This is a genomic window from Pseudomonas sp. FW300-N2F2 (assembly GCF_017351655.1).
GTDB classification, from domain to species: Bacteria; Pseudomonadota; Gammaproteobacteria; order Pseudomonadales; family Pseudomonadaceae; genus Aquipseudomonas; species Aquipseudomonas fluorescens_AA.
Window position 1 is genome coordinate 573,870 of sequence record NZ_JACNDQ010000002.1, and the last position, 57,671, is coordinate 631,540.

A 57,671-nucleotide genomic window follows, 5' to 3' on the forward strand; every position below is an offset into this window, starting at 1 on the left:
CCAGCGTCGCCCTCAAGAGCAGCGGCAGCGGCGGGGCGGAGTATGAAATCAGCGGGTTCGTCGCCTCCATGGCCCTGAAACGCACGGTGCGCAACCAGTTGTTCGACCTGGCGTTCCGGCATTTGCAGGCGTCGGGCGTGAGCCTGCTGTCCACCAGTGAAAGCGCCACGCCCCAGGTGGTGTCGCGGCCCCGGGCATTGCTGGAAAGCTCGAACATTTTCTCCACCCTGCGCCAGGATGAGAAAGACACCTTCAGCCAGAACATGACCCTGCAAACCTTCCGCGCCGGCGATGTGATCCTGGCGGCGGGGGAGGTCAGCGATCATCTGTTCATCATCGAGTCAGGGGTGGTCAGCGTCACCCTCATGCGCAACGGCCAGCCACTCGAGGGCGGACGCATGGGGCCGGGGGAAGTGATCGGCGAAGCCGGGATCGTCGCCGAGCAGGCGGCCCTGGCGACTTTTTCCGCCAAGACGTTCTGCACCCTGTACCGCATCGAAAACAGTTACCTCAAGCCGTGCCTCGAGGCCCGTCGCGACATCAACGACGCGATGAAAAACCTGCTGGACGTGCGCATGCACCTGGCCCAGAACCTCACCCGCGACCTGCCCAAGCCCGTCGCCAAGAAACGCTTCCTGCAGTGGCTGCGCAGCCGGGCCTGAAGCCTATCCCCTGTGGCGAGGGAGCTTGCTCCCGCTGGGTGGCGCAGCCGCCCCAAAAGGCCTGACACCGTTTCCCTGGCGGACCGCGTCGGCTGGGTTACGACTGCTTCGCAGCCGAGCGGGAGCAAGCTCCCTCGCCACAGGCGCCTCCAGCCCTCCTTCGGGCAAACCCCGACGCGTTCCCCATTGGCCACCCGAACTTCCCAACAATTGGCTATTTGTACCGCGCCACTGCACGGCTAACGTAGCGCTACACCTAATCGTTCTGGAGTTCACCATGCAACCGCGTATCGATTTCTACACCGCTTCCCCAGACGCTTTCAAAGCCATGCTGGCCCTGGAAAGCGCCGCCTCGAACCTGGGCCTGGAGAAGTCCCTGCTGGAGCTGGTCAAGTTGCGCTCCTCGCAGATCAACGGCTGCGCTTTCTGCATCGACATGCACACCGCCGATGCCCGCAAGGATGGCGAGACCGAACGTCGCCTGTACGCCGTGACCGCCTGGCGCGAAGCGCCGTTCTTCACCGGCCGCGAACGCGCCGCACTGGCCTGGACCGAAGCCCTGACCCGCCTGAGCGACACCCACGCGCCGGACGCCGACTATGCCCTGCTGAGCGAGCATTTCAGCCCCAAGGAAATGGTCGACCTGACCGTGGCGATCAACGCCATCAATGGCTGGAACCGCTTGGCCGTGGGCTTTCGCAAGATGCCTGAGGCGTAGTCGGGCGAAGAAGAAAAAAACCTGTGGGAGCGAGCTTGCTCGCGATAGCGGTCTGATAGTCAATGCACCCTTGACTGACACACCGCCATCGCGAGCAAGCTCGCTCCCACAAAGGTTTATGCCTCAGTTTTAAAGCTTCGGACGACAGGCGCCGTAATAGGTTTGCTTCACATGAATAGTAACCATTACTATTCATGCCCCGTTTCCACAGCGCACCGCGATGACCCCCAAGCTGCCCCGCAGACCCGGCTTTTTCGAGCATTACGAAGAGTTGATCGGCACCTGGACCCGTCGCTTGCGCAATCGCCAGCAGGCCGAGGACCTGGCCCATGACACCTTCGTGCGGGTGCTTGAGTCCGATTCGAGCGGGGTCGAGCAGCCACGGGCCTATTTGCATCAGACCGCGCGCAACATTGCAGTGGATGGCTATCGGCGCGAAGATCGACGGGGGGCCATGGAAGAGGCTGTCATCGACCCTGGTCAGTCGTTTTCGGGCGACCCGGAGCACTTCATGCACGCGATTCAACTGGCGGACTCGATCGAGCGGGCGCTTGCCGAGCTGCCGGCCAACTGCCGCACGGTGTTCGTCTGGCAGAAGATCGAAGGCCTGACCCAGGCGGAAATCGCCGAGCGCCTGGGCCTGTCAAAAAACATGGTGGAAAAGTATATGATCCGCACCCTGCGGCATCTGCGCGATCGCCTGGACGGACCAGGCCAATGATCCGTCGTCCTCTTCCACCTGAGCCACAGGACCTTCCATGATGGATAGCCGTGAATGCCCGTGCGGGCAGGACAGGGTTCGCGACGCGGCGGCGCAATGGTTCGTGCGTTTGCAAGCGCCGGCCATGAGTGTCGAGGAGCGCCAGCGTTTCGAAGCCTGGCTGGACGAACATGCCAACCACCGTGACGAAATTCAATTGCTCCAGGGGATCTGGAGCGCCACGGACCTGCTGCCCAAGGAACGCCTGCGAGCGCTGTGCGAACCTCCCGCCGAACGTCCCAAGCGTCGGCCGCTGCTGCGCTACGCCGTCGCCGCCGGACTGTTCGCGGTAGCGCTGGGGTTGGGGCTGTTCAGCGGTTTGAGTTCTTCCACCGACTACAGCGGCGAATACGCCACCGCCCTTGGCGAGCGTCGGCATATCGCCTTGCCGGACGGTTCGGTGATCGATCTCAACAGCCGCAGCCGGGTGCGTATTCAATTCGCACACCATCAGCGCCGGGTGGAACTGGCCGAAGGCGAGGCCCTGTTCAGCGTCGAACACGATGCTGGCCGGCCATTCACCGTCGATGCGGGCAACGGCCAGGTGACGGTGACCGGGACGCGCTTCGATGTGCGCCGCGATGCCGACAAGACCCGGGTGGCGGTGGCGCAGGGCAGCGTCAAGGTCCAGGGCCGCGCCGCGCTCCCGGCTCAGTCGGTCAGCCTGACAGCGGGCCTCGGCACCCAGATCGATGCCCAGGGCAAAGTCGCCACGCCTTACGCGGTCAACATCGAGGCGCTCACCGCCTGGCGCCATGGCAAGCTGGTGTTCAACGACGCGCCGCTCAAGGAAGTGGCTGAAGAAGTCTCTCGTTATCGCACCCAGCCCCTGCGGGTCGGTAGCGCGGCGGTGGGCAACCTGCGCCTGACCAGTGTGTTCCGCGCCGACGACCCCGAGGCGCTGCTCAAGGCGCTGCCGAACATCCTGCCGGTGGCCGTGCGCAATCTGGATGACGGCAGCCAGGAAATAATCGCACGATAGATTCAGGTTTTTTCCGAGTTCTTCGTCTTCTTGTCCAACTGCAACTGGTTTGCATTAACAGACGCGTATTCTTGCGATCAACAGGACAAGGTTCGACGTGAAAACAACCGCCAAAAACAACAACCGTACCCACGTACGCTGGCTGCCCTTGGCCCTGACCCTGGCGGTCAGCGCCGCTGTGCCCCAGGCGTTCGCCGATCAGGCCGCCACCGCCATTCACATCCAGGCGCAACCGCTGGGGCAAGCCTTGACCCAGCTCGCCCAGCAGACCGCGTTGCAGGTGTTCTTCAGCGCCGAATCGGTGGCCGGCAAACAAGCGCCGGCGGTGGACGGCAACTTGTCCCCGGAAGCGGCCTTGCGCCAATTGCTGCAGGGCAGCGGCCTGCAGTACCAGATCGATGAGGGTTCGGTGACCGTGTCGCCAGCACCTTCGGCGTCCAACGCCGGCCCGCTGGAGCTGGGGGCGACTGAAATCCAGGTGGTCGGAGACTGGCTCGGCGATGCCAACGCCGAAGTGGTGCAGAACCACCCCGGTGCGCGTACGGTGATCCGCCGCGAAGCGATGGTGGAGCAGGGCGCCATGAACCTCGGCGACGTGCTGCGGCGGGTGCCGGGGGTGCAGGTGCAAGACGCCAACGGCACCGGCGGCAGCGATATTTCCCTGAACGTCGGCGTACGTGGCCTGACCTCGCGCTTGTCGCCGCGCTCCACGGTGTTGATCGACGGCGTACCGGCAGCGTTCGCGCCCTATGGCCAGCCGCAACTGTCCATGGCGCCGATTGCCCTGGGCAACCTGGACAGCGTCGACGTGGTGCGCGGCGCAGGCTCGGTGCGCTACGGACCGCAGAACGTCGGTGGGGTGATCAACTTCGTGACCCGTGCCATTCCGCAGAAATCCACCGGTGAAATCGGCACCACCCTGGAAACCTCCCAGCGCGGCGGCTGGAAGCACATCGACACGGCTTTCCTCGGCGGCACCGCTGACAACGGCCTGGGCGTGGCACTGTTGTATTCGGGCGTCAACGGCAACGGGTATCGCCAGAGCAACAACGGCAACGACATCGACGACGTGATTCTCAAGACCCATTGGGCGCCGACCGATGTCGACGACTTCTCGCTGAATTTCCACTACTACGACGCCAAGGCCGACATGCCCGGCGGCCTGACCCAGGCCCAGTACGACGCGGACCCGTACCAGTCCGACCGCGACTGGGACAACTTCAGTGGCCGGCGCAAGGATGTGTCGTTCAAGTGGATCCGCGAGATCAATGAGCGCACCCAGGCCGAAGTGCTGACCTATTATTCCGACAGCTACCGGGGCAGCACCATCGCCTCCCGAGACCAGCGCAACCTGGTGTCCTACCCGCGCACCTATTACACCTTCGGCATCGAACCCCGGGTGTCCCACGTGTTCGACCTGGGCCCCACCACCCAGGAAGCCAGCGTCGGTTATCGCTACCTCAAGGAAGGCATGCACGAAGAGGCCAGCCGCCTGGCGTTGCGCAATAACGAACCGGTGGTGCGTCCGGGGGCCGACGGCCACGTCTATCAGGACCGTACCGGCGGCACTGAAGCCCATGCGGTGTATATCGATGACAAGATCGATGTCGGTCAGTGGACCATCACCCCGGGCATCCGCTTCGAAAGCATCAGCACCGAATGGCACGACCGCCCGGTACTCGACACCGCTGGCCGCCCTGTGCAGGAAAAACGCCGCAGCATCGACAGCAACGAACCGCTGCCGGCCCTGAGCGTGATGTATCACCTGTCCGATGCCTGGAAGCTGTTCGCCAACTACGAGACCTCGTTCGGCAGCCTGCAATACTTCCAGCTCGGCCAGGGCGGCGACGGCAACAACACCGCCAATGGCCTGAGCCCGGAGAAAGCCAAGACCTACGAGATCGGCACGCGTTACAACGATGACGTGTGGGGCGGGGAAGTGACGCTGTTCTACATCGACTTCGACGACGAGCTGCAATACATCAGCAACGACGTGGGTTGGACCAACATGGGCGCGACCAAGCACCAGGGGCTGGAGGCTTCGGTGCACTACGACATGGCCGCGTTCGACCCACGCCTCGAAGGCCTCACCGCCAACGCCGGTTTCACCTACACCCGCGCGACTTACGAAGGCGAGATCCCGAGCTTCAAGGGCCGTGACCTGCCGTTCTATTCTCGCCAGGTGGCCAACGTGGGCCTGCGTTACGAGGCCAATCGCTGGACCTATAACCTCGACGCCTTTGCCCAGTCCAAGCAGCGCTCACCGGGCAACAACGTGAACGCCGATGGCAGCTTCAGCGGCGACTACATCACCGATGGCACCGCCGATGGGCAGTACGGCGACATGCCGGGCTACGTGCTCTGGAATGTGCGCGCCGGCTATGACTTCGGTGCACAGCTGTCGAACCTGAAAGTCGGCGCCGGGGTGAAAAACCTGTTCGATCACCAGTACTACACCCGTTCCAGCGACAACAACTCGGGCATTTACGTCGGCGCACCGCGTACGTTCTTTGTGCAGGCGAGTGTGGGATTCTGATCGAGGATCAGGCCCTGGGGCTTGGAACACAATGCCAGGGGCTGAAATACAATCCAGTGGCGAGGGAGCTTGCTCCCGCTGGGCCTGTAGGAGCTGACGAGCGAAGCGAGGCTGCGATCTTTCCACTGCCGATTGAGTCTGGAGCGAAAGATCAAAAGATCGCAGGCTTCGCCAGCTCCTACAAAACCGAGCGGGAGCAAGCTCCCTCGCCACAGGTTCATTTGCTAGCCAAGGCTCCCTGGAGGCATCAGACCTTCAAGACTTTCCCGCTGACGGCCACCGCCACCAGCGACAACGCAATCAACCCAAACGCAAAGCTCAGGCTGCTGCCATGGGCGACGAAGCCAATCAGCGCCGGACCGGCGAGGATGCCGGCATAGCCGATGGTGGTGATGGCCGGTACGGCGATCGCTTCCGGCATCAGGGTCTGTTTGCCGACGGCGGTGTACAACACCGGCACGATGTTCGAACACCCGGCACCCACCAACGCATACCCCAGCAGCGCCGCTTGCCACATCGGGGCGAGGGTCGCCAGCAGGAACCCCGCGGCGGCGATCGACCCGCCATAGATGATCACGCGTTTGGCCCCCAGGCGATGCACCACCGAGTCGCCGGTCAGGCGGCCGACGGTCATGGTCAGCGCGAAGGCGGCATAGCCCAGCCCGGCATAGGCGGTATCCACCGCGCGCTCGGTGGTCAGGAACACGGCGCTCCAGTCCAGCACCGCGCCTTCGGCCAGGAACACGATGAAACAGAGGATGCCGATAAACAGCACCACACCATGGGGAATGGCGAACGCCGGTCCCGAGCTTTCACTGCCGTAGGGCAACAGGTGCGGCGCCGCCTTGAACAACGCCACCAGCAGCACGCCATTGACCACCAGCGTCGCCCCCAGCGGCGAAAGTCCCAGGCCGAGCAGGGCGCTCACGCCGGCCGCGCCAATGATCCCGCCGAGGCTGAACATGCCGTGGAAACCCGACATCATGGTCTTGCCACTGGCCCGCTCGACGATCACTGCTTGCAGGTTCACGGTCGAGTCCACGGTGCCGAGCCCGGCGCCAAACAGGAACAGCGCCACCACCAGCCAGGGCAGGGAAGTCATCGTCGCCAGCAACGGCAATGCCAGGCAGATCAGAAGCGTGCCGCCGCTGAGCACCCGACGGCAGCCGAACCGCGTCGCCAGCGCACCGGAAATCGGCATCGCCAGGATCGACCCGACCCCCAGGCATAACAGCAGCAAGCCGAGGGTGCCTTCATCGAGGTTCGCCCGCACTTTGGCGTAAGGCACCAGCGGCGCCCAGGCGGCGATGCCGATGCCGGCGATGAGGTAGGCGATGCGGGTGGACATCTGTTCCAGGCGTCCGGGGACAAAGGTGGGCGGGGGCGTGATGGCAGTCATGAAACGTCCTTGGTTTTCGGGCGGTGCAGTGCGGTGGTGCAGGCAGGGGGGCTATGCTTGCATATTCACTGACCGCACCGCGACCCCAAGGTGCCGAAGCCCTGAAGCACCCTCCTTGGACACTGCGGGTCACTGGGCCTTGTACGGGTTCACCAGACAGTTGCTTATCTGTCGAACCTGACAGGTTACGGCGCAAAGATTTGGCTGTATGAAGCAGGCTTCGCCTAAACTACCGGCCCCTTCTGGCTTTCTCCGGACCCGATGCATGGCACCGTTCTACGACGCACGCGGCAATATCTATGGAGTCGTTTCACCGCAGCAGGCCCGTGACCATGGCATCGATCTGCCTCATTCGGCCGCCCAGGCCGCGCAGACCCGCGAGTCCTGGGCAACGGCGGCCGTGCACGCGTTCTGCGCCTGGGCGCCGGGTGAGGCGCCGCCGGATGCCAAGGCTCATCGCAGTGATGGGTTGCTGATTGGCCCGTTCCAGAGTGAACCGCCCTTTGATCTGTTGATCGTCAATACCGATGGGACACTGGCCGAGCGCAGCGGCAATGGCCTGACGATTTTCTCCCAGGCCTTGCAAGAGCAGGGCTTGATGGCGGGGACGGGTGATTGCTTGCTGCAGGTTCATCACGATAAATCCGACGGTTTGTCTCCGTTGCGAACTTCGGTTCGCGCCGCTGAATTCGAAGGCACCCAAGGCTTCTGGCTGGACCTGGGCAAACCGCTGTTCGGGCCCGGGGCCGTCGGTGCCCAGGACGTCGAGCGTGTGATGTTCGACCAGTGCGATGTCAGCCGTGTGGCGGCGCTTGAACGGTTGAACCCGGCCTGGGGTAACAGCCAGTTCGTGAACATTGGCAACCCCCATTGCGTGACGCTGGTGGACGGTGCCGAGGCGTTGCCGAGCAATTCGCAGATGCGCGCTGCGGCGCTGTCGCAAAGCCTGCTTCGCATCGCCTATGCTGCCCCGGGTGGCGCCGGGCTGCCGTGTCCCGCAGGGGTGAATCTGCAATGGGCCCGCCTGGAAGCCGAAGGGCGAATCGCGGCGCGGGTGTTTGAGCGCGGTGAAGGCCCTACCGCGTCCTCGGGTACCAGTGCCAGTGCGGTGGCCAGTGCTGCGTGGCGGGTGGGCTGGGTGAAGGCGGGCGTGGTGAGGGTGGTGATGCCCGGCGGCACGGTGCCGATTTTGCTGGAAGAAGCGGCGGGCGAGTTGGTGCGGGTCAGGTTGTTCGGTACGGCGCGGCTTGTGCCGTAGGGCGTTCTGGAGATTTTGCGGTGCGGTTCATACCGCTATCGCGAGCAAGCTCGCTCCCACAGGGGCCCTGTGCCGGACTCGACATTTATGTCCACTGAAGATCCCTTGTGGGAGCGAGCTTGCTCGCGATGGCGGCACTACATCCAACATCAATGCAACTGACCCACCGCCGTCGCGAGCAAGTTCGCCACAGGGAAATCAGCCTGTCTGCTGCGCAAACTCCACCACCGGCATCTGCCGCTTCATCAGCACTTCGCCATTGCGAATCGAGTAGAGCGGCAGGCCCTGGCTGCGGATCACTTCGTAGTCGCTGTCCGCCGACAGGATCAGCAGGTTCGCCGGGCGGCCGGGTTCCAGCCCGTAGCGCTCGCCCAGGGCCATGGCCTTGGCGCTGTTGTCGGTGACCAGGTCCAGGGCGCTTTGCAGGTTGCGGTAGCCGAGCATGTGGCAGATATGCAACCCGGCTTCCAGCACCCGCAGGATGTTGCCGTTGCCCAGCGGATACCACGGATCGACGATGGAGTCCTGGCCGAAGCACACGTTCATCCCGGCTTCGAGCAGTTCATTGACCCGAGTGACCCCACGGCGTTTGGGAAAGGTGTCGAAACGCCCCTGCAGGTGAATGCTTTCGGTCGGGCAAGAGACGAAGCTGATGCCCGAATGCCCGAGCAGGCGGAACAGCTTGGCGCAGTAGGCGTTGTCGTAGGAACCCATGGCCGTGGTGTGGCTGGCGGTGACGCGGGGGCCCATGTCGCGGCTGCGGGCTTCTTCGGCGAGCACTTCGAGAAAGCGCGAGTGCGGATCGTCGGTTTCGTCGCAATGCACATCCACCAGGCAACCGGTGCGTTCGGCCAGGTCCATAAGGAATTTCACCGAGCTGACACCCTGGTCGCGGGTGTACTCGAAGTGGGGAATGCCGCCCACCACGTCGGCGCCCATGCGGATCGCCTCTTCCATCAGTTCGCGGCCATTGCGGTAGGACTCGATGCCTTCCTGGGGAAACGCGACGATCTGCATGTCGATCAGGTGACGGCTTTGCTCGCGCACTTCCAGCATGGCCTTGAGCGCCGTGAGTTCGGGGTCGGTCACATCGACGTGGGTGCGCACATGCTGGATGCCATGGGCGGCGAGGGTCTGGATGGTTTTCTTGGCGCGGGTGCTGGTGTCTTCCTGAGTGATGGTGGCTTTGCGTTCGCCCCAGCACTCGATGCCTTCGAACAGCGTGCCGCTCATGTTCCAGCGCGGTTCGCCGGCGGTGAGGGTGGCGTCCAGGTGGATGTGTGGTTCGACGAAGGGTGGGACCACCAGGTTGCCGCCGGCGTCGAGGTCTTCCGGGCCCAGGCTGGGGGCTTCGGTCTGGCGGGCGATGTTGGCGATCAGGCCGTTTTCCAGGTGCAGTTCATGCAAGCCTTCGCGGTTGCGCAGGCGGGCGTTGATGATGTGCATCGGGCAAATCCTTTATAGGTCTTGTAGAGGTGCGTCAGCGGTGCGAATACCCATTACGCCGATCAATAGCACATACGTTAGCGCGCCGGTGGCGATTCCTACCAGTGGCGCGACCCACGGCGAATTGAACGCGGCGACCGTGCCGAGCCCATAGGCGAACAGCCCAGGCCAGTTGAACGCCGGCAACCGGGCTTCGGCCAGGCGTGGATAACGGCCGCGCCAGCGGAAGAAGAAATCGGCCATGATCACCCCGCCAATCGGTGGGATGACGGTGCCCAGCAGAATCAGGTACGGCACCAGCAGATCGTACATCCCCAACAGGGCCAGCAGTGTGCCGATCACCGCGCCGCAGAGGGTCACGGTCTTGCGCCGGCGGGTGCGCAGCAGGTTGCAACCGGCCACGGCGAAGTTGTAGATGGTGTTGTCCTGGGTGCTCCAGATGTTGAGCAGCAGCATCGCCATCGCCGCCATGGCGAAGCCCTGCAGCAGCAACACTTCGACCACGTCCGGTTGCTGATAGACGATGGCCCCGTAGGCGCCGATCAGCACCATCAGGCCGTTGCCCAGGAAGAAGCCGATCAGGCTCGCCAGCACCGCGACCTTCGCCGAGCGGGAGAACCGCGTCCAATTGGTGGCCTGGGTCGCGCCGCTGACGAAGGTGCCGAACACCAGCGTGATGGCGGTGGACCAATCGAGGCTGCTCGTAGGCACCACCGCCAACAAACCTTCGAAGCCGCCGACTTTCACCGTCGCCACCCACATCGACAGCATCAGCAGCAGCATCATGGCTGGTACGGCGATGTACGAAAGGATTTCCAGCCCGCGATAACCGACGTAGGCGGTGGCGCAGAACCCCAGGCCGAACAGCACCATCAACCCGAGCACGGTGCTCTCGCTCAATTCGAAATACTTGCCCAGCACCACGGCGGCGGTCGCCGTGCCCCAGGCGTACCAGCCGATCTGGGTGAACCCGAGGATCAAGTCACTGAGCTTGCTGCCCACCTCGCCAAAACAGAAACGCCCCATCAACACCGAATTGAGCCCGCTCTTGAAAGCGATGTAACCCAGGCCGGCGGCATAGAGGCCCAGCAGCAGGTTGCCAATCACAATCACGGTGAGCATCTCGGCAAAACCGAACGCCACCCCCAGCTTGCCACCGGCAAACATCGTGGCGGTGAAAAAGGTGAAACCCAGCAGCACCATGGCCGTGGAGGCCAGGCCCTTGCGAGCGTGCAGCGGGACTTCGCTCAGGGGATAGTCATTGCCTGGATCGTTCTGAGTCATGTGGCGGTCCTTGCGGGTGAGGGATGACGCAAGTGTGCAGCGGCCGTGCCAAGCGGGTGATCGCGAGATTATTTATAGACAATCCTGGGGATTGGGTAGGCGCAGGGATCAAAAGCGGTGCGCGAGTGATTCAAGTTGGAACACAGATCTCATTAGCGACGAGCCCCCTGTGGGAGCGAGCTTGCTCGCGATAGCGGTGTGTCAGATAGCATCAAGGTGACTGCCATGCCGCCCTCGCGAGCAAGCTCGCTCCCACAGGGGAATGCAGTGTTTTTCAGGTCGGAGAGGACAATGGCAGAAACCGCAACACCGCCGCGACAATGGCCTCCGGAGCGTCTTCCTGAACCAGGTGCCCGGCGTTTGGAACGGGGTGCAATTGTGCCCCCGGGATCATCCGTTGCAGGGCCCGGCCGCGTTCGATGGGGATCCACTGATCATCCTCGCCCCACAGGATCTGGGTCGGGCAGCGCACGTTCGGATACAGGCCCTCGGCTTCACGGGTGTAGCGTTCGTCCATCTGCGCGATCTGCCGGTAGAACGCCGCCTGGCCCGGTTCGCCGAGCCACGGCTGCACGTAGGGCGCCAGTTCCGCGTCCGGGATGTCCCGTTTGATCGCGCCGCGGACATAGGTCGGTACGATGGCCCGCTGAATGTAGTCGGGCAGGCCGCTGAAGGCCGCTTCATGCTGGCGGACATGCTGCACAAAGGGCGAACCCCAGGGCGACAGCGCCACGGGGTCGATCAGGGTCAGGCTGCGGTAATCCTTGCCGTTGATCAGGTGCGTGCGCAGGGCCGTGGCACCGCCAAAGTCATGGGCCACCACGTCGGGGCAATCCAGGTGCCAATGCTCCAGCAATTGTGCGAGCAACAGGTTTTGCACGCCGAGGGACACGTCGGCATCGGGTTGCGCGGATTGGCCATACCCCAGCAGGTCGAAGTAATGCACCCGGTGGGTGGCGAAGAACAACGGGGCGATCCGGTGCCACACGTAGGAAGAGAAGGGCGTGCCGTGGACAAACACCAACGGCGGGCCATCGCCGTGGATGGCGTAGCGGATGGGGTGTCCGTTGAAGTCGTAGATTTGATCCAGCGGCCAGTGGGTCATGATCGATACTCCCCTGAAAATGGCTCAGGGGAGCAAGCATAGGCCAATGCTGTCGGGACAGGAAAACACAGTGATGGCAGCCAAGCCTGTGGGAGCGAGCTTGCTCGCGATTGCGGTCTGTCTGTCACCTAGGTGTTGAATGTGCCGCCGTCATCGCGAGCAAGCTCGCTCCCACAGGTTTTATTCGCCGTGGTAGATGCAACCGCTGGTGCAGGTCTCGTGGATGCGGATGGCACTGAGCTCCGGCAGCAACGGCTTCAACTCGTTCCAGATCCACTTGGCCAACACTTCGCTGGTGGGGTTTTCCAGGCCAGGGATGTCGTTGAGGTAGTTGTGGTCCAGACGCTCGTAGAGGGGCTTGAAGATCGCCTTGATCTCCGAGAAGTCGCGAATCCAGCCGGTGTGCGGGTCGATATCGCCGCTCAGGTGGATCGCCACCTTGAACGAGTGGCCATGAAGGCGGCCGCACTTGTGGCCTTCCGGCACGTGGGGCAGGCGGTGGGCGGATTCGAAGGTAAACTCTTTGAAGATTTCCACAGGTTCGGGCTCTTTAAGGTAGCGGTCGCGAGGCAGGCGGCGGAGTTTATCAGTTTGATAACGGCGTTGCGCGACCGTGCTGACTAAAGGGTCAGCAAACGTTCGCCCAAGCCACCGTTGGCCGTCAGCTCGAGGAACTCGTCACCGAGCCGGCGGCTCTCGTCCATCGCCGTGCGCCAATATTTGCGGCGGCTCGGGTCATCGCCCATGAAGCGCTTGAAGTCGTTGCGGTCTGGCAGTTTGCCGTAGGGCAGGCGCGCCAGGTATTCCCGGGACGGTGCCAGCAACAGCACGTCCTGCAGACGGTCGACGTTGCCCCGACGCCACGGTAGGCCCTTGTCGAACCAGCCGGGAATGACCCGGTCGGTGAAATGCGGGTAGAGCACGATGTCCTCGCCGCTGTAGGGCAGGTCGAGGTGATAGTCCAGCAGACCGCCGTCGCGGTAGGTGCCGGCACCGGCGCCCGGCAGGTCGCGCACGCCTTCCATCACCATCGGGATCGAGCCAGACGCCAGCAGGGCCTGGCGCAGGTTGCCGGCGGCCAACGGCACGAAACGCGACGGAAAGTCATTCAGCGGATGCAGGGGCGGGGCCAGGCGCGGGTCATGGATGATCAACCGTTCGAAATGCCGCGACAGCCGGGCACGGCCCCGCAGGTTGTCGGCGATCACCGACGACAGCCCCAGGCCCAGCCGGCCGCGATGATCCTGGGCGAGCAGGCCGTGGCTCTTGACGACCATGATGTTGAGCCGGTAACGCGGGTTGTCGAGGATCGAGGTGTCACGGCCGTCGAGCAAGTCATCGAGCATGCGCTGCGAGCTCTGGCTGACACCGGCCATGGTCACGCCTTTGGCGAAGCTTTGTTCGTTGTACAAGGTGCCCAGGCGCCGGATCCCTTCAGCGGCGTCCGGCAGGCAGGCGCTGGCGAAGCGCCAGGCCCCCACCGAGGCCCCGATCAGCGAGCGTTCCCGGGGCGCGGCGGGCAGCCATTCGCCGAACAGCGCCAGGTCCAGCCCTTGGATGCCCAGGGCCTTGGGGCCACCGGCGGCGCCGGGCAGGATACCGACGTCGGCGGCGTTCAAGCCGGCCTGGCGAATCCGCCCGAACGCACGGGGGCCGGCCTTGAGGGTGAGGGCGGGAAACTTGATGTGGATGGCGGTCATACCGGTCTCGAATGCGTACAAGCGGATGATTATAACGACACAAGACCCTGTGGGAGCGAGCTTGCTCGCGATAGCGGCGGCACATCCTGCATCGTTACACGCTGACCCACTGCCCTCGCGAGCAAGCTCGCTCCCACATTATTGATGTGGGTTCCATGATGGCGATTCAGTTTCAGTTAAGTTCACCCCGATACAGTCGCCCCCGTGAAAGATTATAAAAAAGGAGACAACCCATGAACCGCCTGACTGCCTTTTTCATCGCGACCCTCATGGCCCTAGGTACGAGCCTGGCTCAGGCACGAGACCTGGACGCGGACGAAGCCCGCAAACTGCAAGACGCTGGTACCATCCTGTCCTTTGAAAAACTCGACGCCGCTGCCCTGGCCGAGCACCCTGGAGCTACCTTGACCGACACCGAGCTGGAGGAAGAGTACGGCAAGTACCTCTACAAGGTGGATTTGCGCGATGCCAAGGGCGTCGAGTGGGACCTGGAATTGGATGCCGTCAACGGCGAGGTACTCAAGAATCATCAGGATACGTAATGAAGCTTAATCTACGCGCCCATGGTCGATGGGCGCTGGCGCTGCTGGCGTTTTGTTCGCTGGCCATGGCCCGGGACCTGGATCAGGACGAGGCCCTGCAACTGCGTCAGCAGGGCGTGATCCTGCCGCTCGAACACCTGCTGCAACAGGCGCTGGACCTGCACCCCGGCGCCAAGCTGCTGGAAGCCGAGTTGGAGGAGAAACACGGCGTCTATATTTATGAGGTCGAGCTGCTGGACACCGACGGCGTCGTGCGCGAACTGGACCTGGAGGCCACGACCGGCCGCTTACTCAAAGATAAGGAAGACTGATGCGCCTGCTTCTGGTGGAAGATCACGTGCCCCTGGCCGATGAAGTGATGGCCGGGCTTGCACGCCAGGGTTACGCCGTCGACTGGCTGGCCGATGGTCGCGACGCGGTGTACCAGGGCAGCAGCGAGCCCTACGACCTGATCATCCTCGACCTCGGCCTGCCGGGCGTGCCGGGGCTCGACGTGTTGGCCCAATGGCGCGCTGGCGGCCTGGCCACGCCGGTGCTGATCCTCACCGCCCGCGGGTCCTGGGCCGAACGTATCGAGGGCCTCAAGGCCGGGGCCGACGACTACCTGACCAAACCCTTTCACCCTGAAGAACTGCACCTGCGGATCCAGGCGCTGCTGCGCCGCTCCCATGGGCAGGTCAACCAGCCGACGCTCAAGGCTGCCGGATTGCACCTGGACGAGAGTCGCCAATGCGTGGTCCGCGACGGCACCGACATCCAGCTCACGGCGGCCGAATTTCGCCTGTTGCGTTATTTCATGCTGCATCCCGAGCAGATCCTTTCCAAAAGCCATCTCGCCGAACACCTGTACGACGGTGAGACCGAGCGCGATTCCAACGTGCTGGAAGTCCACGTCAATCACCTGCGGCGCAAGTTGGGACGCAGCGTGATCGAAACCCGCCGCGGCCAGGGTTACCTGTTCGGCGGGCAGGCGCAGTGAGATCCATCCAGCGGCGCCTGAGCCTGGGCCTGATCGGTGTGATGGTGGTGGTCGGCCTGGTCCTGGCGCAAACCAGTCTGTGGTTGTTCGAGCTGGGCCTGCAGCGTTACCTGGAAGCGGGGCTGCGTAACGACAGCGAGAACCTGCTGGTGGCCTTGGTGCGCGGCCCGCAGGGCTTGCAATTGGATGAGCGCCGCCTGTCGCCGGCCTATCAGCGGCCGTTTTCCGGGCATTATTTCCGCATCGATTTTGCCGATGCGCACTGGCGCTCCCGCTCCCTGTGGGACCAGGAATTGCCTCGGCTCGACCACCCCGGCCTGCACAGCAACCTGCAACTGGGGCCCGAGGGCCAGAAGCTGCTGGTGCTGCGTACCGATTATCGACGACTGGGCCAGGCGATTTCCATCAGCGTGGCCCAGGACTACACGCCGGTGCGTGACAGCTTCCGCCGGATGCAACAGGTTGGCCTCGGGCTCGGGTTGGCGGGGCTGTTGCTGATTCTGTTGCTGCAACGCATCACCGTGCGCCGAGCCTTGCGTCCGCTGGACCGCGCCCGGGAGCAGATTGCCCAGTTGCAGCGCGGACAGCGTTCGCAACTCGACGAACAGGTGCCACGGGAACTGGAACCGCTGGTGACGCAGATCAACCATCTGCTGGCCCACACCGAAGACAGCCTCAAGCGTTCGCGCAATGCCTTGGGCAACCTCGGCCATGCCTTGAAGACCCCGCTGGCGGTGCTGCAAAGCCTGGCGTCGAACGAGAAGCTCGACCCGTATCCCGAGCTGCGCAAACTGTTGCTCGATCAACTGGAGCAGGTCCGCCAGCGCCTGAACCGCGAACTCAACCGCGCCCGCCTGTCCGGCGATGCCTTGCCCGGCGCGCACCTGGACTGTGACGCCGAACTGCCGGGGTTGTTGGCCACGCTGAACATGATTCACGGTGAACACCTGCACCTGAGCTATGTCGCCCCGCCAGGCCTGCACCTGCCCTGGGACCGTGAAGACTTGCTGGAATTGTTGGGCAACCTGCTGGACAACGCCTGCAAATGGGCCGATGCCGAGGTGCGCCTGACCATGACCGAGACGGCCGAGGGCTTCAGCCTGGCCGTGGAGGACGACGGCCCGGGCATCCCCGCGGACCGCCGCGACCAGGTGTTCAGCCGGGGCACGCGGTTGGATGAACAGACCGATGGACACGGCCTGGGCCTGGGCATCGTGCGGGACATCGTCGACACCTGGGGCGGGATGTTGGCGTTGGACGACAGCGAGTGGGGTGGATTGAAGGTCGTGATCGAGCTGCCCAAGCGCTGATCTCATGGCTCCGCTCCCCCTGTGGGAGCGAGCTTGCTCGCGATGGCGTCAGTTCAGTCACATGGATAGCCACCGAAAGATTGCTATCGCGAGCAAGCTCGCTCCCACAGAGGGGGGCGGTGGTGGTCGTCAATATTGCGAGACTTGAAAACCCGCCCCACGGCCCTTGCAGCTTGCCGCCGCTTGCTGCACAGTCGCGACCTTTTTGTCCGGTGGCTTTCCATCGCTGTGCTTTGAGGTAACGATGATAAATGCAGTAATTGCCGCGGTTGGCGTCATGCTGGTGCTCAGCCTGTCCCGCGTGCATGTGGTGATCGCGCTGATTATCGGCGCGTTGGTGGGTGGCCTGACGGGTGGCCTGGGGATCGAGGCGACGCTCAAGGCGTTCAATGCCGGCCTGGGTGGCGGTGCGACGGTGGCGCTCTCCTATGCCTTGCTCGGCGCTTTCGCCGTGGCGATTGCCAAGTCTGGCATGGCCCACGCCCTGGCGGACAAAGCCCTGGCCCTGGTGGATCGCCAGGACGCCGCCGGCGGCACGGGCGTCAAATGGGTGCTGATCGGCCTGCTGGGGACGGTCGCGGTCGCCTCCCAGAACATTCTGCCGATCCATATCGCCTTCATCCCGTTGCTGGTGCCGCCGCTTCTCTATGTGCTGACCAAGTTGCAACTGGATCGCCGCTTGATCGCCTGCGTCATGACCTTCGGCCTGATCACCCCCTACATGTTCCTGCCGGTGGGCTTCGGCAATATCTTCCTCAATGAAATCCTGCTGGCCAATATTGCCCGCAGCGGCGTGGACGTCAGTGGCATCAACGTCACCCACGCCATGGGCATCCCGGCGCTGGGCATGGTGTTCGGCCTGCTGCTGTCGTTGTTCAGCTACCGCAAGAAACGCGTCTACGACCTGAAGAGGATCGCCCGGGTCGAGCAAGTGGCGGTGCGCTACAACCCCATGACCCTGCTGGTGGCGGGGCTGGCGATTGTCGCGGCGTTCGCCATCCAGCTCCTGGTCGACTCGATGATCATTGGTGCCCTGGTCGGCTTTCTGATTTTCTCGGTATCGGGTGTGGTGCGCTGGCGCGAGACCGATGACCTGTTTACCGAAGGCATGAAGATGATGGCGATGATCGGCTTCATCATGATCGCCGCCTCAGGCTTTGCCGAAGTGATGAAGGCCACCGGTGAAGTCCAGAGCCTGGTGGAAACCTCGGCGGCCTGGATCGGCCACAACAAGGGCGTCGGCGCGCTGATGATGTTGTTGGTGGGGCTGCTGGTGACCATGGGCATCGGCTCGTCGTTTTCCACGGTGCCGATCCTGGCGACGATTTTCGTGCCGCTGTGCCTGCAACTGGGCTTCAGCCCGCTGGCGATCGTCTGCATCGTCGGCACCGCCGGCGCCCTGGGCGATGCTGGCTCGCCCGCCTCGGACTCGACCCTGGGCCCGACCTCCGGCCTGAACATCGACGGCCAGCACCATCACATCTGGGACACCGTGGTCCCGACCTTCATCCACTACAACCTGCCGCTGCTGGCGTTTGGTTGGGTGGCGGCGATGGTGTTGTAGCCTCGAGACCGAGTCGCCTCAATCGCGAGCAGGCTCGCTCCCACAGTGGATCGGTGTGAACACAAGCATTGTGGACGCCGCCGAACCCTGTGGGAGCGAGCTTGCTCGCGATGAGGCCCTTGAATTCAGTGACCCTGCCAACGGACCGCTCACCTTGTCCTACAGTTTTGCCGTGCGGTGCCGTTAATACAGCTAACCACGCCAATAACACCTACAAGAGTGAACAGCATGCGCCTGAGCCTGAAGGCTAAAGTCCTGTCCCTTGCGATACTGCCGGTATTGCTGTCCGCCGTGATCATCAGCCTGACCACGGCTTTCATCTTGAAGGAGCAAGCTAGCAAAGAGGTCCAGCAGACCCGCGAACGCCTGCTCAGCGAGGCCAAGGCCACGCTGCAGAACTACGTGGCGGTGGGCCTCACCGCCATCAAGCCGCTCTACGATGCCGCCGCGCCTGGCGATAACGAGGCGCGTGCCCAGGCGATCAAGCTGCTGTCGAATATCAGCTATGGCAAGGACGGCTACTTCTTCGGCTACGACTCCGAGACCATTCGTCTGTTCAAGGCCAACAGCCCCGATGGCGTGGGCAAGAGTTTCAAGGACAACCGCGACCCGAACGGTGTCTACGTCAACCGTGACCTGGTGAAAGTCGCCAAGGACGGAACGCATTATCTGGAATACAGCTCGCCATTGCCCGGCAGCAATGACCTGGTGCCCAAGCTTGGCTACACCGAATACCTGCCCAAGTGGGACCTCGCGGTCGGTAGCTCGGTCAACCTGGATGGTATCGAAGCCCAGGTGGCACTGGTGGAGGCCAAGGTCCACGATCGCCTGCAAGGCGTGATCTTGAGCATCGTCGGGATCGCCGCAGTGGTGTTGCTGGTGATTGCGGTGGTGGGCCTGGTGCTCGCCAACACGATCCTGCGTCCCCTGCACCTGATGAAGGACAATCTCGACGACATCGCCGCGGGCGAGGGTGACTTGACCCGTCGGTTGACCATCACCAGCCAGGACGAGCTTGGCCAACTGGCCGGTTCGTTCAACCGCTTCGTCGACAAGATCCATGGCCTGGTACGGCAGATCACCGACATGACTTCGCAACTGACCGGCCTGGTGACGCAAGTTTCCGAGCAGGCCCAGCGCTCCGAGCAAGCCATGGAACGTCAGCGCCACGAAACCGATCAGGTTGCCACGGCGATCAACGAGATGTCCTCGGCTGCCCAGGAAGTCGCCCGCAGTGCCCAGGGCGCCGCCGTCGCGGCCCAGCAGACCGACGAAGAAGGCCAGTCCGCCAAGCGCGTGGTGGCCGGCAGCATCCAGCAGATTCATGCGTTGGTGAACGATATCCGCAGCAGCGGCGTGTCCCTGGACAGCCTGCAGCAGGACGTGGCCTCGATTGTCAGTGTGCTCGGGGTGATTCGTTCGATCGCCGAGCAGACCAACCTGCTGGCCCTCAACGCCGCCATCGAGGCCGCGCGTGCCGGTGAGGCGGGGCGTGGGTTCGCGGTGGTGGCCGATGAAGTGCGGGCCCTGGCCAGCCGGACCCAGCAGAGTACCCAGGAAATCCAGGGCATGATCGACCGTCTGCAATCCGGCACCCACGCGGCGGTGGAAGCGATGCGCCGTTCCAGTGAGGCCGGCGATGGCACCTCGGAGCGGGCAAACGAGGCGGGCGCCTCCCTCGACACCATGGCGCAGTTGATCGGCACCATCAACTCGATGAACGCCCAGATCGCCAGCGCCGCGGAAGAACAGACCGCGGTTGCCGAGGAAATCAACCGCAGCGTGCATCAGATCGCCGTGGCCGTGGACAGCGTCGCCGACGAAACCCAACTCGGCGCCCAGACCTCCCGCAGCCTGGCCGACCTGGGCCAGCGCCTGGGCAAATTGGTGGGGCAGTTCCGGATCTGACCTGACCCTCAGGAGCTGCCGAAGGCTGCGATCTTTCGCTCTCGATCCAGATGTTTTCACCTGGGCAACCGGGTCTTATCGGGAAAGAAGGATCGCAGCCTTCGGCAGTTTCTGCCGGGCTCAACAGGCGCTAACACAACAAAAACCTGTGGGAGCGAGCTTGCTCGCGATAGCGTCAGATCAGCAGTATTCATTTGGCTGACACACCGCTATCGCGAGCAAGCTCGCTCCCACAGTTGTTCTGCGGCACCTGGATCAGCGCCAGTGCTACGGCTCACGCACATCCCGCATCAACAACCCAAACCGCAGATCCACCGCATCCGGGATCGGCACGTACACCACATGCCCATCCCCCGGTGCCACCTCTATGCTCTTGCCGTTGATGTTCTGCAATTGGTGCAGGTCGAAGTGGAAGTTGCCCTTGGGGGTCATCAGTTCCATGTGATCGCCCAGGCTGAAGCGGTTCTTGACCCGCACTTCAGCCAGGCGTTCGCGCCGCTCGCCGGTCAGTTCGCCGACGAACTGCTGGCGCTCCGAGACTGAGCTGCCGTTCTGGTAGTTCTGGTATTCGTCGTGCACGTGGCGCCGTAGAAAACCTTCGGTGTAGCCACGCTGGGCCAGGGACTCCAGGTCGGTCATCAGGCTGCGATCGAATTCCCGACCGGCCACCGCGTCATCGATGGCCCGGCGATACACCTGGGTGGTGCGCGCGCAATAGAAGTGCGACTTGGTCCGGCCTTCGATCTTCAACGAATGCACGCCCATGCGCGCCAGGCGCTCGACGTGCTGCACGGCCCGCAGGTCCTTGGCATTCATGATGTAGGTGCCGTGCTCGTCCTCGAAGGCCGGCAGGGAGGCGTCCGGGCGGTTGGCTTCCTGGAGCAGAAACACCTGGTCGGTGGGCGCGCCGAGGCCCAAGGTCGGTTCGGGTTGATAGCTTTGCACAATGTCGCCCACGACGTTTTCCACCGCCGGTTGAGCCGAGTACTTCCAGCGACAGGCATTGGTGCAACTGCCCTGGTTGGCATCACGCTTGTTCATGTAACCCGAGAGCAAGCAGCGTCCGGAGTAGGCCATGCACAGCGCCCCATGGACGAACACTTCCAGCTCCATGGCCGGCACCTGCTCGCGGATCTCGGCGATTTCCTCCAGGGACAATTCCCTGGACAAGATGATCCGGCTCAAACCCTGCTGCTGCCAGAACTCGACGCTCGCCCAGTTCACCGTATTGGCCTGTACCGACAGATGGATTGGCATCTGTGGAAAATGCCGGCGAACCAGCATGATCAACCCCGGGTCGGACATGATCAGCGCGTCCGGCGCCATGGCGATCACCGGTTCCAGGTCCTTGAGGAACGTGCGCAGCTTGGCGTTGTGCGGGGCGATGTTCACCACTACGTAGAAGCGCTTGCCCATGGCCTGGGCCTCGGCAATGCCCAAGGCCAGGTTCGCGTGGTCGAATTCGTTGTTGCGCACCCGCAGGCTGTAGCGCGGCTGGCCGGCGTACACCGCATCGGCACCGTAGGCGAAGGCATAGCGCATGTTTTTCAGGGTGCCAGCGGGTGCCAGCAGTTCGGGGGCGGCGAGGGTCATGGTGGGGTCAGGTCGCAAAAAGCGGGGAGGCTACGCCAGGGTCGGCCAGGCCTCATTGACCTGAATCAATGTGCAGCGCAAACGTGAAGGCACTCCGGCGAGTCCTGGCGGACTAATGTGTATCCCGCCTTTGGACATGGAAAGCTGATGAATCGAAAGATGCTGCAAAACAAAGCCCAGATGTTGCTCCTGGTGCTGGTCACGGTCGCCTTCATCTGGATTCTGCTGCCATTTTACGGCGCGGTGTTCTGGGCGGTCATCCTGGGTATCGTCTTTGCGCCGATGCAGCGCCGCTTGCAGGTGAAGTTCGGCTGGCACCGCAATGTCACCTCGCTGGTCACGTTGAGCATCTGTGTGGTCTGCGCGATCTTGCCGGTGATCATCATCAGTACGTTGTTGGTCCAGGAAGGCGCGGCGTTGTACAAGAGCCTGGAAAGCGGCGAGCTGGACATTGCCGATTACCTGGCCCGCTTCAAGGATGCCTTACCACCGTACTTCCAGCACCTGCTGGACCGCTTCGGCCTGGGCAACCTGAACGGCTTGCGCGACAAGATCGTCAAGAGCGCAATGCAGGGCAGCGAGTTCTTCGCCACCCAGGCCTTCAGTTTCGGCCAGGGCACCTTTCAGTTCCTGGTCAGCTTTTTCGTGATGATCTATCTGCTGTTCTTCTTTCTGCGCGACGGTGCGGAACTGGTGCGCAAAGTGCGCATGGCCGTTCCCCTGGGGGAACATCAAAAGCGCCGCCTGCAGTTGAAATTCAATCGGGTGGTACGGGCCACGGTGAAAGGCAACCTGCTGGTCGCCATCAGCCAAGGTGCGCTGGGTGGGCTGATTTTCTGGATCCTGGGGATTCCGACCGTATTGCCCTGGGCGGTGCTGATGGCGTTCCTGTCGTTGTTGCCGGCGGTGGGGGCGGGCCTGGTCTGGGCACCGGTGGCAGTGTATTTCCTGCTCTCGGGGGCGATCTGGCAGGGCGTGGTGCTGACGCTGTTCGGGGTGTTCGTGATTGGCCTGGTGGACAATTTCCTGCGGCCGATCCTGGTGGGCAAGGACACCAAGATGCCCGACTACATGGTGCTGGTCTCGACACTGGGCGGGCTGGCAGTGTTCGGGCTGAACGGCTTCGTGATCGGGCCGCTGATCGCCGCGCTGTTCATGTCCTGTTGGGCCTTGTTCGTCGAAAGCACGCCGCGTGTGCAGTTGCCCTAGGCGCTCAACAGGTAGGGCCCGATGCGTTGCGACAGTGCCTGGGCGGCGGGCAGTGAAGTCAGCGGGCCGCTGATGGTCACGCCGTCCTGCACCAGGTACCAGCAGGCCAGCAACCCGAGCTCCCGGAGTGGGGCGGGGACGGCGCTGCCAATGACAGACATGATTTGAACCTTGGGCATGGGAAACCTCCATCAATCGATGGGGTTACCTTACGGCTCGGGGGGAAGGACGGAAAATCAACTGGCTCAATAGTAGGAATCGATGCCGCTCAATCGACGACCAGATCGAGCATGTGCACCACTTCCTGCTCGTTGAGCAGGCCCTTGCGGACCAGGTTTTCCGCCAGCAGGGAAAGGAACTTGGCGCTGCGGTGGCCTTCCAGTTGCTTGAGTTCGGTCAGTACGTTGTACACCTTGCTGGAGGTGCACAGGCCGACAATGCGGTGAGGGTTTTGTGTGGGCATACCTTCGTCCTTGTTGTTTTGAAGCTGTTGTTGGCGGACAGTGCCAGTTTGCGGCCCTGTCATGACGCTCACGTGACAGCTTGGGTTGTCGGAAAAAGAAAGCAGGATCCGGACCATATTGCCTTTTTGGCGCCGGATTATTGTTCCGGCAGCGACCTCGGCCAGACTTATATGGCCATCCACCTGTTTTTCGCCCACAAAAAAGCCCCTGGATCTTTCGATTCAGGGGCTTTTTGGTGTTGCTGTCTGGCTCCACGACCTGGACTCGAACCAGGGACCCAGTGATTAACAGTCACTTGCTCTACCAACTGAGCTATCGCGGAATGGCGCGTATGTTACTGATTGGAAAAGAGAAGTCAAGCGTCTATTGGCGAACGGCGCATTCCTGATGCCCATTGACGCTCAATCAGCGATTGGCAGTTACCGCAAGGGCGGGAGAGGGCTACCATGGTTGCCCGGAAGTGGTTGGACGCGCTGCCGGCCATTCGCCGACATTGAGGTACGCGCCATGAACCACCTGTTACCACTTCACACAGCCCGTTGCGCCGAGGTGTGCTTGTGAGCACCGCCCAGATCAGTTTGCCCAAGGGTGTGGGGCCGCACGCCGAGAAACTGTACGACGCCATCGCCCAGGCGAGCACGGCCGAAGAACTGAACCGTGCCGGCGGCAAGGCCGAGGGTTTTGTCCTGGGGCTGGAAAGTACCAAGGCGATCAAGAGCCAGGTGGCCGAGTCGTTGTATGTCATCTATGACGATGCGGCGAGTCAGCGGGCGGCGGAGTTGTAGTTTCGATCTGGTGCTTTTGTGGCGAGGGAGCTTGCTCCCGCTGGGCAGCGCAGCGGCCCTGGAAAATGTCAGCCCCCATCCATCTGACACACCGAGGTGAGGGGCTTTAGGGCTGCTTCGCAGCCCAGCGGGAGCAAGCTCCCTCGCCACGGGTCGGTGTGAGCACTCAAAAAAACGGGAAGCCATGGCTTCCCGTTCTTCATTCCAACGACCTTCAGATCACCTGAACAATAGCCTTGGTCACCGCATCGATGTTGTTCTGGTTCAGCGCGGCCACGCAGATGCGGCCGGTGTCCAGGGCGTAGATGCCGAACTCGTTGCGCAGGCGCGTCACTTGTTCAACGCTCAGGCCGGAGTAGGAGAACATCCCGCTCTGACGGGCGACGAAGCTGAAGTCGTGCTGCGGGGCGGCCTTGGCCAGCATGTCGACCATCTGGTCGCGCATGCCGCGAATGCGCAGGCGCATTTCGGCCAGTTCGGCTTCCCACTGTGCCCGCAGCTCCGGGCTGTTGAGCACGGCGGCGACGATGCTGGCGCCATGGGTGGGCGGGTTGGAGTAGTTGGTGCGGATCACGCGCTTGACCTGGGACAGCACACGGGCACTTTCTTCTTTCGATTCGCTGACGATCGACAGGGCGCCGACGCGCTCGCCGTACAGCGAGAACGACTTGGAGAACGAGCTGGAGGCAAAGAAGGTCAGCCCCGATTCGGCGAACAGGCGCACGGCCGCCGCGTCTTCGTCGATACCGGCGCCAAAGCCCTGGTAGGCCATGTCCAGGAACGGTACGTGGTTCTTGGCCTTGACCACGGCCAGCACGTTTTTCCAGTCTTCCGGGTTCAGGTCCACGCCGGTCGGGTTGTGGCAGCAGGCATGCAGCACAACGATCGAGCGATCGGGCAGGGCGTTGAGGTCTTCCAGCAGGCCGCTGCGGTTCACGTCGTGGGTGGCGGCATCGTAGTAGCGGTAGTTCTGCACCGGGAAGCCGGCGGTCTCGAACAGGGCACGGTGGTTCTCCCAGCTCGGGTCGCTGATGGCCACGACCGCCTCAGGCAGCAGTTGCTTGAGGAAGTCGGCACCGATCTTCAGTGCGCCAGTGCCGCCCACGGCTTGGGCGGTGATGACGCGACCGGAGGCGATCAGAGGCGAATCCTTGCCGAACAGCAGGGTCTGCACAGCCTGGTCGTAGGCGGCGATGCCGTCGATTGGCAGGTAGCCACGGGAAACGTGCTGAGCCACGCGAATCGTCTCGGCCTCGACCACGGCGCGCAGGAGTGGAATGCGCCCCTCCTCGTTGCAGTAAACACCCACACCCAGGTTGACCTTATTGGTACGGGTGTCGGCGTTGAAAGCTTCGTTGAGGCCCAGGATGGGGTCGCGGGGTGCCAATTCGACAGCGGAAAACAGGCTCATTAGTGCGCGGCTCTGAATGGAGAATGAGGGGACGTGTGACGCTCCAGCCGAATGCACTAGAGCGGTGCACAAACGGGGAGCTAGTATAGAGGCCATCACCCGGCACGGCGACAGGCGATTCGGCTTTTAGGCCAAGTTTTTTCGATTTTTTTCGACCGTTAGTCTTCTCGCCGCGTCAAAGTCTTCAAGGCGTGTAGGACGTTCGTCTTGAAAGCGAAGGCATTCACCTCCACATTGTGTGCATCCCAGCTTTTTCCTCGGGCGACACCCGTCGTTTCGGTCTTTCTCGTTCCTGTCGGCTGGCCGACAGGGGTGAATCCAGAGGTTATGTCATGTCTGAATTCCAGCTAGTCACCCGCTTCCAGCCCGCCGGCGATCAGCCGGAAGCCATCCGCCTGATGGTCGAAGGCATCGAGGCCGGGCTGGCGCACCAGACGTTGCTCGGTGTGACCGGCTCGGGCAAGACCTTCAGCATTGCCAACGTGATCGCCCAGGTGCAGCGCCCGACCCTGGTCCTGGCGCCGAACAAGACCCTGGCGGCGCAGCTGTACGGTGAGTTCAAGGCGTTTTTCCCGAACAACGCCGTGGAGTACTTCGTTTCCTACTACGACTACTACCAGCCCGAGGCCTACGTGCCATCGTCGGACACCTTCATCGAGAAGGACGCCTCGATCAACGACCACATCGAACAGATGCGCCTGTCGGCCACCAAGGCGCTGCTCGAGCGCAAGGACGCGATCATCGTCACCACGGTGTCGTGCATCTACGGCCTGGGCAGCCCGGAAACCTACCTGAAGATGGTGCTGCACGTGGATCGCGGCGACAAACTCGACCAGCGCGCCTTGCTACGGCGCCTGGCGGACTTGCAGTACACCCGCAACGACATGGATTTTGCCCGGGCGACCTTCCGGGTACGGGGCGATGTCATCGACATCTACCCGGCGGAATCGGACCTGGAAGCGATCCGCATCGAACTGTTCGACGATGAAGTGGAGAGTCTTTCGGCGTTCGATCCGCTGACCGGCGAAGTGATCCGCAAGTTGCCACGCTTCACCTTCTACCCCAAGAGCCACTACGTGACGCCGCGGGAAACCCTGCTGGACGCCATCGAGGGGATCAAGGCCGAGTTGCAGGAGCGCCTGGAGTACCTGCGTTCGAACAACAAGCTGGTGGAAGCCCAACGTCTGGAGCAACGGACCCGGTTCGACCTGGAGATGATCCTGGAGCTGGGCTACTGCAACGGCATCGAAAACTACTCGCGCTACCTGTCGGGACGCCCGGCGGGTGCGCCACCGCCGACCTTGTATGACTATCTGCCGGCCGATGCCTTGCTGGTGATCGACGAATCCCACGTCAGCGTGCCCCAGGTCGGCGCGATGTACAAAGGCGACCGTTCGCGCAAGGAAACCCTGGTGGAATACGGTTTCCGCTTGCCTTCGGCGCTGGATAACCGGCCGATGCGCTTCGACGAATGGGAAAGTGTGAGCCCGCAGACGATTTTTGTCTCGGCCACCCCTGGCAACTACGAAGCCGAGCATGCCGGGCGGGTGGTCGAGCAAGTGGTGCGACCGACCGGGCTGGTGGACCCGCAAGTCGAGGTGCGTCCGGCGCTGACCCAGGTGGACGATCTGCTCTCGGAAATCAGCAAGCGCGTGGCCGTGGAGGAGCGGGTGCTGGTCACCACGCTGACCAAGCGCATGGCCGAAGACCTCACCGATTATCTGGCCGACCATGGCGTGCGGGTGCGTTACCTGCACTCGGACATCGACACGGTGGAGCGGGTCGAGATCATCCGCGACCTGCGCCTGGGCACCTTCGATGTGCTGGTGGGCATCAACCTGCTGCGCGAAGGCCTGGACATGCCGGAAGTGTCGCTGGTGGCGATTCTCGATGCCGACAAGGAAGGTTTCCTGCGCTCCGAGCGCTCGTTGATCCAGACCATCGGTCGCGCGGCGCGTAACCTGAACGGCCGGGCGATTCTGTACGCTGACCGCATTACCGGCTCCATGGAGCGGGCCATCGGCGAGACCGAGCGCCGTCGTGACAAGCAGATCGCCTTCAACCTGGCCAATGGCATCACCCCCAAGGGCGTGTTCAAGGATGTCGCCGACATCATGGAGGGCGCCACCGTGCCAGGCTCGCGCAGCAAGAAGCGCAAGGGCATGGCCAAGGCGGCCGAAGAGAGCGCCCGCTACGAGGCCGAACTGCGCTCCCCGAGCGAAATCACCAAGCGCATCCGGCAACTGGAAGAGAAAATGTACCAGCTGGCCCGGGACCTGGAGTTCGAAGCGGCGGCGCAATTGCGTGATGAGATTGGCAAGTTGCGGGAGCGGTTGCTGACTGTCTGAGGTTGTGTGGCGACCTTAAGGGCCTCATCGCGAGCAAGCTCGCTCCCACAGGGGATCATTGGGTGGCTCGATCGAACTGTGGGAGCGAGCTTGCTCGCGATGGGCGCGACTCGGTCTGACGACTGGCCACACAAATCCCGCTCTCACTGGAGCCCGCCCGCCATCGCCTGTTACCATTCGCCCCCTGTTTGATCTTCGCTTTTATATTCTTTCCGAGACATGCCATGACCACCGTCCGCACCCGCATCGCGCCTTCGCCCACTGGCGATCCCCATGTCGGCACCGCCTACATCGCTTTGTTCAACTATTGCTTTGCCAAGCAGCACGGCGGCGAGTTCATCCTGCGGATCGAGGACACCGACCAGTTGCGTTCGACCCGCGAGTCCGAGCAACAGATCTTCGATGCCTTGCGCTGGTTGGGGATCGACTGGAGCGAAGGCCCGGACGTCGGCGGCCCGCACGGTCCGTACCGTCAGAGCGAGCGTGGCGACATCTACAAGCAGTATTGCCAGCAGTTGGTGGACATGGGGCATGCGTTCCCGTGTTTCTGCACCGCCGAAGAGCTGGACCAGATGCGCGCCGAGCAAATGGCCCGCGGCGAAACCCCACGCTATGACGGCCGGGCGCTGCTGCTGTCCAAGGAAGAAGTCGCCCGTCGCCTGGCGGCCGGCGAGCCCCATGTGATCCGCATGAAAGTGCCGAGCGAAGGCGTCTGCGTGGTGCCGGACATGCTGCGTGGCGATGTCGAGATCCCATGGGATCGCATGGACATGCAAGTGCTGATGAAGACCGACGGCCTGCCGACGTACTTCCTGGCCAACGTGGTCGACGATCACCTGATGGGCATCACCCACGTATTGCGCGGTGAAGAATGGCTGCCGTCGGCACCGAAACTGATCCTGCTCTACGAATACTTCGGCTGGGAACAACCGCAGCTGTGCTACATGCCGCTGCTGCGTAACCCGGACAAGAGCAAGCTGTCCAAGCGCAAGAACCCGACCTCGGTGACGTTCTACGAGCGCATGGGCTTTATGCCCGAGGCGATGCTCAACTACCTGGGGCGCATGGGCTGGTCGATGCCGGACGAGCGCGAGAAGTTCTCGCTGCAGGAAATGGTCGAGCATTTCGACCTGTCGCGGGTCTCCCTGGGCGGGCCGATCTTCGATATCGAGAAACTGTCTTGGCTCAACGGCCAGTGGCTGCGGGACCTGCCGGTGGAAGAGTTCGCCGCACGTGTGCAGAAGTGGGCGTTGAACCCTGAGTACATGATGAAGATCGCGCCCCATGTGCAGGGCAGGGTAGAGACCTTCAGCCAGATCGCTCCGCTGGCCGGCTTCTTCTTTGCCGGTGGCGTGACGCCGGACGCGAAGTTGTTCGAGTCCAAGAAGCTCTCCGGCGACCAGGTACGCCAGTTGATGCAACTGATCCTGTGGAAGCTCGAAAGCCTGCGTCAGTGGGAGAAGGACAGCATCACCGCGACCATCCAGGCCGTGGTCGAATCCCTGGAGTTGAAACTGCGCGATGCCATGCCGCTGATGTTCGCCGCCATTACCGGCCAGGCCAGTTCGGTGTCGGTGCTCGATGCGATGGAAATTCTCGGGCCGGACCTGACCCGTTTCCGCCTGCGCCAGGCCATCGATCTGCTCGGTGGCGTGTCGAAGAAGGAGAACAAGGAGTGGGAAAAACTGCTGGGCGCGATCGCGTAAGCGCTCGATGAGGCAGGACATACCCCGGTTTTCCGGGGTTTGTCGGTAAGTGATTGTTATCCCGGCAAAAAATTTTCATATTTGTTGAAAATAAATTTGACAGCCCTCCGATACGCCCTTAAGATTCGCCCCGTCCTCAGCGATGAGGGGCTATAGCTCAGCTGGGAGAGCGCTTGCATGGCATGCAAGAGGTCGACGGTTCGATCCCGTCTAGCTCCACCAATTTACACTTCAAGGCCTGGCCACACCGGTCTTGAAGCGATCAACACTCAGCGTTGATCAGTTGTATAGAAGGGTTTGCGTCCCCTTCGTCTAGTGGCCTAGGACACCGCCCTTTCACGGCGGTAACAGGGGTTCGAGTCCCCTAGGGGACGCCAGTTTTACAGAAGCGATGTTGCAAGATGTCGCTCCGCCGCGAGGCGAAAAATCCGGGGCTATAGCTCAGCTGGGAGAGCGCTTGCATGGCATGCAAGAGGTCGACGGTTCGATCCCGTCTAGCTCCACCAATTACAGGTTCAAGGTTTGGCCACACCGGCCTTGAATCGATCAGTTCTCAGCGCTGATCAAGTTAGAAGGTTTGTGTCCCCTTCGTCTAGTGGCCTAGGACACCGCCCTTTCACGGCGGTAACAGGGGTTCGAGTCCCCTAGGGGACGCCACGATTACCCGCTCTGCGGGATTTTATAAGGGTCATTCAATTCTTGAATGGCCCTTTTGTTTGTCTGGCGTTTGGCCAATTCCCTTATCCTTTGAAAAAGTCTTCTGACCAGCGGTGAAAATTTCCGCTTGCGGAAAATTATTACATAGATAATATTTCAGTCGTAATATTCGGAGGCGACGATGAGCGATAAAAAGGCACAAACCCGTGAACGCATTCTCAAGGCCGCCAGCGATGCGCTGATCCAGCGTGGGCCGGCGGAGCCAAGCGTGGGCGAGGTGATGGGCGCGGCCGGGCTGACGGTGGGCGGCTTTTACGCCCATTTCGAAAGCAAGGATGCCTTGATGCTGGAGGCCTTCAAGCAATTGCTCAATCGGCGCCGCGGCTTGATCGCCGATATGGACGGTGAGCTGACAGGCGAGGAGCGGCGGGCGTTGGTCGCCGCGTTCTATCTGTCCCGAAAGCACCGCGACTCCACCGAGCAAGCCTGCCCGATTCCGGCGTCGGTCGGCGAACTCGGGCGACTGCCGGATGCGTTTCGTGAGGTGCTCAATGAGCATATCGAGTTGATGGTCGCGCAATTGGCGGCCAGCCCGGAGGACGCCGACAAGGCACTGGCCGACATCGCCTTGATGGTCGGTGGCCTGGCCCTGGCGCGGGCATTGGGCCCAGGAGAGTTATCGGATCGTTTGCTGCGCGCCGCCAAGTCGGCGGTGCGTTGAGCTGAGGCGCGAGCCCTGGAGATGAGCGATGGACAGGTTGAGCTGGATACGTAGTGTCAATGGCACGCTTGGCTGGGTGGCTCCGCGCCTGGTGGCGAAGCAGATGCGTTCGCTGTTCATGCGCCCTCGAAACTTGCCGCCGCGGGATTGGGAACTGCCGTTGCTGGCCACGTCCGAGCGTATTACCTTGCGTTTCGGTCTCTCGGCCTTGCGCTGGGGCAAAGGCCCGGCGGTCTTGTTGATGCACGGTTGGGAGGGGCGGCCGACCCAGTTCGCGGCGCTGATCACGGCCCTGGTGGGCGCCGGTTACACGGTCGTGGCGCTGGACGGTCCGGCCCATGGTCGTTCGCCGGGTCGCGAGGCGAATGTCCTGTTGTTCGCCAGGGCCATGCTCGAAGCCGCCGCCGAGCTGCCGCCGTTGCAGGCGGTGATCGGGCATTCCATGGGCGGTGCCAGCGCCATGCTGGCGGTCCAGTTGGGGTTGCGTACCGAGACGCTGGTCAGCATCGCCGCGCCCGCTCGCATTCTTGGGGTGCTGCGCGGTTTCTCCCGGATGATGGGCCTGCCGCCCAAGGCGCGTTCGGCCTTCATTCGCCAGGTGGAAAGCGACGTGGGCATGCCCGCCTCGAAGATGGATGTGGCGCATTACCAGTTGGACGTGCCGGGGTTGATCGTCCATGCCGAGGACGACACATCGGTCTCGGTCAAGGAGTCGCAATTGATTCATGAGGCCTGGTTCGACAGTCGGCTGCTGCGACTGCCACAGGGCGGGCATCAGCGGGTGCTGGCCGATCCTCGGGTCATTGATGGGGTGTTATCACTGTTGGCCGGTCGCAGCCTGCAAGCGCGGCAATCGGCTTGAGCGGTGGGAGCAAGGCTTGCCCGCGATGGCGGTCGAGCTCGGATCCGTTACACTGCCCCGATCCAAATTCGACCGGGAGAGGGGCATGGGCTGGGATCGGGCAACGCCATTCATCATTGATCTTCAGGTCAATGCCGAAGACATCGACGGGCTGGGCCACGCCAACAACGCGGTATACGTCACTTGGCTGGAGCGCTGTGCCTGGCGCCATTCCCAGCGCCTGGGCCTGGATCTGGTGGAGTATCGACGCCTGGACCGGGCCATGGCGGTGGTGCGGCATGAAATCGATTACCTGGCGGCCGCCTATGAAGGCGACGAACTGCAATTGGCGACCTGGATCGTCGACTGGGATCAGCGCCTGAAAATGACCCGGCATTTCCAGTTGGTCCGTCCCAGCGACAACGCCACGTTGCTGCGGGCCCAGACCACTTTCGTCTGCATCGAACTGTCCACTGGCCGGCCCAAGCGCATGCCGCCGGAATTCATCGAGGGGTATGGCCCCGCCCTGGAACCGTCTGGCATCCTCGTGGACTGACCCACCGCCATCGCGAGCAAGCTCAGTTCCCACAGGGATTGGTGGTGGATTTCGATTCCATGAACGCCCTGGAGCCCGTGTGGGAGCGAGCTTGCTCGCGATAGCGGCGATACATTCAACATTTGCGCAAGCTGACCCACCGCCATCGCGAGCAAGCTCGGCTCCCACAGGGATTGGTGGTGGACTTCGATTCCATGAACGCCCTGGAACCCGTGTGGGAGCGAGCTTGCTCGCGATAGCGGCGATACATTCAACATTTGCGCAAGCTGACCCACCGCCATCGCGAGCAAGCTCGGCTCCCACAGGGATTGGTGGTGGACTTCGATTCCATGAACGCCCTGGAACCCGTGTGGGAGCGAGCTTGCTCGCGATAGCGGCGATACATTCAACATTTGCGCAAGCTGACCCACCGCCATCGCGAGCAAGCTCGGCTCCCACAGGGATTGGTGGTGGACTTCGATTCCATGAACGCCCTGGAACCCGTGTGGGAGCGAGCTTGCTCGCGATAGCGGCGATACATTCAACATTTGCGCAAGCTGACCCACCGCCATCGCGAGCAAGCTCGGCTCCCACAGGGATTGGTGGTGGACTTCGATTCCATGAACGCCCTGGAACCCGTGTGGGAGCGAGCTTGCTCGCGATAGCGGCGATACATTCAACATTTGCGCAAGCTGACCCACCGCCATCGCGAGCAAGCTCGGCTCCCACAGGGATTGGTGGTGGACTTCGATTCCATGAACGCCCTGGAACCCGTGTGGGAGCGAGCTTGCTCGCGATAGCGGCGATACATCCAACATTTGCGCAAGCTGACTCACCGCCATCGCGAGCAAGCTCAGTTCCCACAGGGATTGATGGTGAATTCCGATGTCATGGGCAAAATCCGGTAAACTGCCGCACGTTTTTTTGTTGAGTGTGTGTTTCCATGCAAATTGCCCTGGCGCCCATGGAGGGGTTGGTCGACAACATCCTGCGGGACGTCCTGACCCGTGTTGGCGGTATCGACTGGTGTGTCACCGAGTTCATCCGCGTCAACGATCGGCTGCTCACGCCGGCCTATTTCCATAAGCTCGCCCCTGAGTTGCTGACCGGTGCCCAGACCGCTGCCGGCGTGCCGTTGCGGGTGCAGTTGCTCGGCTCCGATCCGGTGTGCCTGGCGGAAAACGCGGCGTTGGCGTGCGAGTTGGGCTCAGAGGTGATCGACCTCAATTTCGGTTGCCCGGCCAAGACCGTGAACAAATCCCGGGGCGGGGCAGTGTTGCTCAAGGAGCCGGAACTGCTCAACGAAATCGTCGAACACGTGCGCCGCGCGGTGCCGAAACACATCCCCGTCACCGCCAAGATGCGCCTGGGTTTCGATAGCCCGGATGGCGCCCTGGTCTGTGCCACGGCGTTGGCCGAAGGCGGCGCGGCGCACATCGTGGTGCATGCGCGGACCAAGGTCGATGGCTACAAGCCTCCGGCCCATTGGGAGTGGATCCCCCGCGTGCAGGAAGTGGTCAAGGTGCCGGTGTTCGCCAATGGCGATATCTGGAGCGTGGAGGATTGGCGCCGTTGCCGCGAAATCAGCGGTGTCGAAGACATCATGCTCGGTCGCGGCCTCGTTTCCCGCCCTGACCTGGCCCGGCAGATCGCCGCCGCCCGGGCTGGCGAGGACGTGGTCGAGATGTCCTGGGCCGAGTTGCAGCCGATGCTCCATGATTTTTGGCAGCAAGTGGTCGAACAGTTGACGCCGCGCCAGGCCCCGGGCCGGTTGAAGCAGTGGCTGGCGATGCTGACCCGCAATTACCCCGAAGCGGTGGAGCTGTTTACCGCGCTACGCCGGGAAACCGACCTGGACGCGGTGGGGCATTTATTGGGTGTTCAGCGCACCGAAGCGGCCTGAAAAAAATTCGAAAAAACCTCTTGAAAAGTTTTTGGCGGACCCTAGATAGGGGTTACGCGATGCCGAATTCGGGTCGCGGAGACAAAAAAACTTGCTGAATTTTTCAGGAGATTTGAATCATGAGTACTGCATTTTCGCTGGCCCCTCTGTTCCGTTCTTCGGTAGGCTTCGATCGCTTCAACGACTTGTTCGAAACCGCCCTGCGCAACGAACCAGGCAGCAGCTATCCACCCTACAACGTGGAAAAACATGGTGATGACGAATACCGCATCGTGGTCGCCGCCGCCGGGTTCCAGGAAGAAGACCTGGACCTGCAAGTGGAAAAAGGTGTGCTGACCATCAGTGGCGGCAAGCGTGAAGCCAGCAACGACAGCGTTACCTTCCTGCACCAGGGCATTGCCCAGCGTGCGTTCAAGCTGTCCTTCCGGTTGGCCGATCATATCGAGATCAAGTCCGCCGGCCTGCGTAACGGTCTGTTGAGCATCGACCTGTTGCGAGTGGTTCCGGAAGAGGCGAAAGCCAAGCGCATCCCGATCAACGGTGCGCAGCAGCAACCCGCGCTGCAAAACTGATGCATCGCAACTGAAAAAGGGCGCCTGATGGCGCCCTTTTTCATATCTGTGGGGAGGCTCCCACTATGGCAACAACCGCTCAAACGCCTCCAGCGGCAACGGCCGGCTGTGCAGGTAACCCTGGTACAAATGGCAATCAAGCCCTTGCAAAAAATGCAATTGCTCCAGGGTCTCCACGCCTTCGGCGATCATTACCAGGTTGAGGCTGCGGGCCATGGCGACGATGGCGCGGATGATTTCGGCGTCGTTGGGGTCGCTGGTGGCGTCGCGCACGAATGACTGGTCGATTTTCAGCGTGTCCACCGGCAGGCGCTTGAGGTAGGTCAGCGACGAATAACCGGTGCCGAAATCGTCCATGGCGAAGCTCACCCCCAGCTTCTTGAGCCGGCGCATCTTGGCGATGGTGTCGTCCAGGTTCTGGATCACGATGCCTTCGGTGATCTCCAGTTTCAGCAGCGAGCAGGGCAGGCCGTGGGTGGCCAGGCTGCTTTCGATGCGTTCGACGAAGTCGCTCTGGCGGAATTGTCGTGGGCTGATGTTCACGCACAGGCTGAATTGCTGCGGATCGATCTTGCCCTTGGCGATCAGTTGCTTGAAGCCGTCGCAGGCTTCATCGAGGATCCAGGTCCCGACTTCGAGGATCAGGCCACTGTCCTCCAGCACTTTGATGAATTCGTTGGGCGATTGGGCGCCGAGGTCCGGGTGATGCCAGCGCACCAAGGCTTCGGCGCCGATGATGCGGTTGTCCCGGGCATCGACCTGAGGCTGGAAATGCACGCTGAACTCGCCACGGGCCAGGGCCAGGCGCAGGTCGGTTTCCATGCGCAACCGTTCGCTGGCGGCTTTTTGCATGGTGGTGTGGAACATCTGCGAGGTGTTGCGTCCCGAGTCCTTGGCGCGATACAGCGCAATGTCGGCGCGCTTGAGCAAATCGGTGGGGGTGGAGCCGTGGTCGGGGATCAACGCGATACCGATGCTCGGCGTGACCTGCAGTCGCTGGCCATCGAGAAACATCGGTTCCGAGAGCAGTTCACGCAGGGTGTCGGCCAGGGCCTGCACTTGCTTGCTGACCTCGCTGCGCGAGCCCTCCAGGCCGCTGAGCAGCACCACGAACTCATCGCCACCCAGTCGCGCCACGGTGTCTTCCAGGCGTACGCTGGCTTCCAGGCGTGCAGTGATGATTTTCAGTACGGTATCGCCCACCGGGTGGCCGAGGGAATCGTTGATGTGCTTGAAGTGGTCCAGGTCGAGAAACAGCAGGGCGCCGCGCAAGTTGTGACGCTTGAGCAGGGCGATCTGCTGGCTCAGGCGGTCCATCAGCAAGGCCCGGTTGGGCAGGTTGGTCAGCGAGTCGTGGTAGGCCAGGTGGCGGATCTGGGCTTCGGCGTTGCGCAGCAGGCTCACGTCTCGGGCGGTCAGCAGCAGGCACTCGGTTTCATTGAGGGTGATGGGCTCGACCGAGACCTCCACCGTTAGGATTTCCCCACGTTTATTGCGCCCGAGCATCTCTTGGTGGTGCACGCGGCCCTTGAGTTGCAATTCGGCCAGCAGGGCGGCGCGCTGTTTTTCTTCGGCCCAGATCCCTACCTCGTAGACCGTATGCCCTATCACTTCGTCGGCGCGGTAGCCGGTCAACCGGCAGAAGCCGTCGTTGACCTCAAGGTAGCGACCGCTTTGGTGTTCGGTGATGGTGATGGCGTCGGGGCTGGAATGAAACGCCTTGGCGAATTTCTCTTCACTGGCCTTGAGGGCGGCTTCGGAGCGTTGCTGCTGCGTGATGTCGCGCAAGGTCGTGACGATGCACGGCTGGTTGCCGACGTTGATTTGCCGGCTGGAAATCACACAGGTCAATGGCTGGCCGTTCTTGTGGTGAACGACGATGGCGACATTGTTCAGAGATTGTTCGCGGATCACCCGTTCGATGCGTTGCAGACTGCTGCCCGAGCCACCCCAGAGGCCGATTTCGTCGGCGCTGAGGCCAATCACGTCGTTGGTGGTCCAGCCAAAGGTCTGGGTGAAACTGGAGTTGATCTCGAGGAAGCGCCCGCTGTCCTGGTGGGTGACGCAGATCGGGTCGGGACTGACCTGGAACAGCGTGGCGAATTTCTCTTCCGAGGCGGCCAGGCTTTGTTCGCGCTCCACCTGGTCGGTGATGTCCAGCAAGGTCCCGGCCATGCGCAAGGGGCTGCCGTCATCGTTGCGGTAGAGGCGGGCGCGGCTTTCCAGGTAGCGCGAGGTGCCGTCGGGCAGTTGCACGCGGTAGGTCAATTGATAGTTGCCCGCCGGGCCTTCCCGCAGGCTGCGATAGGCGTTGCGCATGTTGTTGCGCTCTTCTGTGGGAACCCCCTCGAAAAACGCATCGAATGATTCGTGGAACGGCTTGGGTTCCAGGCCATGGAGCTGCGCGGCCCGGGCCGAGCCGTAGAGCATGCCGCTGGGAATGTGCCAGTCCCAGGTGCCCAGTTGCGCCGAGTCGAGGGCCAGGTCCAGGCGTTCCTGGCTGTCCTTGAGGGCCTGTTCGGCGAGCTTGCGCTCGGTGGTGTCGAGGAAGGTGCTCAGCAGGTACGGCTGGCCTTCGAGCTCGACTTTCTGCGCACTCAGAATGCCGTTATGAATCTGGCCGTTGCTGGCCCGGAACTCCACCTCCATGCTGACCAGTTCACCCTTGGCCTTGGTTGCCTCCACCAGTTTCGCCCGCTGCCTGGGGTCAACCCACAGGCCCAGCTCCAGGGTGGTACGGCCGATCACGTCATGCACCGGCCAACCGAACAGGCTTTCGAAGTACTGGTTGGCCTCGCTGATCAGCCCGTCTTCCTGGCGGGTCAGCAAGACCATGTTCGGGCACAGATGAAAGAGCGTGGCGAAGCGTTTTTCCGAGCTGCGCAGCGCCTGTTCCCGCTCGCGCTGATGGGTGATTTCACGAATCACCCCGATCATGCGCGGCCGGCCGTGCTTGTCGGGTAGCACGCTGCCACTGATTTCCAGCCAGTGCAGGCTGCCGTCGGGCCAGACGATGCGGTGATGCATCGCCTGTTCCACCGGCGCTCCGGCCACTGCCGCGTGAAAGGCGCGCACGGCCCTGGCCCGGTCTTCGGGCAACAGCAGGTCGAGGTAGTCCACGTCCGCCGGCAACGGTTGGCGCGGATCGAAGCCGAACAACGCCTGGGTGCCGCGGGACCAGCTGATCTGGCCGCTGTCGATGTCCCACGACCAGGCGCCCAGCCGCGCACCGTTCAGGGCGGCCAGCAACTGTGGCGCGCTGTCCCAGCTTTGCTCGGACCGCTTCGGGTCGAGCGCCTGAATGCGCGGCAGGGGCGGGAGATGGTCAGCAGGTTTGGGCATTTCTAGCGAGCCTTGAGCGGTTTTGGGCGTTAAACACAAGCATTCAAGGCCCTACAGGCGCGGCACAACCTATGCCTTTGTCCCTGGCAAATCGATTTGTGCGTCCAGTAAGGCCATGAAAGCCCGTGCGGCATTCGATAGCGTCCGTTCGGTGTGCAAGATATAGCCTAGCTGGCGACTGAGCTGTATGCCCGGCAAAGGAATGCGCGCGACTTGTTCGTCGAGCATGGTGCGCGGCAGAACGCTCCAGGCCAGGCCGATGGAAACCATCATCTTTATGGTTTCCAGATAATTCGTGCTCATGGCGATGTTTGGCGTCAGGCCCTGGGCCTCGAACAACCGTTGCACGATGTGGTGGGTAAAGGTGTTGCCCCCCGGGAACACCGCCGGATGCAAGGCAATGTCCGCCAGGCTCACCGCGCTGTTTTCCAGCAACGCATGCTCCGGGGCGACCACGAAATCCAGGGGGTCGTCCCACACTGGCGTGGCCCGTACCAGCGTGTGGGGCTCGGGGGCTAGGGTGATGACGGCCAGTTCCGCGCGGCCATGGAGGATTTCTTCGTAGGCGACTTCCGAATCCAGGAACTGGATATCCAGCGCCACCTGGGGATAGCGCCGGGTGAACTCGCGCAATAAAGGTGGCAAGCGGTGCAGGCCGATGTGGTGGCTGGTGGCGAGCGTCAGGCGCCCGGTCACCTCGCCGGTCAGGTTGGTCAGGGCGCGACGGGTGTCGTCCAGTACGTTGAGGATCTGGTAGGCCCTCGGCAACAGGGCCCGGCCGGCCTCGGTCAGGCCCACTTCACGGCCCAGGCGGTCGAACAGGCGCACCTTGAGTTGTTGTTCGAGGCCGGCAATGCGCTTGCTGATGGCCGGCTGGGTCAGGTGCAGGCGTTCGCCGGCGCCGGAGAAACTGCCCGTCTCGGCGATGGCAATGAAGGCATTGAGGTTGGCGAGGTCCATGGCGGTTCCGGTCAGATTCCAGTTGGTTATGCAAAGCATGAAAAATATGAATTTGAGTTATTTAATGTAACCCCATAGGATCAGCCTCACAAGCCAAGGGGTTATTGATTCGTTCAAGGCCCGGGGCATAGAAACAAGCTGATGAGGAAACCGTCTGATGGCCGGCAAAACGCTCTACGACAAGCTCTGGGATTCGCATTTGGTCAAGCAGCGCGACGATGGCTCGGCGCTGATCTACATCGACCGTCACATCATTCACGAAGTGACGTCGCCGCAAGCCTTCGAAGGCCTGCGCCTGGCCGGGCGCAAGCCGTGGCGCATCGATGCCAACATCGCGACCCCGGACCACAACGTACCGACCACGCCGGAGCGCAAGGGCGGCATCGAAGCCATTGCCGACCAGGTCTCGCGCCTGCAGGTCCAGACCCTCGACGATAATTGTGACGAATACGGCATCGTCGAATTCAAGATGAACGATGTGCGCCAAGGCATCGTCCACGTCATCGGCCCGGAGCAGGGTGCGACCTTGCCTGGCATGACCGTGGTCTGCGGCGACTCGCACACCTCGACCCACGGTGCTTTCGGCGCCCTGGCCCACGGCATCGGCACGTCCGAGGTCGAGCACGTGCTCGCCACCCAGTGCCTGGTCGCCAAGAAAATGAAAAACATGCTGGTGCGCGTCGAAGGCAAGTTGCCGTTCGGCGTGACCGCCAAGGACATCGTCCTGGCCGTGATCGGCAAGATCGGCACCGCCGGCGGTAACGGCCATGCCATCGAGTTCGCCGGCAGCGCGATCCGCGACTTGTCCGTCGAAGGCCGCATGACCATTTGCAACATGTCCATCGAGGCCGGCGCCCGCGTCGGCCTGGTGGCCGCCGATGAAAAAACCGTGGAATACGTCAAGGGCCGTCCGTTCTCGCCCAAAGGCGCGGAATGGGACATGGCGGTCGAGGCCTGGAAAGACCTGGTCTCCGATGCCGATGCCAAGTTCGACACGGTGGTCGAACTCGACGCGACGCAGATCAAGCCGCAAGTCAGCTGGGGCACTTCCCCGGAGATGGTCTTGGCCGTGGACCAGAACGTGCCGGATCCGGCCAAGGAAATGGACCTGGTCAAGCGCGACTCCATCGTCCGTGCCTTGAAGTACATGGGCTTGAGCGCCAACCAGGCGATCACCGACATCCAGCTCGACCGCGTGTTCATCGGCTCCTGCACCAACTCGCGGATCGAAGACCTGCGCGCCGCGGCGGTGATCGCCAAGGGCCGCAAGGTGGCCTCGACCATCAAGCAGGCCATCGTGGTGCCGGGCTCGGGCCTGGTGAAGGCCCAGGCCGAAGCGGAAGGGCTGGACAAGATTTTCCTCGAGGCCGGTTTCGAATGGCGTGAGCCGGGGTGCTCGATGTGCCTGGCGATGAACCCTGACCGCCTGGAGTCGGGCGAGCATTGCGCTTCCACCTCCAACCGTAACTTCGAAGGCCGTCAGGGCGCCGGTGGCCGTACGCACCTGGTGAGCCCGGCCATGGCCGCCGCGGCGGCCGTCAACGGCCGTTTCGTCGACGTCCGCGAATTGATCTGAAGGAGCGCAGCATGAAAGCTTTTACCCAGCACACCGGTCTTGTCGCGCCTTTGGATCGTGCCAACGTCGACACCGACCAGATCATTCCCAAGCAATTCCTGAAGTCCATCAAGCGCACCGGTTTCGGCCCGAACCTGTTCGACGAATGGCGCTACCTGGATGTCGGCCAGCCGTACCAGGACAACTCCAAGCGGCCGTTGAACAAGGATTTCGTGCTCAACGCCGAGCGCTACCAAGGTGCCAGTGTGTTGCTGGCCCGGGAGAACTTCGGCTGCGGTTCGAGCCGCGAGCACGCGCCATGGGCCCTGGAAGAGTACGGTTTCCGCAGCATCATCGCGCCGAGCTACGCCGACATCTTCTTCAACAACAGCTTCAAGAACGGCTTGCTGCCGATCATCCTCAGCGATGCTGACGTGGATGAGCTGTTCCAGCAGGTCGAGGCCAACCCTGGCTATCAACTGCAGATCGACCTGGCCGCCCAGACGGTGACCCGTCCCGATGGCAAGGTGCTGGGTTTCGAGATCGATGCGTTCCGCAAGCATTGCCTGCTCAACGGCCTGGATGACATCGGCCTGACTCTGCAGGACGGCGAGGCGATTGCCGCGTTCGAGGCCAAGCACCGGGCGAGCCAGCCTTGGTTGTTTCGCGATGCTTGATGGATTGATGTAGGCAGTACCGGCTTCATCGCGAGCAAGCTCGCTCCCACAGGGGATTTTTGGTGTTCACAAAACACCTGTGGGAGCGAGCTTGCTCGCGATGGGGTCCGCCCAGGCAATAAAAAACCATAAGGACATCCCATGACCAACACCGCCCACAGTCAGGTTGTACAAAAGCAATTCGGTGAACAGGCTTCGGCCTATCTGAGCAGTGCCGTGCACGCCCAGGGCGCTGAGTTCGCGCTGCTACAGGCTGCGTTGGCCGGTCGTGGCGATGCCCGTGTGCTGGACCTGGGCTGTGGCGCCGGTCATGTGAGTTTCCACGTGGCGCCGCTGGCCGGTGAAGTGGTGGCCTACGATCTGTCCCAACAGATGTTGGATGTTGTGACCGCGGCAGCGGCCGAGCGTGGCCTGGGCAACATCAGCACGGTACGGGGCGCCGCCGAGCGCCTGCCGTTCGCCGACGCTGAGTTCGACTTCGTGTTCAGCCGTTATTCGGCGCATCATTGGAGCGACCTGGGCCTGGCGTTGCGGGAAGTGCGACGGGTGCTCAAGCCGGGCGGGGTGATGGCGTTCATCGACATCCTGTCGCCGGGTACGCCGTTGCTGGACACCTACCTGCAAAGCATCGAAGTGCTGCGCGATACCAGCCATGTGCGCGATTATTCGGCCGGCGAGTGGTTGCGCCAGGTCAGCGAAGCGGGGTTGCACACCCGCAGCACCTCGCGCCAGCGCCTGCGCCTGGAGTACCACTCCTGGGTCGAACGCATGCGTACGCCCGAGGTGATGCGCGGGGCGATTCTCCAGCTGCAGCGTTCGATGGGCGATGAAGTGCGAGAATATTTTGAGATTGAGGCCGATGGTTCGTTCAGTACAGATGTACTGGTGCTGTGGGCCGAGCGATAGCATTTTTCCCGGCCAGGCCTTGGGTGTGCAACCCAGGCCCGTGTCGACAGAGCAAACGAGGAAAGCATGAGCAAGCAGATTCTGATTCTCCCAGGTGACGGCATCGGCCCGGAAATCATGGCCGAGGCGGTCAAGGTCCTGGAGCTGGCGAACGACAAGTACGGCCTGGGCTTCGAACTCAGCCACGACGTGATCGGCGGCGCCGCCATCGACAAGCACGGCGTGCCCCTGGCCGACGAAACCCTGGACCGTGCCCGTGCCGCCGATGCCGTGCTGCTGGGCGCCGTGGGCGGCCCGAAATGGGACAAGATCGAACGCGACATCCGCCCTGAGCGCGGCCTGCTGAAGATTCGCGCGCAGCTGGGCCTGTTCGGCAACCTGCGTCCGGCGATTCTTTATCCGCAACTGGCCGATGCGTCGAGCCTGAAGCCGGAAATCGTCTCGGGCCTGGACATCCTCATCGTGCGTGAGCTGACCGGCGGTATCTACTTCGGTGCCCCGCGTGGCACCCGTGAGCTGGATAATGGCGAGCGCCAGGCCTACGACACCCTGCCGTACAGCGAAAGCGAAATCCGCCGTATCGCCCGGGTCGGCTTCGACATGGCCCGTGTGCGTGGCAAGAAGCTGTGTTCGGTGGACAAGGCCAACGTGCTGGCTTCCAGCCAACTGTGGCGTGAAGTGGTCGAGCAGGTGGCCAAGGATTACCCGGACATCGAGCTGAGCCACATGTACGTCGACAACGCCGCCATGCAACTGGTGCGTGCGCCCAAGCAGTTCGACGTGATCGTCACCGACAACATGTTCGGCGACATCCTGTCCGACGAAGCGTCGATGCTCACCGGTTCCATCGGCATGCTGCCGTCGGCCTCCCTTGACGCCAACAACAAGGGCATGTACGAGCCGTGCCACGGTTCGGCGCCGGACATCGCCGGGCAGGGCATTGCCAACCCGTTGGCGACCATCCTGTCGGTGTCGATGATGCTGCGCTACAGCTTCAACTTGAACGATGCCGCCGACGCGATCGAAAAAGCCGTCAGCGTGGTCCTGGACCAAGGCTTGCGCACCGGTGATATCTGGTCGCAAGGTTGTACCAAAGTCGGTACGCAGCAAATGGGCGATGCAGTAGTCGCCGCGCTGCGGAATCTGTAATCTTTCGGGCCCACCGCTTCGACGGTGGCCCACTTTTGTATAGGTGTAGTTGCGATGAAACGTGTAGGTCTGATCGGTTGGCGCGGCATGGTCGGTTCCGTGCTCATGCAGCGAATGCTGGAAGAGCAGGATTTCGATCTCATTGAGCCGGTGTTTTTCACCACTTCCAATGTCGGTGGCCAGGGCCCGTCCGTGGGCAAGGACACCGGTGCGCTCAAGGATGCCTACAGCATCGAAGAGCTCAAGACCCTCGACGTGATCCTGACTTGCCAGGGTGGCGACTACACCAGCGAAGTGTTCCCCAAGCTGCGTGAAGCCGGCTGGCAGGGTTACTGGATCGACGCCGCCTCCAGCCTGCGTATGCAGGACGACGCGGTGATCATCCTCGACCCGGTCAACCGCAAGGTCATCGACCAGCAGCTGGACGCGGGCACCAAGAACTACATCGGCGGCAACTGCACCGTCAGCCTGATGCTGATGGGCCTGGGCGGCCTGTTCGAAGCCGGTCTGGTGGAGTGGATGAGCGCCATGACCTACCAGGCCGCGTCCGGTGCCGGCGCGCAGAACATGCGTGAGCTGATCAAGCAGATGGGTGCTACTCACGCCGCCGTCGCCGATGACCTGGCCAACCCGGCCAGTGCCATTCTCGACATCGACCGCAAGGTCGCCGAGGCGATGCGCAGCGATGCCTATCCGACCGAGAACTTTGGCGTACCGCTGGCCGGCAGCCTGATCCCCTGGATCGACAAGGAACTGCCCAACGGCCAGAGCCGGGAAGAGTGGAAGGCCCAGGCCGAAACCAACAAGATCCTCGGTCGCTTCAAGAGCCCGATCCCGGTGGATGGCATCTGCGTGCGCATCGGCGCCATGCGCTGCCACAGCCAGGCGCTGACCATCAAGCTGAACAAAGACGTGCCGATCGCCGACATCGAAGGGCTGATCAGCCAGCACAACCCTTGGGTCAAGCTGGTGCCGAACAATCGCGAAACCAGCATGCAGGAGCTGAGCCCGACCAAGGTCACCGGTACCCTGAATGTACCGGTGGGCCGTCTGCGCAAATTGAACATGGGGTCGCAGTTCGTCGGTGCCTTCACCGTTGGCGACCAACTGCTGTGGGGCGCGGCCGAACCGCTGCGCCGCATGCTGCGGATCCTGCTCGAGCGTTGATCGATTGCTGCTGTGAAAGAACCCGTGCCTTGTGAGAGGCGCGGGTTTTTTATTGGGCGACAGTTGTGTGTCAGGGCTGGCCTCATCGCGAGCAAGCTCGCTCCCACATGGGATCTTCAGTGATTGTAAAACCTGTGGGAGCGAGCTTGCTCGCGATGAGGCCAGTCCAGGCACTGCAAGTCCCCCAGCCAATTGCCTGCATACCCACCACCCGGTAAAGTGCCGCTCCCCACGTTTTACCTGAGGTAGACCCATGAGCCAGTCCTTTGATATTGCCGTGATCGGCGCCACCGGTACTGTCGGCGAAACCCTCGTCCAGATTCTCGAAGAGCGGGACTTCCCGGTTGGCAACCTGCACCTGCTGGCCAGCAGCGAATCGGCAGGCAGCTCGGTGATGTTTCGCGGCAAAAACGTGCGGGTGCGTGAGGTCGACGAGTTCGATTTCAGCAAAGTCCAACTGGTGTTCTTCGCCGCCGGCCCGGCGGTGACCCTGAGTTTCGCCCCGCGGGCCACGGCGGCTGGCTGTGCGCTGATCGACCTGTCCGGGGCCTTGCCGCCCGAGCAGGCGCCGCAGATCGTGCCGGAAGCCAACGCCCAGGTCCTGGCCGGCTTGGGCAAGCCGTTGCAGGTCAGCAGCCCCAGCGCATCGGCCACGGCCCTGGCGGTCGTGCTGGCGCCACTGCGCGAGTGCCTCGATCTGCAGCGCATCAGCCTGACCGCCAGCCTCGCGGTGTCGGCCCAGGGCCGCGTGGCCGTGAGCGAGCTGGCGCGCCAGACCGCCGAGCTGCTCAACGCCCGTCCGCTGGAGCCGAAGTTCTTTGACCGGCAGATGGCGTTCAACCTGCTGGCCCAGGTCGGCGCTCCGGACGAGCAGGGCCATACGTCGCTGGAAAAGCGTCTGGTTCGTGAGTTGCGCCAGGTGCTGAATCAACCTTTGTTAAAGATTTCCGTCACTTGCATTCAAGCCCCGGTGTTTTTTGGCGATAGCTTTAGCGTGACCGTGCAGTCTGCGAACGCCGTCGACCTGGCCAAGGTCAACGCGGCCCTGGAAGCGGCGCCCGGCATCGAGCTGGTGGAGGCGGGCGACTACCCGACTGCGGTGGGTGATGCGGTGGGGCAGGATGTGGTCTACGTTGGTCGTGTACGCGGTGGGATCGACGATCCGACGGAACTGAATATGTGGCTGACGTCAGATAACGTGCGCAAGGGCGCGGCGCTCAATGCCGTGCAGGTGGCTGAGTTGTTGATAAAAGACTTGCTGTAAAAGATACTTGGCATCAATTTGTCGAATGATTCTAGCTGGGCGCTATGCTTGGCCGGAGTGCTGAAGGCGAACATCCCTCTGGGGGACTTTCCCGGGGCATGAGTGAAATGATCGCGCGCACCGTCGTTTAGGGGCTGCGCGCAATGCCTTACGGCAGCGGCATCAATACCTTCTCGCTGGCCGAGGAATGTTCAAACAAAGGAAGAGGCTATGGTTCAAGTTCGCAAACTGGTGTTAGCAATAGCGGCCGCCTCGGCGCTGTCCTCCGGTATGGCGCAAGCGCTCGGGCTCGGGGAACTGACCCTGAAGTCGACGCCGAACCAGCCCCTGGTCGCCGAGATCGAGTTGCTCGACGTCCAGCAACTGACCGCCGCCGAAGTCGTGCCGAGCCTGGCCTCGCCCGACGATTTCGCCAAGGCCGGGGTCGACCGCCAGGCCTTTCTCAATGACCTGAGCTTCACCCCGGTGATCAACGCCAACGGCAAGAGTGTCCTGCGGGTCACGTCCAGCCGACCGCTGTCCGAGCCCATGGTCAAGTTCCTGGTGCAGGTGATGTGGCCCAACGGCCGTCTGCTGCGCGACTACAGCGTATTGCTCGACCCCTCCAAATTCTCGCCGCAGGCCGCCGACGCGGCCCGGGCGAAACCGCCCCAGGTCGTGGCCACGCCGGTCACCGGGGCCACCAAGCCTTCCCAATACACCACCACGCCGCGCGATACCCTGTGGGAAATCGCCGCCAAGGTGCGCAACGGCGGGTCGGTCCAGCAAACCATGCTGGCGATCCAGGCGTTGAACCCGAACGCGTTTATCAACGGCAACATCAACCTGCTCAAGACCGGCCAGGTGTTGCGCCTGCCGGACCCCGTGCAAAGCACGGCGTTGCCGCAGCCCCAGGCCATCGCCGAAGTGGCTGCGCAGAACGCCGCCTGGCGCTCGGGGCGTCGTGGCGTGGCGGGTGCTGGCAAGCAGCAACTGGATGCCACCAAGCGTGGCCGTGGCGAAGGCGCACCGGCACAGGCCGCCGGTCGCGACAACTTGAGCCTGGTGTCGGCCGATTCGGCGAAAGCGGGTGGCAAGGGCAAGGGCGCTGCTGGCGATGCCCAGGCGCTGAACAACAAGCTTGCGGTTACCCAGGAAAGCCTCGATTCGGCTCGCCGGGATAACGAAGAACTGAAAAGCCGCATGGCGGATCTGCAGAGCCAACTGGACAAACTGCAGCGCCTGATCGAGCTGAAGAACAATCAACTGGCCAAGATGCAGGCCGAAGGTGCCGCGGTTCCGCCTGCTGGCGAGGCGCCTGCGGCGATGTCCGCAGAGCTGACCCCTGCGCCAGCGGCACAGGCCCCGACGACTGCACCTGCTCCTGCGCCAGAAGCGACCCCGGAAGCGACGCCACCTGCCACACCGGTCGAGCCGACGCCTGTCGCGTCCAACGAGCAAAAATACAACGACCTGCTGACCAATCCGATCCTGCTGGGGTTGATTGGCGGCGGCGCGCTGCTTTTGCTGTTGCTGCTGTTGTTGCTCGCCCGTCGCCGCAAGGCCCAGCAGGAAGCGGAAAAGCACTTGCGCATGGCCCGGGCCCTCGAGGAGGAGGCTGACTTCTCCCCGGAGCTCGATCTGCCCCCGAGCAGCTTCGAGGGCATTGATGTTCCACCGCCTAGCGTAAAGCTTGAGCCAAAACCCGAGCCGGCCCCAGCGCCAGCACCCAAGCCGGCCCCGGTGGTCGCGCCTGTGGTGGTCACGCCGCCTATCGCCGCGCCATTGGTGGCTCCGGCCGCTGATCGCTCCGACGACGTGCTGCCCCAGGCCCAGTCCCATATGGACCGCGGTCGCTTGAACCAGGCTGCTGACCTGCTCGAGCAGGGCATCAAGGCCGAACCCCAGCGCAGCGACCTGCGCCTGAAATTGATGGAAGTTTACGGTCAGCAGGGCGACCGCGACGCCTTTGTCGCCCAGGAACGCCAACTGGTGGCCAATGGTGACAACTTCGCCCAGGTCGAACAGCTGAAAAGCCGTTTCCCGGCCATGGTGGTCGCTACCGCCGCCGGTCTGGCCGCGGCGGCAGTGGCTGCAGAGCTGGACGCGCAGTACGTCAAGGACCTGTTGGAAGACAAGTCGCCCACCGACGAGGAGCTGGACAGCGCCTTCGACCTGAGCCTGGATGACCTGGAAGCTCCGGTCGCGCCAGCGCCGGAGCCTGTCGCCGAGCTGGACGCATTCCCGGAAGACGACGATCTGAGTTTCGAGTCGGTGCTCAAGCAGCAGACTGAAGCCAACGAGAGCTTGGACGACCTGTCGGAATTCGACCTGGACCTGGGTGCCGACGCGCCGACCCCGGTCGCAGCGCTCGATGATGAAGATTTCCTGCTGGACCTGGGTGATGATCTCAAGGGGCTGGACCTTCCAGCAACCGAAACGCCGGCCCTGGACGATACGCCGGCCGACGATCTCGAACTGCCGGCAGATTTTGACCTGTCCCTTGCCGACGAGATGGATGCCCATGACCGGCCAAAGGATGCCTTTGAATCCGAGCTGGACGATGTGAACGCCGAACTGGATCGCCTGTCCGACAGCTTGGCCCAGCCGACCTTCACCGCTGACGATGCCCTGGTTGGTGCTGAAGACGAGCCGGACTTCGACTTCCTCAGCGGTACCGACGAGGTGGCGACCAAACTCGATCTGGCCCAGGCCTACATCGACATGGGCGACCACGATGGCGCTCGCGACATCCTCGGCGAAGTCCTCAGCGAAGGCGATGCGACTCAGAAGAGCGAAGCGCAGGAGATGTTGTCGCGTTTGGTGTAAGTCAGCAGTTAGACAAAAACGGCAGCCGGTGAGGCTGCCGTTTTTGTTTGCAGCGGGCGTTATGGTGTCTGGGCTGGCCTCATCGCGAGCAAGCTCGGCTCCCACGGGGATCTGGGTGCTACCCCTTGTGGGAGCCGAGCTTGCTCGCGATAGCGCCAATCGATCCAGCCCAGGACCACCGGTTACACTGGCATCCCGCCCCGCCGGCCTTATAATGCCCGCCTTTGCGTACTCAGCAGGCTGTAATTCCTTGGCAAACATAGACAACCCGGCCGCCGAAATGGCGGCCGACGGCTTTTTCCGGATCGCCTTGGGCGTTGAATACAAAGGCTCGCGCTACCGTGGCTGGCAGCGCCAGGCGTCCGGTGTATTGACGGTGCAGGAAACCCTCGAAAACGCACTGTCCAAAGTCGCCGACTCGCCCGTGTCGCTGCATTGCGCCGGCCGGACCGACGCCGGCGTGCATGCCTGCGGCCAGGTGGTGCATTTCGACACCCAGGTCGAACGCTCGATGAAAGCCTGGGTCATGGGCGCCAACATCAACTTGCCCCATGACGTCAGCGTCAGTTGGGCCAAGGTGATGCCGGCGCATTTCCATGCCCGCTTCAAGGCCATCGCCCGGCGTTATCGCTACGTGATCTACAACGATCAGATCCGTCCGGCGCACCTGAACGAAGAAATCACTTGGAACCACCGCCCGCTGGACGTCGAGCGCATGGCCGAGGCCGCGCAATACCTGGTCGGCGTCCACGATTTCAGCGCTTTCCGTGCGGGCCAGTGCCAGGCCAAGTCGCCGATCAAGGAGCTGCATCACCTGCGCGTGACCCGTCACGGCAAGATGATCGTGCTCGACATCCGCGCGAGCGCCTTCCTGCATCACATGGTGCGCAACATTGCCGGGGTGCTGATGACCATTGGCGCCGGCGAGCGGCCGGTGGAGTGGATAAAGGAAGTGCTCGACAGTCGCGTCCGCCGTTCCGGTGGTGTCACGGCGCATCCGTTTGGCCTGTACCTGGTACAGGTCGAATATCGCGATGAATTCGAACTGCCGGAGCGTTACATCGGGCCACATTTCCTCACTGGCTTCTCGGAACTCGACGGCTGACGCCCTCCGCAGCATTTGTTACCATCCGGGACTTTCACGGATTTGCCTGAGGTTTTAGCCACCATGCCCGTCGTTCGCAGCAAGATTTGCGGGATCACCCGCGTCGAGGACGCGTTGGCGGCGGTCGAGGCCGGGGCCGATGCCATCGGGCTGGTGTTCTACGCCAAGAGCCCGCGGGCGGTGACGGTGCAGCAGGCGCGGGCGATCGTTCAGGCCTTGCCGCCGTTCGTGACACCCGTAGGGCTGTTCGTCAATGCCAGTCGTTGCGAGCTGGGCGAGATCCTCGATGCGGTGCCGCTGGGCTTGTTGCAGTTCCATGGCGACGAGACCCCGGCCGATTGCGAAGGCTGGCATCGTCCGTACATCAAGGCGTTGCGGGTCAAGGCCGGTGACGACATCGCCGCCGGTTGCGAAGCCTTTGCCGGTGCCAGCGGTATCTTGCTGGACACCTATGTGGAAGGCGTGCCCGGCGGTACTGGCGAAGCATTCGACTGGTCGCTGGTGCCACAAGGCCTGAGCAAGCCGATCATCCTGGCCGGTGGCCTGACGGCGGAGAACGTCGCCGCGGCCATTCGCCAGGTTCGCCCCTACGCGGTGGATGTGAGCGGCGGGGTGGAGCAGGGCAAGGGCATCAAGGACCCGGCAAAGATTCGTGCGTTCATGGCTGCTGTTCGCAACAGCCAGTAGTCAATGTGACGGCTGGCAGACTGCCGCCGTCCATACCTGCACTGTACAAAGCAGGCAGGCACCGCCTCCGGGTGGGCCGATAGCGTAGGGGTAACCGCAGTGCAGCGGTTGCCGGGATGGCTGAGGGGATTGGGCTGCACGCAGGTCATGTTTCGCGCTGACCGTGGTGGCCGTTCGACCCTCGCCGCACAATGAATTTAGCTCAAGGGCATACGCGGGGCCGCGAACCAGAGCGTTCGGGCCGCCGGTACTGGAGAAAGAAAGCATGAGCAACTGGTTGGTAGACAAACTGATCCCTTCGATCATGCGTTCCGAGGTGAAGAAAAGCTCGGTGCCTGAAGGTCTGTGGCACAAATGTCCATCCTGCGAGGCGGTGCTGTACCGTCCCGAGCTGGAAAAGACCCTGGACGTTTGCCCCAAGTGCAACCACCACATGCGCATCGGCGCGCGTGCCCGTATCGATATTTTCCTGGACGCAGAAGGCCGCGTGGAGCTGGGTGCCGACCTGGAGCCGGTGGACCGCCTGAAATTCCGCGACGGCAAGAAATACAAGGATCGCCTGACCGCTGCCCAGAAGCAGACCGGTGAAAAAGACGCCCTGGTGTCCATGAGCGGCACCTTGCTGGGCATGCCAGTGGTGGTCTCGGCCTTCGAATTCTCCTTCATGGGCGGTTCCATGGGCGCCATCGTCGGTGAGCGTTTCGTTCGCGCCGCCAACCATGCCCTGGAAAACCGTTGCCCGATGATCTGCTTCGCCGCTTCCGGCGGTGCGCGGATGCAGGAAGCGCTGATCTCCCTGATGCAAATGGCCAAGACCTCCGCGGTGCTGGCGCGTCTGCGCGAAGAAGGCATTCCGTTCATCTCGGTGCTGACCGACCCGGTCTACGGCGGTGTTTCCGCGAGTCTGGCCATGCTGGGCGACGTGATCGTCGGCGAGCCGAAAGCCCTGATTGGCTTCGCCGGCCCGCGTGTGATCGAGCAGACCGTGCGTGAAAAACTGCCGGAAGGCTTCCAGCGCAGCGAGTTCCTGCTGGAGCACGGCGCCATCGACATGATCATCCATCGCCAGGAGCTGCGTCCGCGCCTGGGCAATCTGCTGGCGCAACTGATGGGCCTGCCGACGCCGACATTCGTCGCCGCACCGGTCGAGCCGATCGTGGTTCCGCCAGTGCCTGCCGGGCTATGACCCAACGCACCCTGGGCGACTGGCTTGCCTACCTCGAGCAGTTGCATCCATCGGCCATCGACATGGGGCTGGAGCGCTCGCAAACGGTAGCGTCCCGCATGGGACTGGCCAGGCCGGCGCCCCGGGTCATCACTGTCACCGGCACCAATGGCAAAGGTTCGACCTGCGCCTTCCTGGCCTCGCTGCTGCGGGCCCAGGGGCTGAGCGTCGGTGTCTACAGCTCGCCGCACCTGCTGCGCTACAACGAGCGGGTGCAAGTGAACGGCGTCGAAGCCACTGACGCCCAGCTGTGCGAAGCCTTTGCCGCGGTGGAAGCCGGGCGAGGCGATACAACCCTCACGTATTTCGAGATGGGCACCCTCGCGGCGTTCTGGTTGTTTGCCCGTGCCGGTCTCGATGCGGTCGTGCTGGAAGTCGGCCTGGGCGGGCGGCTGGATACGGTCAACCTGGTGGACGCCGACATTGCACTGGTCACCAGCATTGGCGTGGACCATGCCGATTACCTGGGCGATACCCGTGAATCCGTGGCCTTCGAGAAGGCCGGCATCTTCCGCCAGGGCGCGCCTGCGCTGTGTGGCGATCTCAATCCTCCCCAGCCATTGCTGGACAAGGTTCGCGAACTGAGCTGCCCGTTCTTTCTGCGGGGTCGGGATTTCGACCTGGCGATGACCGAGCAGCATTGGCAATGGCGCGGCAGCGACCTGCGCGGCAATCCGGTGGAGTTGCGCGACCTGCCGCTGCTGGACCTGCCGATGGAAAACGCTGCGCTGGCGCTCCAGGCCTACTTGTTGCTGGGCTTGCCCTGGGAAGCCGGGCAAATCGTCCAGGCGTTGCAGGCGACCCGTGTGGTCGGGCGCCTCGACCGCCGTCAGTTCGATTGGCAAGGCAAACGCCTGAACCTGTTGCTGGACGTCGGTCATAACCCCCATGCGGCGCAGTACCTGGCCGAGCGCCTGGCGCGGCGGCCCGTGGCGGGGCGGCGTCTGGCGGTGTTCGGGCTGCTGGCCGACAAGGATCTGGATGGCGTTGTCCAGGCGTTGGATGATAGTGTCCAGCACTGGGCGGTAACGCCACTGGATTCGCCGCGCTCGCGTACGGCGGCTGAGCTGCAGGAGGCCTTGCAGCGTCATGGTGCTTCAGTGCAAGCCTATGCCAGTGTGGCCGCCGCCCTGGAAGGGCAGTGCGCCCTGGCGACGGCCGATGATGAAATCCTGCTGTTCGGATCATTTTTTTGTGTTGCCGAGGCCCTTCAATGGTTGGTCCGGCGCTCCACGGAGGAAGCTGCAGATGGCATTGCTGGATAAAGCGTACAAGCAGCGCATGGTCGGGGCCCTGGTGTTGGTGGCCCTGGCGGTGATTTTCCTGCCGATGCTGTTTTCCCGCCAGGACGAGCAGCGCCAGGTCACGGTCGACGCGCCAGCCGCGCCCCAGGCGCCTTCGGTGCCGCCTGTGCAGGTCGAGCCGGTGGCCGTGCCCGAGCCCCAGGCGTTGCCTCAGGAGCCGGTGCCAAGCGACGAGGAGCTGGCTGAGCAACCTGTTGCGCCCTCCACGCCGATTGCACCGGCGCCTGCTACGCCGGCTCCCGCCGCACCGAGCAAGCCGCCTGTCGCACCCGTGCCTGTTCCAGCGGCGCCGGCGATCAAGCCGGCCCCGAGCCAGCCGATCACCGCCGCCCCGGCCAAGCCGGACACGACCCAGAGTCGTGTGGATGCCAATGGCCTGTCGGTCAGTTGGTCGGTGCAACTGGCCAGCCTGACCAGTCGCGAAAGTGCCGAGAACTTGCAGAAAACCTTGCGCAGCCAAGGCTATAACGCCTACATCCGTTCCGCCGATGGCAAGAATCGGGTGTTTGTCGGTCCGCTGATCGAGCGCGCCGAGGCCGACCGCCTGCGCGACCTGCTCGGTCGTCAGCAAAACCTCAAGGGGTTCGTCGTGCGCTTCCAGCCAGAGCGTGGTTGACGGCGATTTAGCTGATTTGAGTCACGCAGCTTACCGACAGCCCTGGGCTCTGCTAAAATGCGCCGCCTTATCCGTCTGTAGGCTGCACCGTGCCATTTACCTGGGTTGACTGGGCGATCGTTGCGATCGTCGCCATCTCCGCATTGATCAGTCTGAGCCGCGGCTTCGTCAAGGAAGCCCTCTCGCTGCTGACCTGGATCATCGCGGGAGTCGTAGCCTGGATGTTTGGTGGTTCGCTGTCCCAGTACCTCGCCGGATACATCGAAACTCCCTCGGCCCGCGTGATCGCGGGCTGTGCCATCTTGTTTATCGCCACCTTGCTGGTTGGCGCAATGATCAATTATCTGATCGGCGAACTGATTCGCGTCACCGGGCTTTCCGGGACGGACCGGTTCCTGGGCATGGCCTTTGGCGCGGCGCGTGGCGCGTTGCTGGTGGTCGTGGCCGTCGGGCTCTTGAGCCTGGGGCCGGTGCAGCAGGATACGTGGTGGCAGGAGTCCCGGCTCGTGCCACAATTTCTATTGGTCGCAGACTGGTCCAAAAACCTGATCCTGGGTTGGAGCAGTCAGTGGCTTGCCAGCGGTATCAGCGTACCCGCTGAAATACCGTTCAAGGAACACCTCTTGCCGACGGCCAAAACGCCGCAGTGAGTGTTGTTCAGTTCAGATCCATTAAGTAGGGGTTGCGTCGCATGTGTGGCATCGTCGGTATCGTCGGTAAGTCGAACGTCAATCAGGCGCTGTATGACGCGCTAACCGTGCTCCAGCACCGCGGCCAGGACGCTGCCGGTATCGTGACCAGCCATGACGGCCGGTTATTCCTGCGCAAGGACAACGGCCTGGTGCGTGACGTGTTCCACCAACGTCACATGCAGCGCCTGGTCGGTCACATGGGTATCGGCCACGTGCGCTACCCGACCGCGGGCAGCTCGACGTCGGCTGAAGCCCAGCCGTTCTATGTCAACTCGCCTTACGGCATCACCCTGGCGCACAACGGCAACCTGACCAACGTCGAGCAACTGGCCAAGGAGATCTACGAATCTGACTTGCGCCACGTCAACACCAGTTCCGACTCGGAAGTGATGCTCAACGTGTTTGCCCATGAGCTGGCCCAGCGCGGCAAGCTGCAGCCTACCGAAGAAGACGTGTTCGCCGCCGTGACCGACGTGCACAACCGTTGCGTGGGCGGCTACGCGGTGGTGGCGATGATCACCGGCTACGGCATCGTCGGTTTCCGCGACCCGCATGGCATCCGCCCGATCGTGTTCGGCCAGCGTCACACCGACGAAGGCGTCGAGTACATGATCGCTTCCGAAAGCGTGTCCCTGGACGTGCTGGGCTTCACCCTGATTCGCGACCTGGCCCCGGGCGAAGCGGTCTACATCACTGAAGACGGCAAGCTGCACACCCGTCAGTGCGCGACCAACCCGTCCCTGACCCCGTGCATCTTCGAACACGTCTACCTGGCGCGTCCGGACTCGATCATCGACGGTATCTCGGTCTACAAGGCGCGCCTGCGCATGGGCGAGAAACTCGCCGACAAGATCCTGCGCGAGCGTCCGGAACACGACATCGACGTGGTCATCCCGATCCCGGACACCAGCCGTACCGCCGCCCTGGAGCTGGCGAACCACCTGGGCGTCAAGTTCCGCGAAGGCTTCGTGAAGAACCGCTACATCGGCCGGACCTTCATCATGCCGGGCCAGGCCGCACGGAAAAAATCCGTACGCCAGAAGCTCAACGCCATCGAACTGGAATTCCGCGGCAAGAACGTGATGCTGGTGGACGACTCCATCGTCCGTGGCACCACTTGCAAGCAGATCATCCAGATGGCCCGTGAAGCCGGCGCCAAGAACGTGTATTTCTGCTCCGCGGCCCCGGCCGTGCGCTACCCGAACGTCTACGGCATCGACATGCCGAGTGCCCATGAGCTGATCGCTCATAACCGCACCACCCAGGACGTGGCCGACCTGATCGGCGCCGACTGGCTGATCTACCAGGACCTGCCGGACCTGATCGAAGCGGTGGGCGGCGGCAAAATCAAGATCGAACAGTTCGATTGTGCGGTATTCGATGGCAAGTACGTCACCGGCGATATCGACGATGCGTACTTGAACAAGATCGAGAACGCGCGTAACGATGCGTCCAAGGCCAAGACCCAGGCGGTCAGTGCGATCATCGATCTGTACAACAACTGAGTACGAACCGGCCCCGAGGGGCCGGTTTGCGTTTAACCGATTAAGGAGTGGCAGCATGAGTCAGGATTGGGATGCCGGTCGGCTGGACAGCGACCTTGAAGGTGTAGCGTTCGATACCCTGGCGGTTCGCGCGGGTCAGCACCGTACACCGGAAGCCGAACATGGCGATCCGATGTTCTTTACCTCCAGTTACGTGTTTCGCACGGCCGCCGACGCTGCGGCGCGGTTTGCTGGCGAGGTGCCGGGCAACGTCTACTCGCGCTACACCAACCCGACCGTGCGGGCATTCGAGGAGCGTATCGCCGCCCTGGAAGGCGCCGAGCAAGCCGTAGCGACGGCCACCGGCATGGCCGCGATCATGGCCGTGGTGATGAGCCTGTGCAGCGCCGGCGACCACGTGCTGGTGTCGCGCAGCGTCTTCGGTTCGACCATCAGCCTGTTCGAAAAGTACTTCAAGCGTTTCGGCGTGGAAGTCGACTACGTGCCCCTGGCGGACCTGTCCGCTTGGGATGCGGCAATCAAGGCCAATACCAAGCTGCTCTTCGTCGAGTCGCCTTCCAACCCTCTGGCCGAACTGGTGGACATCGCTGCGCTGGCTGAAATCGCTCACGCCAAGGGCGCCATGCTGGTGGTCGATAACTGCTTCTGCACCCCGGCGCTGCAACAACCGCTGAAGCTGGGCGCGGACGTGGTAGTGCATTCGGCGACCAAGTTCATCGACGGCCAGGGCCGTTGCATGGGTGGCGTAGTGGCCGGTCGTGGCGAGCAGATGAAAGAAGTCGTGGGCTTCCTGCGTACCGCCGGGCCGACCCTCAGCCCGTTCAACGCCTGGATCTTCCTCAAGGGCCTGGAAACCCTCGGCCTGCGCATGAAGGCCCATTGCGCCAATGCCCAAGCCCTGGCCGAGTGGCTGGAGCAGCAGGACGGCATCGAGAAAGTGCATTACGCCGGCCTCAAGAGCCATCCGCAACATGACCTGGCCTTGCGTCAGCAGCGCGGTTTCGGTGCGGTGGTGAGCTTCGAGGTCAAGGGAGGCAAGGAGGGCGCCTGGCGCTTCATTGACGCGACCCGATTGATTTCCATCACGGCCAACCTGGGTGACAGCAAAACCACCATCACCCACCCGAGCACCACGTCCCACGGGCGCCTGTCGCCTCAGGAACGCGAGTCGGCGGGGATTCGTGACAGTTTGATCCGCGTCGCGGTCGGCCTGGAAGACATCGCGGACCTGCAAGCCGACCTGGCCCGCGGGTTGGCGGCCTTGTGATTGAGCTGGCTGCGCCGCCGAGCGGCACTCATGGCCGGGTTGCACTGGTCACGGGCGCCGCGCGGGGCATCGGCCTGGGCATTGCTGCCTGGCTGATCTGTGAAGGCTGGCAGGTGGTGCTGACCGACCTGGACCGCGAGCGCGGCTCCAAGGTGGCGAAGACTTTGGGCGACCACGCCTGGTTCATCGCCATGGACGTGGCGGACGAGGCGCAGGTCGCCACCGGTATCGCCGAGGTGCTCGGGCAGTTCGGGCGGCTCGACGCGCTGGTGTGCAACGCGGCTGTCGCCGACCCGCACAACATCACCCTGGAAAGCCTCGACCTGGCTTACTGGAATCGGGTCCTGGCGGTGAACCTGGGCGGGCCGATGCTGCTGGCCAAGCATTGCGCGCCGTATCTGCGCGCTCACAACGGCGCCATCGTCAACCTGGCCTCGACCCGCGCCGCCCAATCGGAGCCCGACACCGAAGCCTATGCGGCGAGCAAGGGCGGCCTGCTGGCCCTGACCCATGCCCTGGCAATCAGCTTGGGACCGGAGATCCG

The 57,671-nt window shown here is 62.8% G+C and carries 49 protein-coding genes and 5 tRNA genes (2 of these 54 cut by a window edge); 41 read left to right on the forward strand and 13 right to left on the reverse strand.

The features are described 5' to 3' along the window. The 5 genes from J4E63_RS17220 to J4E63_RS17240 form a co-directional block, all read left to right on the forward strand. Positions 1–662 carry the end of a mechanosensitive ion channel family protein gene (locus tag J4E63_RS17220; RefSeq protein ID WP_207282758.1) on the forward strand. It extends 781 nt beyond the left edge of the window, so the window shows 662 of its 1,443 coding nt (coding positions 782–1,443); its start codon lies off the left edge, out of view; the stop codon is at positions 660–662. Positions 663–939: 277 nt separating this feature from the next. Continuing rightward, a complete protein-coding gene (locus J4E63_RS17225) occupies positions 940–1,380 on the forward strand; it encodes a carboxymuconolactone decarboxylase family protein (protein ID WP_207282759.1) in 441 nt (146 codons plus the stop codon). 220 nt (positions 1,381–1,600) lie between these two features. Further along, entirely contained in the window at positions 1,601–2,101 is a 501-nt protein-coding gene (locus J4E63_RS17230; protein WP_060741413.1) for a sigma-70 family RNA polymerase sigma factor, read from the forward strand. Positions 2,102–2,138: 37 nt separating this feature from the next. After that, on the forward strand, positions 2,139–3,122 hold the full coding sequence (locus J4E63_RS17235; protein WP_207282760.1) for a FecR family protein: 984 nt from the start codon (positions 2,139–2,141) through the stop codon (positions 3,120–3,122). A 97-nt stretch (positions 3,123–3,219) separates the two neighbouring features. After that, the gene (locus J4E63_RS17240; protein ID WP_207282761.1) at positions 3,220–5,658 is read left to right on the forward strand and encodes a TonB-dependent receptor; all 2,439 of its coding nucleotides are present in this window, start codon (positions 3,220–3,222) and stop codon (positions 5,656–5,658) included. A gap of 247 nt (positions 5,659–5,905) precedes the next feature. Here J4E63_RS17240 and J4E63_RS17245 read toward each other — a convergent pair whose 3' ends face one another. Next, entirely contained in the window at positions 5,906–7,057 is a 1,152-nt protein-coding gene (locus J4E63_RS17245; protein ID WP_207282762.1) for an MFS transporter, read from the reverse strand. 265 nt (positions 7,058–7,322) lie between these two features. Here J4E63_RS17245 and J4E63_RS17250 point away from each other — a divergent pair, with 265 nt between their 5' ends. Beyond that, positions 7,323–8,315: a diaminopimelate epimerase gene (locus J4E63_RS17250; RefSeq protein WP_207282763.1), complete on the forward strand. Its 993-nt coding sequence runs from the start codon at positions 7,323–7,325 to the stop codon at positions 8,313–8,315. A gap of 198 nt (positions 8,316–8,513) precedes the next feature. Here the strand turns inward: J4E63_RS17250 and codA are convergent, their stop codons facing one another. The 5 genes from codA to J4E63_RS17275 all read right to left on the reverse strand — a co-directional run bounded on the left by codA (position 8,514) and on the right by J4E63_RS17275 (position 13,850). Continuing rightward, complete coding sequence (gene codA, locus J4E63_RS17255; RefSeq protein ID WP_207282764.1) at positions 8,514–9,761, reverse strand: cytosine deaminase; 1,248 nt, start codon at positions 9,759–9,761, stop codon at positions 8,514–8,516. Between the two features lie 12 nt (positions 9,762–9,773). Continuing rightward, a complete protein-coding gene (codB, locus tag J4E63_RS17260) occupies positions 9,774–11,045 on the reverse strand; it encodes a cytosine permease (RefSeq protein ID WP_060741420.1) in 1,272 nt (423 codons plus the stop codon). Between the two features lie 274 nt (positions 11,046–11,319). Continuing rightward, positions 11,320–12,150: an alpha/beta fold hydrolase gene (locus J4E63_RS17265; protein ID WP_207282765.1), complete on the reverse strand. Its 831-nt coding sequence runs from the start codon at positions 12,148–12,150 to the stop codon at positions 11,320–11,322. Between the two features lie 180 nt (positions 12,151–12,330). After that, a complete protein-coding gene (queD, locus tag J4E63_RS17270) occupies positions 12,331–12,687 on the reverse strand; it encodes a 6-carboxytetrahydropterin synthase QueD (protein WP_025212792.1) in 357 nt (118 codons plus the stop codon). 83 nt (positions 12,688–12,770) lie between these two features. Continuing rightward, positions 12,771–13,850: a hypothetical protein gene (locus J4E63_RS17275; RefSeq protein ID WP_060741422.1), complete on the reverse strand. Its 1,080-nt coding sequence runs from the start codon at positions 13,848–13,850 to the stop codon at positions 12,771–12,773. A 233-nt stretch (positions 13,851–14,083) separates the two neighbouring features. Here J4E63_RS17275 and J4E63_RS17280 point away from each other — a divergent pair, with 233 nt between their 5' ends. From J4E63_RS17280 to J4E63_RS17305, 6 genes are all read left to right on the forward strand, one after another. Further along, positions 14,084–14,392 carry a PepSY domain-containing protein gene (locus tag J4E63_RS17280; protein ID WP_207282766.1) on the forward strand — a complete coding sequence of 103 codons (309 nt, stop codon included), beginning with the start codon at positions 14,084–14,086 and terminating at the stop codon, positions 14,390–14,392. Then, positions 14,392–14,703: a PepSY domain-containing protein gene (locus J4E63_RS17285; RefSeq protein ID WP_060741424.1), complete on the forward strand. Its 312-nt coding sequence runs from the start codon at positions 14,392–14,394 to the stop codon at positions 14,701–14,703. Before J4E63_RS17280 ends, J4E63_RS17285 begins: the two co-directional genes overlap by 1 nt. Then, positions 14,703–15,371, forward strand: a complete 669-nt coding sequence (locus tag J4E63_RS17290; protein ID WP_207282767.1) for a response regulator transcription factor — start codon at positions 14,703–14,705, stop codon at positions 15,369–15,371. The genes J4E63_RS17285 and J4E63_RS17290 overlap by 1 nt, the downstream gene beginning before the upstream one ends. Continuing rightward, complete coding sequence (locus J4E63_RS17295) at positions 15,368–16,681, forward strand: sensor histidine kinase (protein ID WP_192260856.1); 1,314 nt, start codon at positions 15,368–15,370, stop codon at positions 16,679–16,681. Before J4E63_RS17290 ends, J4E63_RS17295 begins: the two co-directional genes overlap by 4 nt. Before the next feature lie 247 nt (positions 16,682–16,928). Next, entirely contained in the window at positions 16,929–18,245 is a 1,317-nt protein-coding gene (locus J4E63_RS17300; RefSeq protein WP_207283226.1) for a Na+/H+ antiporter NhaC family protein, read from the forward strand. Between the two features lie 228 nt (positions 18,246–18,473). Beyond that, positions 18,474–20,153 (forward strand): methyl-accepting chemotaxis protein, encoded by a 1,680-nt coding sequence (locus J4E63_RS17305; protein WP_060741427.1) that lies wholly within the window; start codon positions 18,474–18,476, stop codon positions 20,151–20,153. A gap of 267 nt (positions 20,154–20,420) precedes the next feature. On the opposite strand, the gene yegQ is transcribed toward J4E63_RS17305, so the two are convergent. Then, positions 20,421–21,746, reverse strand: coding sequence for a tRNA 5-hydroxyuridine modification protein YegQ (gene yegQ, locus J4E63_RS17310; RefSeq protein WP_207282768.1), 1,326 nt, complete (start codon positions 21,744–21,746; stop codon positions 20,421–20,423). A 147-nt stretch (positions 21,747–21,893) separates the two neighbouring features. Between yegQ and J4E63_RS17315 the strand changes: the two genes are divergently transcribed. Further along, positions 21,894–22,955 carry an AI-2E family transporter gene (locus tag J4E63_RS17315; RefSeq protein WP_207282769.1) on the forward strand — a complete coding sequence of 354 codons (1,062 nt, stop codon included), beginning with the start codon at positions 21,894–21,896 and terminating at the stop codon, positions 22,953–22,955. Here J4E63_RS17315 and J4E63_RS17320 read toward each other — a convergent pair. The 3 genes from J4E63_RS17320 to J4E63_RS17330 form a co-directional block, all read right to left on the reverse strand. Further along, positions 22,952–23,134 carry a hypothetical protein gene (locus tag J4E63_RS17320; protein ID WP_003203898.1) on the reverse strand — a complete coding sequence of 61 codons (183 nt, stop codon included), beginning with the start codon at positions 23,132–23,134 and terminating at the stop codon, positions 22,952–22,954. The two genes, J4E63_RS17315 and J4E63_RS17320, sit on opposite strands and share 4 nt — an antisense overlap. 89 nt (positions 23,135–23,223) lie before the next feature. Continuing rightward, the gene (locus J4E63_RS17325) at positions 23,224–23,418 is read right to left on the reverse strand and encodes a hypothetical protein (protein WP_003203896.1); all 195 of its coding nucleotides are present in this window, start codon (positions 23,416–23,418) and stop codon (positions 23,224–23,226) included. Between the two features lie 247 nt (positions 23,419–23,665). Beyond that, a tRNA-Asn gene (locus J4E63_RS17330) sits at positions 23,666–23,741 on the reverse strand. 235 nt (positions 23,742–23,976) lie between these two features. Between J4E63_RS17330 and J4E63_RS17335 the strand changes: the two genes are divergently transcribed. Beyond that, entirely contained in the window at positions 23,977–24,204 is a 228-nt protein-coding gene (locus J4E63_RS17335; RefSeq protein WP_207282770.1) for a hypothetical protein, read from the forward strand. 214 nt (positions 24,205–24,418) lie between these two features. On the opposite strand, the gene J4E63_RS17340 is transcribed toward J4E63_RS17335, so the two are convergent. Further along, positions 24,419–25,615 carry an amino acid aminotransferase gene (locus J4E63_RS17340; protein WP_207282771.1) on the reverse strand — a complete coding sequence of 399 codons (1,197 nt, stop codon included), beginning with the start codon at positions 25,613–25,615 and terminating at the stop codon, positions 24,419–24,421. A gap of 332 nt (positions 25,616–25,947) precedes the next feature. On the opposite strand from J4E63_RS17340, the gene uvrB reads away from it, so the two are divergent. From uvrB to J4E63_RS17395, 11 genes are all read left to right on the forward strand, one after another. Next, complete coding sequence (gene uvrB, locus J4E63_RS17345) at positions 25,948–27,963, forward strand: excinuclease ABC subunit UvrB (RefSeq protein WP_092204166.1); 2,016 nt, start codon at positions 25,948–25,950, stop codon at positions 27,961–27,963. Positions 27,964–28,187: 224 nt separating this feature from the next. Then, positions 28,188–29,669, forward strand: a complete 1,482-nt coding sequence (gltX, locus tag J4E63_RS17350) for a glutamate--tRNA ligase (protein WP_041023763.1) — start codon at positions 28,188–28,190, stop codon at positions 29,667–29,669. Positions 29,670–29,815: 146 nt separating this feature from the next. Then, positions 29,816–29,891 (forward strand) — tRNA-Ala (locus J4E63_RS17355). 79 nt (positions 29,892–29,970) lie between these two features. Continuing rightward, positions 29,971–30,046, forward strand: a tRNA-Glu gene (locus J4E63_RS17360). 53 nt (positions 30,047–30,099) lie between these two features. Next, positions 30,100–30,175: transfer RNA gene (locus J4E63_RS17365), tRNA-Ala, on the forward strand. Between the two features lie 75 nt (positions 30,176–30,250). After that, positions 30,251–30,326, forward strand: a tRNA-Glu gene (locus J4E63_RS17370). Between the two features lie 181 nt (positions 30,327–30,507). Next, positions 30,508–31,047, forward strand: coding sequence for a TetR/AcrR family transcriptional regulator (locus J4E63_RS17375; RefSeq protein WP_058546579.1), 540 nt, complete (start codon positions 30,508–30,510; stop codon positions 31,045–31,047). A 28-nt stretch (positions 31,048–31,075) separates the two neighbouring features. After that, complete coding sequence (locus J4E63_RS17380; RefSeq protein WP_192260862.1) at positions 31,076–31,909, forward strand: alpha/beta fold hydrolase; 834 nt, start codon at positions 31,076–31,078, stop codon at positions 31,907–31,909. An 85-nt stretch (positions 31,910–31,994) separates the two neighbouring features. Next, a complete protein-coding gene (locus tag J4E63_RS17385) occupies positions 31,995–32,444 on the forward strand; it encodes a thioesterase family protein (protein ID WP_207282772.1) in 450 nt (149 codons plus the stop codon). A 922-nt stretch (positions 32,445–33,366) separates the two neighbouring features. After that, the gene (locus tag J4E63_RS17390; RefSeq protein WP_092166931.1) at positions 33,367–34,326 is read left to right on the forward strand and encodes a tRNA-dihydrouridine synthase; all 960 of its coding nucleotides are present in this window, start codon (positions 33,367–33,369) and stop codon (positions 34,324–34,326) included. Positions 34,327–34,445: 119 nt separating this feature from the next. Further along, a complete protein-coding gene (locus tag J4E63_RS17395; RefSeq protein WP_053123476.1) occupies positions 34,446–34,898 on the forward strand; it encodes an Hsp20 family protein in 453 nt (150 codons plus the stop codon). 63 nt (positions 34,899–34,961) lie between these two features. Here the strand turns inward: J4E63_RS17395 and J4E63_RS17400 are convergent, their stop codons facing one another. Both J4E63_RS17400 and J4E63_RS17405 read right to left on the reverse strand, forming a co-directional pair. Next, positions 34,962–38,240: a PAS domain S-box protein gene (locus J4E63_RS17400; RefSeq protein ID WP_207282773.1), complete on the reverse strand. Its 3,279-nt coding sequence runs from the start codon at positions 38,238–38,240 to the stop codon at positions 34,962–34,964. A 69-nt stretch (positions 38,241–38,309) separates the two neighbouring features. Next, positions 38,310–39,200: a LysR family transcriptional regulator gene (locus J4E63_RS17405; protein ID WP_060741438.1), complete on the reverse strand. Its 891-nt coding sequence runs from the start codon at positions 39,198–39,200 to the stop codon at positions 38,310–38,312. Positions 39,201–39,357: 157 nt separating this feature from the next. On the opposite strand from J4E63_RS17405, the gene leuC reads away from it, so the two are divergent. From leuC to J4E63_RS17485, 16 genes are all read left to right on the forward strand, one after another. Next, entirely contained in the window at positions 39,358–40,776 is a 1,419-nt protein-coding gene (leuC, locus tag J4E63_RS17410; RefSeq protein ID WP_003203866.1) for a 3-isopropylmalate dehydratase large subunit, read from the forward strand. An 11-nt stretch (positions 40,777–40,787) separates the two neighbouring features. Further along, positions 40,788–41,432 (forward strand): 3-isopropylmalate dehydratase small subunit, encoded by a 645-nt coding sequence (leuD, locus tag J4E63_RS17415; protein ID WP_003203864.1) that lies wholly within the window; start codon positions 40,788–40,790, stop codon positions 41,430–41,432. A 141-nt stretch (positions 41,433–41,573) separates the two neighbouring features. After that, positions 41,574–42,338 (forward strand): class I SAM-dependent methyltransferase, encoded by a 765-nt coding sequence (locus J4E63_RS17420; protein WP_207282774.1) that lies wholly within the window; start codon positions 41,574–41,576, stop codon positions 42,336–42,338. Between the two features lie 66 nt (positions 42,339–42,404). After that, the gene (gene leuB, locus J4E63_RS17425; protein ID WP_060741441.1) at positions 42,405–43,487 is read left to right on the forward strand and encodes a 3-isopropylmalate dehydrogenase; all 1,083 of its coding nucleotides are present in this window, start codon (positions 42,405–42,407) and stop codon (positions 43,485–43,487) included. A 54-nt stretch (positions 43,488–43,541) separates the two neighbouring features. Beyond that, entirely contained in the window at positions 43,542–44,654 is a 1,113-nt protein-coding gene (gene asd / locus J4E63_RS17430) for an aspartate-semialdehyde dehydrogenase (RefSeq protein ID WP_024779161.1), read from the forward strand. Between the two features lie 253 nt (positions 44,655–44,907). Further along, entirely contained in the window at positions 44,908–45,918 is a 1,011-nt protein-coding gene (locus tag J4E63_RS17435) for an aspartate-semialdehyde dehydrogenase (RefSeq protein WP_060741442.1), read from the forward strand. Between the two features lie 210 nt (positions 45,919–46,128). Then, on the forward strand, positions 46,129–48,726 hold the full coding sequence (locus J4E63_RS17440) for a FimV/HubP family polar landmark protein (RefSeq protein ID WP_207282775.1): 2,598 nt from the start codon (positions 46,129–46,131) through the stop codon (positions 48,724–48,726). A gap of 280 nt (positions 48,727–49,006) precedes the next feature. Next, a complete protein-coding gene (gene truA, locus J4E63_RS17445) occupies positions 49,007–49,831 on the forward strand; it encodes a tRNA pseudouridine(38-40) synthase TruA (protein WP_018610821.1) in 825 nt (274 codons plus the stop codon). A 63-nt stretch (positions 49,832–49,894) separates the two neighbouring features. Then, a complete protein-coding gene (locus tag J4E63_RS17450; RefSeq protein WP_207282776.1) occupies positions 49,895–50,518 on the forward strand; it encodes a phosphoribosylanthranilate isomerase in 624 nt (207 codons plus the stop codon). A 265-nt stretch (positions 50,519–50,783) separates the two neighbouring features. Then, positions 50,784–51,704 (forward strand): acetyl-CoA carboxylase, carboxyltransferase subunit beta, encoded by a 921-nt coding sequence (gene accD / locus J4E63_RS17455; protein WP_072407026.1) that lies wholly within the window; start codon positions 50,784–50,786, stop codon positions 51,702–51,704. Continuing rightward, positions 51,701–53,008: a bifunctional tetrahydrofolate synthase/dihydrofolate synthase gene (folC, locus tag J4E63_RS17460; protein ID WP_207282777.1), complete on the forward strand. Its 1,308-nt coding sequence runs from the start codon at positions 51,701–51,703 to the stop codon at positions 53,006–53,008. Before accD ends, folC begins: the two co-directional genes overlap by 4 nt. After that, positions 52,992–53,663 (forward strand): SPOR domain-containing protein, encoded by a 672-nt coding sequence (locus J4E63_RS17465; RefSeq protein ID WP_207282778.1) that lies wholly within the window; start codon positions 52,992–52,994, stop codon positions 53,661–53,663. The genes folC and J4E63_RS17465 overlap by 17 nt, the downstream gene beginning before the upstream one ends. Positions 53,664–53,752: 89 nt before the next feature. Beyond that, the gene (locus J4E63_RS17470) at positions 53,753–54,313 is read left to right on the forward strand and encodes a CvpA family protein (protein WP_030142022.1); all 561 of its coding nucleotides are present in this window, start codon (positions 53,753–53,755) and stop codon (positions 54,311–54,313) included. A gap of 41 nt (positions 54,314–54,354) precedes the next feature. Beyond that, the gene (purF, locus tag J4E63_RS17475) at positions 54,355–55,860 is read left to right on the forward strand and encodes an amidophosphoribosyltransferase (protein ID WP_053123453.1); all 1,506 of its coding nucleotides are present in this window, start codon (positions 54,355–54,357) and stop codon (positions 55,858–55,860) included. Between the two features lie 55 nt (positions 55,861–55,915). Beyond that, the gene (locus J4E63_RS17480) at positions 55,916–57,127 is read left to right on the forward strand and encodes an O-succinylhomoserine sulfhydrylase (protein ID WP_060741448.1); all 1,212 of its coding nucleotides are present in this window, start codon (positions 55,916–55,918) and stop codon (positions 57,125–57,127) included. Next, positions 57,124–57,671: the 5' portion of an SDR family oxidoreductase gene (locus J4E63_RS17485; protein ID WP_207282779.1), read on the forward strand. Its footprint extends 226 nt past the window's final position; only the first 548 of its 774 coding nucleotides appear in the window; its start codon is at positions 57,124–57,126; its stop codon lies off the right edge, out of view. Before J4E63_RS17480 ends, J4E63_RS17485 begins: the two co-directional genes overlap by 4 nt.

Coding starts and splice junctions, on each gene's coding strand:
- gltX (WP_041023763.1), top strand. CDS start 28,188: ATGACCACCGTCCGCACCCGCATCGCGCCTTCGCCCACTGGCGATCCC.
- J4E63_RS17275 (WP_060741422.1), bottom strand. CDS start 13,850: ATGACCGCCATCCACATCAAGTTTCCCGCCCTCACCCTCAAGGCCGGC.
- J4E63_RS17440 (WP_207282775.1), top strand. CDS start 46,129: ATGGTTCAAGTTCGCAAACTGGTGTTAGCAATAGCGGCCGCCTCGGCG.
- uvrB (WP_092204166.1), top strand. CDS start 25,948: ATGTCTGAATTCCAGCTAGTCACCCGCTTCCAGCCCGCCGGCGATCAG.
- J4E63_RS17390 (WP_092166931.1), top strand. CDS start 33,367: ATGCAAATTGCCCTGGCGCCCATGGAGGGGTTGGTCGACAACATCCTG.
- J4E63_RS17245 (WP_207282762.1), bottom strand. CDS start 7,057: ATGACTGCCATCACGCCCCCGCCCACCTTTGTCCCCGGACGCCTGGAA.
- J4E63_RS17480 (WP_060741448.1), top strand. CDS start 55,916: ATGAGTCAGGATTGGGATGCCGGTCGGCTGGACAGCGACCTTGAAGGT.
- leuC (WP_003203866.1), top strand. CDS start 39,358: ATGGCCGGCAAAACGCTCTACGACAAGCTCTGGGATTCGCATTTGGTC.
- leuB (WP_060741441.1), top strand. CDS start 42,405: ATGAGCAAGCAGATTCTGATTCTCCCAGGTGACGGCATCGGCCCGGAA.
- J4E63_RS17405 (WP_060741438.1), bottom strand. CDS start 39,200: ATGGACCTCGCCAACCTCAATGCCTTCATTGCCATCGCCGAGACGGGC.
- J4E63_RS17305 (WP_060741427.1), top strand. CDS start 18,474: ATGCGCCTGAGCCTGAAGGCTAAAGTCCTGTCCCTTGCGATACTGCCG.
- J4E63_RS17230 (WP_060741413.1), top strand. CDS start 1,601: ATGACCCCCAAGCTGCCCCGCAGACCCGGCTTTTTCGAGCATTACGAA.
- codB (WP_060741420.1), bottom strand. CDS start 11,045: ATGACTCAGAACGATCCAGGCAATGACTATCCCCTGAGCGAAGTCCCG.
- J4E63_RS17380 (WP_192260862.1), top strand. CDS start 31,076: ATGGACAGGTTGAGCTGGATACGTAGTGTCAATGGCACGCTTGGCTGG.
- J4E63_RS17285 (WP_060741424.1), top strand. CDS start 14,392: ATGAAGCTTAATCTACGCGCCCATGGTCGATGGGCGCTGGCGCTGCTG.
- yegQ (WP_207282768.1), bottom strand. CDS start 21,746: ATGACCCTCGCCGCCCCCGAACTGCTGGCACCCGCTGGCACCCTGAAA.
- J4E63_RS17420 (WP_207282774.1), top strand. CDS start 41,574: ATGACCAACACCGCCCACAGTCAGGTTGTACAAAAGCAATTCGGTGAA.
- J4E63_RS17235 (WP_207282760.1), top strand. CDS start 2,139: ATGATGGATAGCCGTGAATGCCCGTGCGGGCAGGACAGGGTTCGCGAC.
- J4E63_RS17340 (WP_207282771.1), bottom strand. CDS start 25,615: ATGAGCCTGTTTTCCGCTGTCGAATTGGCACCCCGCGACCCCATCCTG.
- folC (WP_207282777.1), top strand. CDS start 51,701: ATGACCCAACGCACCCTGGGCGACTGGCTTGCCTACCTCGAGCAGTTG.
- J4E63_RS17325 (WP_003203896.1), bottom strand. CDS start 23,418: ATGCCCACACAAAACCCTCACCGCATTGTCGGCCTGTGCACCTCCAGC.
- J4E63_RS17250 (WP_207282763.1), top strand. CDS start 7,323: ATGGCACCGTTCTACGACGCACGCGGCAATATCTATGGAGTCGTTTCA.
- J4E63_RS17375 (WP_058546579.1), top strand. CDS start 30,508: ATGAGCGATAAAAAGGCACAAACCCGTGAACGCATTCTCAAGGCCGCC.
- J4E63_RS17315 (WP_207282769.1), top strand. CDS start 21,894: ATGAATCGAAAGATGCTGCAAAACAAAGCCCAGATGTTGCTCCTGGTG.
- accD (WP_072407026.1), top strand. CDS start 50,784: ATGAGCAACTGGTTGGTAGACAAACTGATCCCTTCGATCATGCGTTCC.
- J4E63_RS17385 (WP_207282772.1), top strand. CDS start 31,995: ATGGGCTGGGATCGGGCAACGCCATTCATCATTGATCTTCAGGTCAAT.
- J4E63_RS17265 (WP_207282765.1), bottom strand. CDS start 12,150: ATGACCCACTGGCCGCTGGATCAAATCTACGACTTCAACGGACACCCC.
- truA (WP_018610821.1), top strand. CDS start 49,007: ATGGCGGCCGACGGCTTTTTCCGGATCGCCTTGGGCGTTGAATACAAA.
- J4E63_RS17395 (WP_053123476.1), top strand. CDS start 34,446: ATGAGTACTGCATTTTCGCTGGCCCCTCTGTTCCGTTCTTCGGTAGGC.
- J4E63_RS17400 (WP_207282773.1), bottom strand. CDS start 38,240: ATGCCCAAACCTGCTGACCATCTCCCGCCCCTGCCGCGCATTCAGGCG.
- J4E63_RS17435 (WP_060741442.1), top strand. CDS start 44,908: ATGAGCCAGTCCTTTGATATTGCCGTGATCGGCGCCACCGGTACTGTC.
- leuD (WP_003203864.1), top strand. CDS start 40,788: ATGAAAGCTTTTACCCAGCACACCGGTCTTGTCGCGCCTTTGGATCGT.
- J4E63_RS17450 (WP_207282776.1), top strand. CDS start 49,895: ATGCCCGTCGTTCGCAGCAAGATTTGCGGGATCACCCGCGTCGAGGAC.
- J4E63_RS17280 (WP_207282766.1), top strand. CDS start 14,084: ATGAACCGCCTGACTGCCTTTTTCATCGCGACCCTCATGGCCCTAGGT.
- J4E63_RS17225 (WP_207282759.1), top strand. CDS start 940: ATGCAACCGCGTATCGATTTCTACACCGCTTCCCCAGACGCTTTCAAA.
- J4E63_RS17290 (WP_207282767.1), top strand. CDS start 14,703: ATGCGCCTGCTTCTGGTGGAAGATCACGTGCCCCTGGCCGATGAAGTG.
- J4E63_RS17465 (WP_207282778.1), top strand. CDS start 52,992: ATGGCATTGCTGGATAAAGCGTACAAGCAGCGCATGGTCGGGGCCCTG.
- J4E63_RS17320 (WP_003203898.1), bottom strand. CDS start 23,134: ATGCCCAAGGTTCAAATCATGTCTGTCATTGGCAGCGCCGTCCCCGCC.
- codA (WP_207282764.1), bottom strand. CDS start 9,761: ATGCACATCATCAACGCCCGCCTGCGCAACCGCGAAGGCTTGCATGAA.
- purF (WP_053123453.1), top strand. CDS start 54,355: ATGTGTGGCATCGTCGGTATCGTCGGTAAGTCGAACGTCAATCAGGCG.
- asd (WP_024779161.1), top strand. CDS start 43,542: ATGAAACGTGTAGGTCTGATCGGTTGGCGCGGCATGGTCGGTTCCGTG.